This is a genomic window from Mesorhizobium sp. B2-5-4 (assembly GCF_006441095.1).
GTDB classification, from domain to species: domain Bacteria; phylum Pseudomonadota; class Alphaproteobacteria; order Rhizobiales; family Rhizobiaceae; genus Mesorhizobium; species Mesorhizobium salmacidum.
The window spans coordinates 1-52919 of sequence record NZ_VFUR01000031.1 but is presented as its reverse complement, the minus strand read 5'-3'; the positions used below and the strand labels follow the sequence as shown (position 1 = coordinate 52919).

54 protein-coding genes are annotated in these 52919 nt (G+C 60.3%); 29 read left to right on the top strand and 25 right to left on the bottom strand.

The genetic code is table 11. From position 1 onward, the window contains the following. The 7 genes from FJ492_RS26780 to FJ492_RS26750 all read right to left on the bottom strand — a co-directional run. On the bottom strand, positions 1-974 hold a 974-nt coding region (locus tag FJ492_RS26780; protein WP_246676135.1), incomplete at its 3' end, for an oligosaccharide flippase family protein. A gap of 263 nt (positions 975-1237) precedes the next feature. Continuing rightward, positions 1238-2116, bottom strand: coding sequence for a sulfotransferase (locus FJ492_RS26775; RefSeq protein ID WP_140714976.1), 879 nt, complete (start codon positions 2114-2116; stop codon positions 1238-1240). 205 nt (positions 2117-2321) lie between these two features. Beyond that, positions 2322-3692 (bottom strand): polysaccharide biosynthesis/export family protein, encoded by a 1371-nt coding sequence (locus FJ492_RS26770; protein ID WP_246676134.1) that lies wholly within the window; start codon positions 3690-3692, stop codon positions 2322-2324. A 128-nt stretch (positions 3693-3820) separates the two neighbouring features. Then, positions 3821-5041 carry a glycosyltransferase gene (locus FJ492_RS26765; protein WP_140773232.1) on the bottom strand — a complete coding sequence of 407 codons (1221 nt, stop codon included), beginning with the start codon at positions 5039-5041 and terminating at the stop codon, positions 3821-3823. Positions 5042-5230: 189 nt separating this feature from the next. After that, the gene (locus FJ492_RS26760; protein ID WP_246676133.1) at positions 5231-6979 is read right to left on the bottom strand and encodes a hypothetical protein; all 1749 of its coding nucleotides are present in this window, start codon (positions 6977-6979) and stop codon (positions 5231-5233) included. 261 nt (positions 6980-7240) lie between these two features. Continuing rightward, positions 7241-7801: a transcription termination/antitermination NusG family protein gene (locus tag FJ492_RS26755; RefSeq protein ID WP_140773228.1), complete on the bottom strand. Its 561-nt coding sequence runs from the start codon at positions 7799-7801 to the stop codon at positions 7241-7243. Between the two features lie 14 nt (positions 7802-7815). Next, complete coding sequence (locus FJ492_RS26750) at positions 7816-9912, bottom strand: polysaccharide biosynthesis tyrosine autokinase (RefSeq protein WP_140773225.1); 2097 nt, start codon at positions 9910-9912, stop codon at positions 7816-7818. Positions 9913-10326: 414 nt separating this feature from the next. On the opposite strand from FJ492_RS26750, the gene FJ492_RS26745 reads away from it, so the two are divergent. From FJ492_RS26745 to FJ492_RS26735, 3 genes are all read left to right on the top strand, one after another. Next, entirely contained in the window at positions 10327-10917 is a 591-nt protein-coding gene (locus tag FJ492_RS26745) for a hypothetical protein (RefSeq protein WP_140773223.1), read from the top strand. A gap of 516 nt (positions 10918-11433) precedes the next feature. After that, positions 11434-12141 carry a Crp/Fnr family transcriptional regulator gene (locus tag FJ492_RS26740; protein WP_140773221.1) on the top strand — a complete coding sequence of 236 codons (708 nt, stop codon included), beginning with the start codon at positions 11434-11436 and terminating at the stop codon, positions 12139-12141. A gap of 728 nt (positions 12142-12869) precedes the next feature. After that, on the top strand, positions 12870-13304 hold the full coding sequence (locus tag FJ492_RS26735) for a hypothetical protein (protein WP_140773220.1): 435 nt from the start codon (positions 12870-12872) through the stop codon (positions 13302-13304). 138 nt (positions 13305-13442) lie between these two features. Here FJ492_RS26735 and FJ492_RS26730 read toward each other — a convergent pair whose 3' ends face one another. The 6 genes from FJ492_RS26730 to FJ492_RS26705 form a co-directional block, all read right to left on the bottom strand. After that, positions 13443-14183, bottom strand: a complete 741-nt coding sequence (locus FJ492_RS26730; protein ID WP_140773219.1) for a ribonuclease activity regulator RraA — start codon at positions 14181-14183, stop codon at positions 13443-13445. A 23-nt stretch (positions 14184-14206) separates the two neighbouring features. Then, entirely contained in the window at positions 14207-15370 is a 1164-nt protein-coding gene (locus tag FJ492_RS26725) for a mandelate racemase/muconate lactonizing enzyme family protein (protein WP_140773218.1), read from the bottom strand. Positions 15371-15401: 31 nt separating this feature from the next. Then, entirely contained in the window at positions 15402-16499 is a 1098-nt protein-coding gene (locus FJ492_RS26720; protein ID WP_140773217.1) for an ABC transporter ATP-binding protein, read from the bottom strand. A gap of 10 nt (positions 16500-16509) precedes the next feature. Next, complete coding sequence (locus FJ492_RS26715) at positions 16510-17400, bottom strand: carbohydrate ABC transporter permease (protein WP_140505857.1); 891 nt, start codon at positions 17398-17400, stop codon at positions 16510-16512. Beyond that, the gene (locus FJ492_RS26710) at positions 17397-18356 is read right to left on the bottom strand and encodes a sugar ABC transporter permease (RefSeq protein WP_140773215.1); all 960 of its coding nucleotides are present in this window, start codon (positions 18354-18356) and stop codon (positions 17397-17399) included. The genes FJ492_RS26715 and FJ492_RS26710 overlap by 4 nt, the downstream gene beginning before the upstream one ends. Before the next feature lie 77 nt (positions 18357-18433). Next, complete coding sequence (locus FJ492_RS26705; RefSeq protein ID WP_140773213.1) at positions 18434-19912, bottom strand: sugar ABC transporter substrate-binding protein; 1479 nt, start codon at positions 19910-19912, stop codon at positions 18434-18436. A gap of 184 nt (positions 19913-20096) precedes the next feature. Here FJ492_RS26705 and FJ492_RS26700 point away from each other — a divergent pair, with 184 nt between their 5' ends. The 5 genes from FJ492_RS26700 to FJ492_RS26680 all read left to right on the top strand — a co-directional run bounded on the left by FJ492_RS26700 (position 20097) and on the right by FJ492_RS26680 (position 25082). Beyond that, positions 20097-20807, top strand: coding sequence for a GntR family transcriptional regulator (locus FJ492_RS26700; RefSeq protein ID WP_140773211.1), 711 nt, complete (start codon positions 20097-20099; stop codon positions 20805-20807). A gap of 56 nt (positions 20808-20863) precedes the next feature. Beyond that, positions 20864-22030, top strand: a complete 1167-nt coding sequence (locus FJ492_RS26695) for a mandelate racemase/muconate lactonizing enzyme family protein (protein WP_140773209.1) — start codon at positions 20864-20866, stop codon at positions 22028-22030. A gap of 56 nt (positions 22031-22086) precedes the next feature. Next, positions 22087-23445 carry a mandelate racemase/muconate lactonizing enzyme family protein gene (locus FJ492_RS26690; protein ID WP_140773206.1) on the top strand — a complete coding sequence of 453 codons (1359 nt, stop codon included), beginning with the start codon at positions 22087-22089 and terminating at the stop codon, positions 23443-23445. Between the two features lie 101 nt (positions 23446-23546). Further along, a complete protein-coding gene (locus tag FJ492_RS26685) occupies positions 23547-23873 on the top strand; it encodes an NIPSNAP family protein (protein ID WP_140773198.1) in 327 nt (108 codons plus the stop codon). A gap of 9 nt (positions 23874-23882) precedes the next feature. Then, a complete protein-coding gene (locus FJ492_RS26680; RefSeq protein WP_140773192.1) occupies positions 23883-25082 on the top strand; it encodes a mandelate racemase/muconate lactonizing enzyme family protein in 1200 nt (399 codons plus the stop codon). A 136-nt stretch (positions 25083-25218) separates the two neighbouring features. Here FJ492_RS26680 and FJ492_RS26675 read toward each other — a convergent pair whose 3' ends face one another. Next, positions 25219-25812, bottom strand: coding sequence for a DJ-1/PfpI family protein (locus FJ492_RS26675; protein ID WP_140505914.1), 594 nt, complete (start codon positions 25810-25812; stop codon positions 25219-25221). Between the two features lie 147 nt (positions 25813-25959). Next, entirely contained in the window at positions 25960-26661 is a 702-nt protein-coding gene (locus FJ492_RS26670; RefSeq protein ID WP_140773185.1) for a GntR family transcriptional regulator, read from the bottom strand. Between the two features lie 156 nt (positions 26662-26817). On the opposite strand from FJ492_RS26670, the gene FJ492_RS26665 reads away from it, so the two are divergent. Genes FJ492_RS26665 through FJ492_RS26650 form a run of 4 tightly spaced genes read left to right on the top strand, consistent with a single transcriptional unit; the run spans position 26818 to position 30665 of the window. Continuing rightward, positions 26818-28044 carry an iron-containing alcohol dehydrogenase gene (locus FJ492_RS26665; protein ID WP_140773178.1) on the top strand — a complete coding sequence of 409 codons (1227 nt, stop codon included), beginning with the start codon at positions 26818-26820 and terminating at the stop codon, positions 28042-28044. Positions 28045-28061: 17 nt separating this feature from the next. Further along, positions 28062-29549 carry an NAD-dependent succinate-semialdehyde dehydrogenase gene (locus FJ492_RS26660; RefSeq protein WP_140773171.1) on the top strand — a complete coding sequence of 496 codons (1488 nt, stop codon included), beginning with the start codon at positions 28062-28064 and terminating at the stop codon, positions 29547-29549. A gap of 9 nt (positions 29550-29558) precedes the next feature. Continuing rightward, entirely contained in the window at positions 29559-30368 is an 810-nt protein-coding gene (locus FJ492_RS26655) for an alpha/beta hydrolase (protein ID WP_140773166.1), read from the top strand. A 30-nt stretch (positions 30369-30398) separates the two neighbouring features. Continuing rightward, positions 30399-30665 (top strand): hypothetical protein, encoded by a 267-nt coding sequence (locus FJ492_RS26650; protein ID WP_140773162.1) that lies wholly within the window; start codon positions 30399-30401, stop codon positions 30663-30665. Here the strand turns inward: FJ492_RS26650 and FJ492_RS26645 are convergent. Both FJ492_RS26645 and FJ492_RS26640 read right to left on the bottom strand, forming a co-directional pair. Continuing rightward, positions 30651-31325 carry an isoprenylcysteine carboxylmethyltransferase family protein gene (locus FJ492_RS26645; protein ID WP_084636853.1) on the bottom strand — a complete coding sequence of 225 codons (675 nt, stop codon included), beginning with the start codon at positions 31323-31325 and terminating at the stop codon, positions 30651-30653. The two genes, FJ492_RS26650 and FJ492_RS26645, sit on opposite strands and share 15 nt — an antisense overlap. Before the next feature lie 358 nt (positions 31326-31683). Next, positions 31684-32157 (bottom strand): hypothetical protein, encoded by a 474-nt coding sequence (locus FJ492_RS26640; RefSeq protein WP_140773160.1) that lies wholly within the window; start codon positions 32155-32157, stop codon positions 31684-31686. 241 nt (positions 32158-32398) lie between these two features. On the opposite strand from FJ492_RS26640, the gene FJ492_RS26635 reads away from it, so the two are divergent. The 3 genes from FJ492_RS26635 to FJ492_RS26625 all read left to right on the top strand — a co-directional run bounded on the left by FJ492_RS26635 (position 32399) and on the right by FJ492_RS26625 (position 34273). Then, positions 32399-32830, top strand: a complete 432-nt coding sequence (locus tag FJ492_RS26635; RefSeq protein WP_245262326.1) for a tetratricopeptide repeat protein — start codon at positions 32399-32401, stop codon at positions 32828-32830. A gap of 98 nt (positions 32831-32928) precedes the next feature. Continuing rightward, on the top strand, positions 32929-33519 hold the full coding sequence (locus FJ492_RS26630; protein WP_140773153.1) for a hypothetical protein: 591 nt from the start codon (positions 32929-32931) through the stop codon (positions 33517-33519). Positions 33520-33586: 67 nt separating this feature from the next. Next, entirely contained in the window at positions 33587-34273 is a 687-nt protein-coding gene (locus tag FJ492_RS26625) for a hypothetical protein (protein WP_140773150.1), read from the top strand. Positions 34274-34731: 458 nt separating this feature from the next. Here FJ492_RS26625 and FJ492_RS26620 read toward each other — a convergent pair whose 3' ends face one another. Together FJ492_RS26620 and FJ492_RS26615 are read right to left on the bottom strand one after the other, a co-directional pair. Continuing rightward, positions 34732-35574, bottom strand: a complete 843-nt coding sequence (locus FJ492_RS26620) for a sterol desaturase family protein (protein WP_246676136.1) — start codon at positions 35572-35574, stop codon at positions 34732-34734. 168 nt (positions 35575-35742) lie between these two features. Then, entirely contained in the window at positions 35743-36252 is a 510-nt protein-coding gene (locus tag FJ492_RS26615) for a pilus assembly protein CpaA (RefSeq protein ID WP_246676132.1), read from the bottom strand. A 473-nt stretch (positions 36253-36725) separates the two neighbouring features. On the opposite strand from FJ492_RS26615, the gene FJ492_RS26610 reads away from it, so the two are divergent. The 14 genes from FJ492_RS26610 to FJ492_RS26545 all read left to right on the top strand — a co-directional run bounded on the left by FJ492_RS26610 (position 36726) and on the right by FJ492_RS26545 (position 48396). Next, entirely contained in the window at positions 36726-36926 is a 201-nt protein-coding gene (locus FJ492_RS26610) for a hypothetical protein (protein ID WP_140773146.1), read from the top strand. Positions 36927-37068: 142 nt separating this feature from the next. Further along, a complete protein-coding gene (gene cpaB, locus FJ492_RS26605) occupies positions 37069-38061 on the top strand; it encodes a Flp pilus assembly protein CpaB (protein WP_140773144.1) in 993 nt (330 codons plus the stop codon). Positions 38062-38172: 111 nt separating this feature from the next. Further along, positions 38173-39597, top strand: a complete 1425-nt coding sequence (locus tag FJ492_RS26600) for a type II and III secretion system protein family protein (protein WP_246676131.1) — start codon at positions 38173-38175, stop codon at positions 39595-39597. Then, positions 39578-39871 carry a pilus assembly protein gene (locus FJ492_RS26595; RefSeq protein ID WP_140773139.1) on the top strand — a complete coding sequence of 98 codons (294 nt, stop codon included), beginning with the start codon at positions 39578-39580 and terminating at the stop codon, positions 39869-39871. Before FJ492_RS26600 ends, FJ492_RS26595 begins: the two co-directional genes overlap by 20 nt. An 87-nt stretch (positions 39872-39958) precedes the next feature. After that, positions 39959-41422, top strand: a complete 1464-nt coding sequence (locus FJ492_RS26590) for a pilus assembly protein TadG-related protein (protein WP_140773137.1) — start codon at positions 39959-39961, stop codon at positions 41420-41422. Beyond that, positions 41419-41898 (top strand): TadE/TadG family type IV pilus assembly protein, encoded by a 480-nt coding sequence (locus tag FJ492_RS26585; protein WP_140773135.1) that lies wholly within the window; start codon positions 41419-41421, stop codon positions 41896-41898. Before FJ492_RS26590 ends, FJ492_RS26585 begins: the two co-directional genes overlap by 4 nt. Further along, entirely contained in the window at positions 41892-42521 is a 630-nt protein-coding gene (locus tag FJ492_RS26580) for a TadE/TadG family type IV pilus assembly protein (protein WP_140773133.1), read from the top strand. Before FJ492_RS26585 ends, FJ492_RS26580 begins: the two co-directional genes overlap by 7 nt. Positions 42522-42563: 42 nt before the next feature. Continuing rightward, positions 42564-43697 (top strand): pilus assembly protein, encoded by a 1134-nt coding sequence (locus FJ492_RS26575; RefSeq protein WP_140773131.1) that lies wholly within the window; start codon positions 42564-42566, stop codon positions 43695-43697. After that, on the top strand, positions 43694-44278 hold the full coding sequence (locus FJ492_RS26570; RefSeq protein ID WP_140773129.1) for a L,D-transpeptidase: 585 nt from the start codon (positions 43694-43696) through the stop codon (positions 44276-44278). The genes FJ492_RS26575 and FJ492_RS26570 overlap by 4 nt, the downstream gene beginning before the upstream one ends. A 14-nt stretch (positions 44279-44292) precedes the next feature. Beyond that, positions 44293-45732: a CpaF family protein gene (locus FJ492_RS26565; RefSeq protein ID WP_140773127.1), complete on the top strand. Its 1440-nt coding sequence runs from the start codon at positions 44293-44295 to the stop codon at positions 45730-45732. 7 nt (positions 45733-45739) lie between these two features. After that, positions 45740-46693 (top strand): type II secretion system F family protein, encoded by a 954-nt coding sequence (locus FJ492_RS26560; protein ID WP_140773125.1) that lies wholly within the window; start codon positions 45740-45742, stop codon positions 46691-46693. A 9-nt stretch (positions 46694-46702) separates the two neighbouring features. Next, positions 46703-47644, top strand: a complete 942-nt coding sequence (locus FJ492_RS26555; RefSeq protein WP_140773123.1) for a type II secretion system F family protein — start codon at positions 46703-46705, stop codon at positions 47642-47644. A gap of 268 nt (positions 47645-47912) precedes the next feature. Next, positions 47913-48110: a hypothetical protein gene (locus FJ492_RS26550; protein ID WP_140505812.1), complete on the top strand. Its 198-nt coding sequence runs from the start codon at positions 47913-47915 to the stop codon at positions 48108-48110. Between the two features lie 121 nt (positions 48111-48231). Then, positions 48232-48396 carry a hypothetical protein gene (locus FJ492_RS26545; protein ID WP_140773121.1) on the top strand — a complete coding sequence of 55 codons (165 nt, stop codon included), beginning with the start codon at positions 48232-48234 and terminating at the stop codon, positions 48394-48396. A 22-nt stretch (positions 48397-48418) separates the two neighbouring features. Here FJ492_RS26545 and FJ492_RS26540 read toward each other — a convergent pair whose 3' ends face one another. From FJ492_RS26540 to FJ492_RS26515, 6 genes are all read right to left on the bottom strand, one after another. After that, a complete protein-coding gene (locus FJ492_RS26540; RefSeq protein ID WP_140773118.1) occupies positions 48419-48712 on the bottom strand; it encodes a hypothetical protein in 294 nt (97 codons plus the stop codon). Between the two features lie 65 nt (positions 48713-48777). Further along, positions 48778-49296: a ferritin-like domain-containing protein gene (locus FJ492_RS26535; protein WP_140505807.1), complete on the bottom strand. Its 519-nt coding sequence runs from the start codon at positions 49294-49296 to the stop codon at positions 48778-48780. 152 nt (positions 49297-49448) lie between these two features. Further along, the gene (locus FJ492_RS26530) at positions 49449-50450 is read right to left on the bottom strand and encodes an ATP-dependent DNA ligase (protein WP_140773111.1); all 1002 of its coding nucleotides are present in this window, start codon (positions 50448-50450) and stop codon (positions 49449-49451) included. A 60-nt stretch (positions 50451-50510) separates the two neighbouring features. Continuing rightward, a complete protein-coding gene (locus FJ492_RS26525) occupies positions 50511-50954 on the bottom strand; it encodes a PPC domain-containing DNA-binding protein (RefSeq protein ID WP_140745999.1) in 444 nt (147 codons plus the stop codon). 26 nt (positions 50955-50980) lie between these two features. Then, complete coding sequence (locus tag FJ492_RS26520) at positions 50981-51298, bottom strand: plasmid stabilization protein (protein WP_140505910.1); 318 nt, start codon at positions 51296-51298, stop codon at positions 50981-50983. Positions 51299-51407: 109 nt separating this feature from the next. After that, on the bottom strand, positions 51408-52919 hold a 1512-nt coding region (locus FJ492_RS26515; protein ID WP_140773103.1), incomplete at its 5' end, for an HAD-IIB family hydrolase.

Genomic DNA, 52919 nt, shown 5'->3' with positions numbered 1-52919 from the left:
ACCCATCCCCGCCCGAGAATGACCGCAACCAACTCCGGCGCGACGATCGCCACGACCACACTGGCCGGCAGGACCAGCAGAGCGCAACCCGCGACCGCGCTGCGATAGGCACGAGCAAGCCGCGCCGGCTGCTCCTGGACCAGAGCCATGGTCGGGAACAGCACTCGATCGAGAACCTGGCCGACGATAACCGCCGGCGTCGTCATCAGCTGTGACGACAGGCCGTACAGGCCAAGCGCATCTGCCCCGAGCCAGCGGCCCACGACAAGCCTGTCCGCCTGGGTGGCGAGGTAATTGCATATCCGGGCAACGGTGAAACCGCTTCCGAAATAAAGCAGCTCGACGGTGGCGCGCCGTTCCAGCAAAGGTAGCATCGGATGCGGCTGGCCAGCGAGCAGCACGACCATGCGGATGAATTGCTGGATCAGGAGCGCGCCGACAAGGGCCCAGATACCGAAGCCGAGCCAAGCCAGCACTGGACCGGCAACGACGTAGCCAGCGGCGAAGGCGCAGGCGTCGACGAGCGCCAGCCAGCGGAACCGCAGCGCGCGCTGCGCTGCGGCCAATGCCACCATGGAAGCGCCTTGGAAAAGGAACACAAAGCAGATGGCACGAACGATCGGAGCAAGATCGGGGAGCCGAAGCAGACCGCCAATTGCCGGTGCCATCGCCCATACCAGGGCGGACACAACAAGGCCGAGGAGGCACGACAAGGTGAACCCTACCCGAAGATGTCGTTCTTCCAGGACCGGGCGCTGGACGATTGCGGGGCTAATGCCAAGTCCCTGGAAGATCGCCGAAAACTTGATGACGATCAGCGCTGCGGAGTAAAGGCCGAACTCATTGGGCGAGAGCAATCGGGCCAGGACGAGAAGTGCGACAAGCTCGGCGACCGCGAGGGCGCCCATCGACAGGGCCGTCCAGAACATGCCCACGACACTCTGTTTTGCCAGCCCCCGCCGGTTGTTGCTCACATCTCTCTCCACTCGTCGGCCGGTTCAAAAAGGCGACCACTGCGTCGTCCATACTGGATCCGCCGAGCCGCAGGCGATTCTCGGCGATGCGCCCGCGATCATCGGCGCCATGGTCATTTTCGTCATTGCCGGGATGACGGCGTAAGGGTCATCCGTGCCCTTCGACACTCAGCTTCACCGCACCTATTTTGCAGTTGCGTGATCGCATGAGGTCATCAAGGGCGCTCGGCAGCGGTCTCGCTTGCCCGCCCAGCGCGCCTTCCCTATTGAAGGAGCGGGGGGATTTCGTAGCGATAGAACTCCATCTCGTCCCGGATCTCCGGTATGATCGCCGTCAAATCCTTCTTTTCGAGGCGGAGCCACTTCTGCTGGCGGCCGGGATCGATCATCTCCTTGGCCTTGTGGACGATATCGTCAGTACAGTTCAGCCCGCAATGCTCATAGATCCGCCGCAAGACCAACTCGGGGTCCTGTATCAAATCCTCGTAGCGGAAAGAGAGCACGCGGCCATTGCCCAGCTTGGCGAGATCTTCGCGAGCCTTTCGATTGCCGCGCGCCCACTGGCGCGCGATCACCGTCAGTTTCTCGTTCTCCTTTAAATCCCGATCTATCCCGTTGTACCGTGGCCCATAGATCGATGTGTATTTCTTCCCCAGCAGCCTTTTTGTGACCACCTGCTTCAGAACGTCCCTTGCATAATAATGAATCTGTGACACGGGCGTCATCTTCAGGAGACGTATTAGACCTTTTAAAGATTTAGCTCGCTGCCATTTAAGTTCCATCGAGCTTATGTAAGAAAAAGGATTTCTCGTTATATAGAGAAATATCGCGTCTGGAAATATTTTGTGAACAAACGGCACCCGAAGGACATTGGCAGGCGTATTTTCCATGATCTGTCTGTCGCCGTGTTGCGACTGATATTCAAGGAATCTGCCGCGAATGTAGCGAGCGACCCTATCAGTAGCGTCGGTTTCGACGAATTCGTCATGACGCCGCGCCGGATCGGCGTATAGCCACACTGTTTTCGGCTCGTACCAGGTGACGATGTCGGGGTGCAGCCCGATTAATTTTTGTGCGATTGTGGTTCCAGACCGATAGTTGCCGATCAGGAAAATCGGAGGTTTCAGCTCTGTTGCTGTCATGACAGGTCTCCGTCTCTAAAGGTTAGCCAGGATCGCGCCGACCGGCGTGAAAAGCTCCGCCGCGCCGCTACTGGTCTCTGAACGCACCCATGATCTGGTCCCTCAAAGGTCCGCCCGCTCATGGCCCAACGAACCCACGATCGTTGCGGAGCGAGGCCGCAGCCTGAAGCGAAGCCGTGACCGAGGAAGCGGGCATGTGTTCTTGCTATTGACCGATAAGGCTTGGCTGAAGCGCCGGGCCTTTCGCATTCGGGATCGCCGTTGTTCCGGAAGTGTCCGGGGCGTAGAACCCTTTGTTGGCCACAATCGAGACTTCAATGACGTCGCCAGCTCTGACTTCCGTGTTTTCATCCGCGACGATGTCGTGTGCGGCTTTCTGGTCGCGCCTGAAGATTGAAATCTTCACGGAGCCTTGCAAGTCGTCGAAGGTCCTCTGTTCGCCATATGTAAATATAAAGAGAAGCTTGTCGGCGACATACCTTATTTGACTTTGAATTTTCCCCAGCTCGACCTGCGTGTCTTGGGTCTGCGAGATCAAGTCCATTTCATAACTCTGCTTCTTTTTTCGCAGCTCGCTTTCAGCGGTCAGCATCGCCTGCTGCGCCTGCTCCTGCTGCAGCTCGGTCTGCGAAAGTTCGGCGCGATAGCTGGTATGTGCTCGTTCGGCCGTCATGACATTCGAATTGGTGACCAGGCCTTTTTCCCGCAATGACCGGGCAGACTGCAGTTCCTCGAGTTGAATGTCCGCGGTCTTTTCCCGTTCCTTTCGAGTGGCAGCGACCATATCCGCTTCCTTCCTGGCCCGCTCCAACGAGACATCAAGGTAGGAAATGTCGTCCCGATATGCGGCAAGGCGGGCGTCCAACTGCGCTTGTTCGGATGCTACGATGTCGTCAATCAAGTGGACGCCAAACTCGACTGGCGGATCCGGCGGGGCAACGAAGGATTTGTCCTGTCGGCTTTCCGCCTGGAGCCGGGCAAGCCGAACCTTCAGACGGTATTCCTCGATCGCCAGACCTGCGCGCGCACTGCGTAGATCCGCTATTTGCAGGGCCGGCTCCGTGTTTCCCGCGGTCGTAGCCCGAAAGCCGCCTGCTATGGCGAGTGCATGGCGAACCGTAATGCCGGGTTGAAACGGGTACGATCCTGGATGAGCAACCGTCCCGGAAATAAAGAATGGCCGGTACTGGCCGATCTCCACTTTCACGTAGGGCTCGAGGATGAGCTTCTGCTGCTGGAATGCACGCTGAATGGCCTGCGAAAGGGCAACGCTGCTGAGGCCGCGGGCTTGGACATCACCCAACATGGGAAGTGATATCGAGCCCCGATCATCGACCACGACTTCCAGAGGATAGGCTGTCTCGCCAATCACGGATACTCGCAGGACGTCGCCGGTGTCGAATGTGTAGCCATCGGCACGGGAAGCGTCTGCCGCGAGCAGAACAACGGCAATGGCGAGGCCACCAATCATTGCGAGCATGCGGCCGGCCACGGGTCCGGATCTTGGAAATAGCCATCGGCACCAATCCTGCAGCGAAGGCTTGGATGGAAATTGCTGGTTGGCACGCAAACGCATCGTCGTACTCCCGTTGTCATGCTGCCGTCAGGACCAGTCGACATTCATCGGCGGAACGTCACGGCAGGTATTCGTTGTCGAGAATTAAGCCTTTGGAAATCCGGGCTCCGTCGAAGGAGCAAAAGGGATCAAAATCCGTGTAGTCCTACGGTCTGCTTGGCGAGGCCATCGCGAATTCGCGGGTCATTCGGCCTTGCGGCTGAGAGAGCCGACTCAAGAACGGACTGATAAATCGACTCGACCCTGTCGCACATGGCATCCATCCCCCATGACGAAAGGTCGGTGAATTTCGCGCCGGCAGCCAGTTGAGCGCGATAGCGCTCATTTTGCAGAAGGTCGGCGATCGCCGCCGCTGCGGCGCCAACATCTTCTGCTGGCGTCACAATTCCGTTCACGCCATGCTTCACCACTTCTTCCACGCCCGGCAGGTGCGAGACCACGCTGGCTCGACCACCCGCCAGATACTGCATTACGACCCGAGGCAGTCCTTCTCGCATGGACGTCAGAACACATACATCGGCCAGGCTGATTAGTCGTTCAGGCTCGCAATGGTAGCCGATCATGCGAACGTTGTTGGCGAACGGGGATCGTTCAATCGCCGCTTCAACAGCGGACCGAGTCGGCCCTTCACCGGCTAGGATCAGTCGCACGTTTGGGATTCGGTCGACGACTTGCCCAAATGCTTCAATGAACTCTACATGGCGTTTTCTCGGTTCCAGTGCGGCCAGCATAAGGATTACCGGCGGTTTAGGCTCTCCGGCGGCCGTTCCCAGGAGCAGATGCGGCTCCTGCGGCCATCGCGCGTTCGCGAAGCGTGTCAGATCGAAACCGGAATGGACGACGTGGTGCTGATCGGGACTGCCCAAATGATTGGCGATGCAAATGTCGCGCATGGCCTGGCTGACGTCGATGAAAGCGCGCGTGACTTTCGCGGCCAGGCGTTCGGCAGCCAGGAACATGAGCCTCTGCGCGTTGCCCACATGCACGAAAGGTAAAATGTGCACGCCATGTACGATGCAACGGACATTGGCTTCCTTGGCGGCAAGGCGACCGACGATCCCGGCTTTGCTTTGATGTGTGTGCACGATGTCAGGTTGCCAATCGCGTATGAGGCGAGTGAGTTGCCCGAATGCGGAAATGTCACGGGATGGCGAAATCGAGTTGATCAGTTTTTCCAGAGTCACCACCCTGATGGCTCCGGCAACCGACGCCCGTAATCCAGCATCGTATTCTTGGCCGTGAACCAAAAGCACTTCGTGGCCATGCCGCGCCTGAGCGAGACAGCAGGCCAATGTGTTCTCTTCGGAACCTGCCCGAAGCAGTCTGGTGAGCACATGAACAATCTTCATTGCTTATACCTCAGGGAACATGAATCCGGGGCGGCGCATCCGGGTGAGCGAGCGCCTGGAGGCGGAGCGTTGAGGGCTCCTCGGCGCCTTCCCTGGCACGGCCTGGATCGGCTGTTGCTTGGCGCGATCGTGGCAAGCTGGCCAGCGCGTCTGCTGTGGTGAATGCCGGCGTTAAGCCGCCAGCTGTTCTTAGAAGGACAACCAGATATGCCTGAACAGTTCCTGGCCGACCGCCTCTATGCCGGCGCTCGCGTCAATGGTTCGGATGTTCTTGTCCCTGTCTCGCAACTCCGCCATCAGCGATAGCCGCGCATCGAACGCTTCTTTCCTGATCTCTCCCGGCTTGCGCTGCTCGGAGACGGCAAAATCTGAAACGAGATGCAAAGTGAGCTGTGGCTGGCATTCTGCCATCTTTTGATAGAGCCTTTGCTCGAGGCGGGCGAGAACCGACAGGCCGGGGACGGAGAAGAGGTGCGGTGGGACGGTTGGCCCGTCCAGATATCCGCTACACAGCGCCTGCGGCCACCTGTCACAAATGACGATCAGGCCGCGCGTAGCCCATCGATGCGCACGTTTCACGACAGCGTATCGCTCTAACGCGATCAAGACTGCCCAGAATGCCAGCGCGGCAGCGGCGAATCCTCCCTTCGACCAATTTCGGCTGAAGGAATTGTTGCCATCGTGCTGGGCCAACGACTTTAGGCGGCGTCTGTAGGGAAAAACCAGAGTCTGCAACGCCTTGCGGAGCCACCACCCATTGCCGTCTCCGATTCCGACATATGCTTGCGCACACCCGAATTTCCATCGAAATATCCGTGTCAGCCGATCAGCTTGAGTGCTCTTTCCCATGCCATCAGGGCCGACGAGCGCCACTACAAAGCCGCCAGCCGCAGGCCGCCTCTTTGGTGGGAATGTGCCGGGCATCAGGCGCTGAAGGGACCTCAACGCCAGATATGAGGTCTTGCGGGCCAGATGAACGCCGGCATCGGCGATCCCGTAACCTCCTGTAAAACCGCAGGCTTCACGGATTGAACGCCGGAGTCTGGCAAGATCTCTGCGGTTTGCCATCAAACCGTCTGCGCTTTGCAGAAACCTGCAGCTCGCCAGTCTGCCGCCGCCAAGCGTGTATTCCGCGACACCCAAGCCTTGCTGGCCTGACGGAAGTGGCGGGCGCGCAAATTGGTCCCTCCAACCACCACCGACGGTGATCCACTGTCGCCAAGGCAATGCCCAGGTCCGGAAGGCGAAGCGGGCAATGGTTATTCGAATCTCGTCCTCGGGTGAGACGACTGGAATCGACACCCCATCCACACAAATCGACTCCCATCGTGTAATCGCCGCATAGTCGAATACCGGATATCGTTTGCGAAATTCCCAGCCGACACGGATCCCGATATGCATGTCGAGGTGGAGATAGCGGCCATTTGGAAAGTCAGGCAGGAACCAGTCCTCCCGGCCGGCACAGACATTGTCGTAGCAAGACAGGCTCACGCTGCGACAGCCGTGCAGCTTGCTCACGATCGAGCAGAAGACCGGGTAGTCGTGCTTGTCCAGAAGGAGATCCAGGTCATCGCGGCCCGCAAGTCCGCTTTGCAGGGATGCGAGATCCTGAATTATTCCGTACTTCAGGCCGCTCTCATTGAATGCTCGAAACAGTTCGATGGCGATCGGGAGGGCCGGGACTGTTTCGAGGGGCAGCAAGGAGGCGCTTGCGTCGGTTTGAGAAACACCGGCATCTGCTTTGTTGATCGACGAGCTCGCCCCAACCACCCTGGCTGGCGCTGGAACATTCACCCCCGGCGTCAACGCTTCGACCAGCATGCTTGCCTTGGCTTTTGGAACCCAGCGACGATATTGTTGCGGCTGCAGGCCGTCCCGAGGCTCTCCGGGATCCGTCGGACGGTAGCTTCCGGGTTTGGATTTACGTGAAGGTTGCAAGGGGTTTCCCCTGGTTGATCGCGTCGAGCGTCATTCGCTCATCGTCGCCGTCATCGTATCGGCGAGGTATATCCAACCTATCGGCGCTGATTTCGTTGAGACGCAGCACCCAATGGTTTCAACGCCGGCCTGCAGCCTTGGATGTCGCCTTGCAAGCTGCCGCATCGAGGGTGAATTGGGTGCCAACTCATCCTTCCTTTGCCGGGTGGTTTCGGCATCTTCCGAGCAAAAAAATATTATACGAAAATTAACGTATAGAATTCAGGATATAACCGAAAGTTTATCTCGATCGATCGTGATCGGAATCGAGCGGTTCATTATATCAAGAAGAATTTTGACTGCCCCAGCACTTCCAACATGATCAAGAACGCCAAGCTGTTCCGAAAACGGTCCATCTATGATTCGGATTCTTTGACCTGGCCTCAATAAGATATCGGGGTGCAAAATTCCGTCGTCGTCTGTTGCGGCTATCAAGGACTCGATCACGCCGTATGGCGCGGGGACCGGCATTCCTTTGCTCATGACAAGTCTTCGCACGCCGACGGTTGAGTTGATCGGGTACCAACTCTGCTGAGCAACCAGCGAGACGAACAGATAGCAGTCGAAATACGCACTGGCGACGGTTCTGACGATGCGAGCGTGGCGAACGGTTCGCCTTCGCTTGGGCAGGTATGTTCGGAAGGTTTGCGATAGCAGGTGCCGCTCCGCCAAGCTCTCGGAATGTTGGTGCGTCTGGACCACGTACCAACGCGCAAGGTCCCCGCCGTAAGTCTTTCCAACCGGCTCCGGGTAGCGATCATGGTATAATTCAGCGTGCTGCATGGCGAAACATTTCTCTAGTTGAGATAGTAACTGTCCGAGACACTACTTTCGAGGGACGTGTATCGGCCATATTTTGGCAGCTTTGGTTCGTCCACCATTGTCAGGGCGATGCCGGCAATCTTCGACCGACCGCCAAGGTGTCGAATTCCTTCTGCAACGGCCTCGCGCGCGGTTTCGCGCCACTTCACGACAAAGAGGACCTTGTCGACATACCGCGCCAGGATCGTGGCGTCGGCCGCAGCTCCAACAGGTGGTGCGTCAACGATCACCGTATCGAACTTTCCGCGAAGCTCTTCGAGAACCGAGCGCATCCGTGCCGAAGCAAGAAGGGCAGGCGGGTTCCGGGTCCTTGCGCCCGCAGGGAGCAGGGATATCCCCGAGCGTTCGTCCAGATGAATTGCGTTTGCTGCCTTCACCGGCAACGTCAGAAGGTCGACCAGCCCGACCTTGTCTGCCATGCCGAAGAAGGCCGTGGTGGCCGAAAGCCGCAAGTCCGCATCGACGACCAGAACCCGTTCCCCGTCGGCCGCTGCGGAGCAGGCCAAGCTCAATACCAGGGTTGTCTTTCCTTCGCCGGGCATCGCCGATGTCACCAGCATGAGGCGCGGCAAGCGGGCCTGTTCGGGCGTCGCATCAATGCCCAGGCGGAGCCGCCGCACGGCCTCGCTAAACCTCGATAGCGGTCTGCGCTCGAGATAAGCCACAGGTTGGGCTTGGGACTGGGCGTCTCTCGACCAGCCCGCCATCCGTGGGATAGATGCAAGAACCGGAACGGACAGCTCTTCCTCTATCTGCTTCTTTGCCAAGAAGCCGGAAGCGAAAAGTTCACGAAGAACGGCGCCTGCGCCCCCGACGAAGAAGCCGAGCACAAGTCCCAACGCCGCGAATAGAGGCCTGTTCGGAAAGCTTGGCGAACCAGGAATAACCGCATCGGTTATCACGCGCACGCCGCTGTTCAGCAAGGTAGACTTCTCCTCGGTGAGCTTGGCGCGTGAAAGGAATGTCTCAAACAGCTCCTTGTTCGCGGCGGCAATCCTTTCCAGGTCGCGCAACTGCACGCCAACCTGACCTTCGACTTCGGATCGATTGGATACCGAATTTAAGGCTCGGCTGAGAGAAGCTTCCCGGGCCTCGGCAGCGTCCACTTCATTCTTCAGATTGCCGATGAGACGCTGGACTTCGGCGGTAATCTGCCCCTCGATGTCGCGGCGCTCAGCTTGCGCCGCCAGGACATCCGGATGCCGATCGCCATATTTCAATTTAAGGTCGGCTTCCCGCCGTGTCACTCCAGAGATCTGGGCCCGAAGCGCGCTGATAACCACGGACTGCAAGACGTCCGGCATCGACTGGATGTCGCCTCCGCTAGTCAGCAATTTGTCAACTTGTTGATATTGTGCCCGTTTCTCCGACAATTCGGCGCGTGCGGTGATTAGTGCGACATTCAATTCAGACAACTGCTGATCAGTCAAACTGCCTGCTGGCGTCGCCAACAGATTGTGATCGATCCGAAACTTCTGGACAGCTTGTTCCGAAAGGCTCAGTTCCGCTCGCAGAGATGCAGCCCGCTCACTGAGCCATGTGGAGGCTTTCCTGGCCCCTTCGTAACGGGACCTTACTCGATCAGCGAGGTAGGCCTGGGAGATTGCGTTCGCCAGCGATGCTGCTTTCCCCGGGTCGTAGGCAGTCACCGAGATCTCAATAACATCCGCCAATCCGACACGCGAAACCCCAAGAGCGCCCTGTAGCCATATTAATGCCCCCGGCCCGATCTTCGGGTCTTCCGTCAGTTTTTCGCTGTCGACGACCTTCTGAAGGAGCGAGGCGGATCTCAGAACTGCAATCTGACTTTCGATAAATGTCGAATTGTCGGCAAAATCAGAATTGGAATAATCCTGCGGGGTCATATAGTCGACCGGGGAATCGAGTAAGACTTGTGCGACGCCCGTGTAGGATGGTGGAAGGAGATAGGCGGCGGCGACAAATAGGGCGAAGGTGACTACAGCAATGCTGCACACCAGCTTCCAGCGGCGGAGAAAGAAATCAAGAATCTCCCGCACGTCGAGCGGCAGTAATTCTCTGGTCATGGTCGGACTGTCAATTGAACTTGCCATTGCCGAATCCTTAGCGATCAACAGAACAACGCCCACCCTTCAGCGTCGGCTGAATGTGCTTCACTTCAAAATTGTTTGGGCAGTTGCCTGTTAGGCGCGATGAGACTGCTGACAGGGTTTGCACCCCGCCACCGGCATGTCCAAATCGCTTCCGCCCACCAACGATCGCGTCGCCGGTCAGCCGAAAACATAACAGCTTCGCGCACACCGCCGCCATTACCATTATTGAGTAGTAATTCGGCTAAAGGTCGATCTGGTCTACCCGATGAGCCTTTCAGACCTTAGGACGTTCGCAGGGACATCTATCGCTCGTCCGGGTGCTCTATAACGCGGCCACCGAGCCGGCGCGCGCGGGACGGCCTACGCTCCCACACGACGAAGAGGCCGGCCGGCCCCGTTTGTTTCGAGGTTGATATGGAAACTTACAGCGACATTGTTCCGGGACTTGTAGATTGGGCGGTCAGCAGACCGTTAGCCATTCTGATGCTGTCCGCAACCTGGCCGTTGATGCTTCTTCTAAGTAAGGGCCGGTTGCTGGGCTATGGTGCCCTTGCCTTTTTTATTGGAGTTGGGGCCTTGATCGTGTTCGGCATCGAAAGCCCCGCAGGAGCAGCCATTGTCGTGCTCGCCTACAGTTTGCTGGTTTCAGTTGCCCTGATTTCCACCAGCAGGCGACTTGCCGAAATCGAAAATCGCCTTGCATCGGCCATATCGGTACTCGATGACCTAGAAGTTGCCGAGGAAAGACGCCAGACCTACAAGGCCAGGCACCCCTCGACCTCGCGGCTTCGCCGGAAACCGGCAGCTAGAACAATGGAGCCGGTCGTTGCGGGGGGCATGACAGAGGATCTCGAAAGTGGGACGCAGGTGATCCCTGGGCCTCCTTGGCAAGAGTTCCAACCGCTAGATCCGACAGTGGGATCGGCGGTTTCGGCATTAACTCAACCAACAGGATCCGACGTTCTTTCAGAAGAAAAACGTCGAAAAAGACTGGTGTCAAGTTGAGTAGGTCTGCCTTGGATAGTTTCAGCCAAGTGAAGTGACCGCCAGCTAGCGCTGATGCTCCGGCTGCGCGCAGTCCAAAGGAAAAGGTCGACTGCGGGCGACAGGGTTGCTGCTGGAGGACCCACGGGCTACTTGCAGAAGTCGATCCGGTAGAGATCATAAGAGCCGGCTTCGGCGGAGATGCACGGCAGCTGGTTCGTCACAAATCCTTGCCGATGGACCGCACGGCTGCCGAGCGGAACAAAGGTGCCGCGGCCAGAACAAGGAAATCCTGACCCCGGACTGGCCAGTGCGCCCGATGCTCTTGGCTATCGGCGCTGTACCGGCATGAGTGGCCCCAGCAGGCATTGCGGCTCTTTTTGACCTTTGCTGCATGCTGATATCCTCCGAAGGTGGTAAGGTAGTGCCCAACGGTGGTAGGTTGCGCCTCCATTCGGATGAAACTATAAATGGAACTTTATATGTAGCTGTTAGTTTGGGCCTGAGGGACGATCACGGCTGGGGTAATCACACAAAATGAGCTTATCAAAGCAGGCTCTTGGATTGGCGAGGGAGCCTACCCTTGCTGAACCAATTTCAGAAATGGGAATCTCTGTACTGCCTGGAGCTGTCCGGCGCCTTTATCCGGCGAACACGACAATTGCACGGGAGTATCAGGCTAGATCCTTTATCCTAGTTATGACCGCGGGATGGGCCGCATTCGCCAAAACGCTGCGGAATGGCTCTCGTCTCATCGTCGATTTTGCGCTCCCTCACGAAATTGCCTTCATCGAGTTCTGCGGAGACGGGGGCGAGACGGTAACGGCTCTCTCGGACGTGACCGCGATCGAATTGACGGGTCCGGTCCATACATGTTTTTCGCGCTATCCGCAGTCCATTTGCGAGGCCATCATGCTGGCTGAGGCACGGCGGTACTCAAGGATCACCGAACATCTGGCGGGAGTCAGTAGAAGAGGACCCATTGAACGCACGGCTCACCTTCTCCTCGAACTGGGCTGCCGCGCACATAGATCGGTCACAGGTTATCCGCAGCGCTTTGAATGCCCGCTGACTCAGGCCCAGCTGGCCGACGCGTTGGGGCTGTCTGCTGTGCATGTAAGTCGCGTGTTGAAGGATTTGCGAGAAAACGGGTTGGTTTCGTTCCGCAATGGTGTGGTCGAGTTGCATGACCACGCGGGACTTATCAAAATAGCCGGATTTGATCGGTCTTACATTTCGAGTTGATGGCGCAATTCCGGTCTCAACCGCGCACCGACCCTCGCCGAGGGTCAACTACCGAGCCGTAGGCGATGAAGAGCCGTAAAGGAAATGGCCGGTGCGGAGGGGCAGCCTTCCGGGGACGTGAAGACCGCACCGGCCACTGCGGCGGGCTTAACGCTACGCACCCGTACTGGTCAATCTAACGCATACTTGCAACCAGACAATTACGCCAATCGGTGGTGTCCAGGTCAGGGAAATACAGATGGGTCGTACGCCCTCCGTCTTGGCGAGTCTCTTTTCTAGAGCGATTTGTTGTGTCCGATACTTCGGTCGATGGCATTTCCTATCGGGAGGTGCGCTATCAGTGCACCCGTCTGACGATATGGTTGTGGGGTTGTGGAAGCTCCGGCTGGCTTGTCGGTCGCTGTCCCTGGCTGGGGGCGCCGCAGATCGTCGACGCCTCGGCCATGAACCCTTCCTGCCACCGCCATACGCAGGTCGTCGACTTGGGCGTACCGTCATGCTGCCGCGATCGCCTCAAACCAGGCCTGTCGTCGGAGGCCACAACATCGATCATGATGCCCGTGCGCATCCCAACCGTCGCATACACAGCGAACACGCTCCTCCGTCTCAATCGGTCAACTAGGCGCGTCTAGTTCTTTTGCGTTGTGACCTCATCCAAGTAGTCGAATGGACTGGGCACCATACGGGGCCGTAGCATTCTTTTTTGGCTGCGGGGGTTGAGAGGTCGTATGACCATACCGTTACAAATCAAAGAGTTGTTGGAAATCGAGGTGTACCGGCGAACCATCAAGACGCTCGACCACGCCTATGACGTCGACCTGGCAAATGCTTGCACGCCTATGGAGCGGGAAAAGGCTCAGTACCGACATTATTGGGAAACATTACTATACTATGAACAGATTGCAGAGATAAAAACGCGGCGGCTCGTCCGGAAGGCGGAGCGTCTCAATCTGTCGATCGGCCCCCCGGACGGCGACAGCCCAATGTGGAGGAAATCGTCTCAGCTAAACAGCTGGATACTTACGACGGTGGGCTGTTCTGAAGTACAAAAAATAATCCGTAAAGAATACAAAGATCGACGAGCGCGAGGCACCACCTGGGCTGGCGTAATCATCGGCCCACTCACCCGGCTGGCATCTGTTTGGCTGGTCGAGCGCGGATAGCCGTTCAGCAGCCAACGCACGCTCCCAGTCATGATCGCCGAGAAGGCGGCGGACATGACCTACTGGATCGCGCCGACAATGTTCTGGCGACGTGCGGCTGCCTGCATTGGAGGGGCATCCCATGACCTCGTCCGTTCATCAAGATTTCGGGTTGGTTGTCCGCCAAGCTTCATACTCATCGTTCGCACTTGGGTGCAGCGGATAATAGCGTTGTAACGACCCGCCCTCCATCAGCTTCATGCGCGAGAATTCCTCCCAGTCGTGATGCTTTTGGGATTCCTCGATCACCTTTGCGGCCATTGCGACGGGCAGCACGACCACCCCGTCATGATCGGCGACGATGATGTCGCCGGGGATCACCGTGACACCGCCGCAGGCAATCGGAACGTTGACGGCGTTGGGATAGATGCTGGTTTGCACATGGTAGTTGGGCGTCCAGCCGCGCAGCCATAGCGCCAGATCGAGCTTTTCGACATTGGGCCGGTCGCGCATGCACCCGTCGATCACGATACCCGCGCCGCCTCTGCCCTTGAAATACGTCGACATCATATCGCCGAAGACGCCCGAGCTCATGTCGCCGCGCGCGTCGACCACGACCACATCCCCCTCCTGTGCGTGGTAGAGCACGTGCCGGTGCAGTTGCGTCTCCGGATCGGCATATTCTCCCTCGGTGAAGAGGTCCGGTCGCTGCGGCAAGAACTGCAGCGTCAGCGCCGGCCCGACGATCGACTTGCCGTGGTTCTGCGCCACCGGGCCGACCATGTGCGGATTGCGGAAGCCCATATGGCCAAGCGTGCCGGCAACCGTCGCGGCGCCGATCTCCCTTAGCGCGTCGATCAGATCCTTGGGCGGCCGCGTGATGTCGGAAGTATGCGTCATTGTGGACTCCGATTGAAAGGGAACTACCAGTTCGTGACAGAACCATCGCGGCGCTTGAGGTGGGGCGCTTCCCAGAAACGGAAGCTCTGCGCCTGGACCGCCTCTTCGTTGACCTCGACGCCGAGCCCCGGCAAATCGCTGACGGGATAATCGGGGCCGTCGAGCCGTGGTTGCACCGGGAAGAATTCGGAATTGTCGAAGCCAAGCTTTGCTTCGGGCGACCTGGTCTCGAGCCACGAAAAGTTGGGTACCGCGGCGGCCAAATGCACGGTCGCGGCCGTGCAGACTGGACCAAGCGGATTGTGTGGCATCAGGTCCACATAATGCGCCTCGCTCCAGCCGGCGACTTTCATCGCTTCGGTGAACCCGCCGACATTGCAGATATCGAGCCGGTTGAACTGGTGGATACCGCGCTCGATGTAGGGCAGGAACTGCCACTTGCTCGCAAATTCCTCGCCGATGGCAAAGGGGATGTCGGTCATGGTGCGCAGGGACTCGTAGGTCTCCGGCGTCTCGTCGCGTATCGGCTCCTCGAGGAAATCGAGCACGCCGCGGTCGAGCTTGTTGCAGAAGCTCACCGCCTCCGCCACCGACAGCCGGTGGTGATAGTCGATGCCGAGGACGACATCGTCGCCCAGCGCCCGGCGCGCTTTGTTCAGCATGCTCGCGGTAGCGCCGATCGACTGGCGTGGCTCGAAGATGTCCCTGCTGTTTTGCCCGACGGGAAAGAAGCGGATTGCCTGCCAGCCCTGTGCGCGCAGTTCGCGGGCCCGCTCGATGGCAATGTCGCCCTCGGCCTCGTCTCCGGTCGAGGCGAAGGTGGGGATCCGGTCACGCTGTTTACCGCCCAGCAACTCGTAGACCGGCACCCCCAGCGCCTTGCCCTTGATGTCGTGAAGGGCGATGTCGATGGCGGATATCGCCGCCTGCAGAACCCGCCCGCCTTCGAAATACTGGCTGCGATAAACCTCCTGCCAGATCCGCCCGATCTGCATGGGATCGCGGCCGACCAGAAACTCGCGATAGTGCTCGACCGCGCCGGCCACGGCCTTCTCGCGTCCGCTCAGGCCGCTCTCGCCCCAGCCGAATATGCCTTGGTCGGTCTCGACCTTGACCAGCATCTGGTTGCGCGTTCCCACCCATGCCGGATAAGGCTTGATCGCGGTGATCTTAAGCTTCGTAGTCATCCACGCCCACGTTCCACACGCATCCGCCTGCTCAGCTGGCCTCGAGGGCCATTTCAGTTTCGCCGTCGAACAGATGCATCCGCTCCTGGTCGAACTCGAGCCAGATCCGCTCGTCGGGCGCGACGGCAATGTTCGGCGGCACGCTGACGTTGACGACGGCGCCGGACAGGAACGCCTGCACGAAGGTGACGTCTCCGGTTGGTTCCACTGTGTAGACCTTGGCCGGGATGCTGCCTGGCACCGCACTCTTGTGCAGCTTGATCGTCGAGTGACGTGCGCCGAGCACGATTTTCCGGGTTGTCGCCCGCGCGACCTTCTGAACGTTGCGCGGCGAGAGCCCGAGGCTCCAGCCCTCCGCGCTGGTCAACACGGTACCGCCCGGTGCCGTCGATGCCTCCAGCGGAATAAGGCTCATCGCCGGGCTGCCGATGAAGCTGGCGACGAACATGTTCACCGGATGGGCAAAGACCTGCGCCGGTGAATCGTATTGCTGCAGGAAGCCGCCGTTCATCACCGCCATCTTGTCGGCCATCGTCACGGCTTCGAGCTGGTCGTGCGTCACATAGATGATCGTCGCCTTGAGGTCCTGATGAAAGCGCTTGATCTCCGACCGCATCTGTACGCGCAGTTTGGCGTCGAGGTTGGAGAGCGGCTCGTCCATGAGAAACACGGCGGGGTCGCGCACAAGGGCGCGGCCCAAGGCCACGCGCTGCTGCTGGCCGCCCGAAAGTTCACGCGGCTTGCGCTCGAGCAGGTGCGTCATGTCGAGCACGCGCGCCGCTTCCTTGACCTTCTTGTCGATCTCGTCCTTGGGCAGTCTGCGCATCTGCAGCGGGAAGGCGAGATTCATATAGACCGACTTTTGCGGATAGAGCGCGTAGTTCTGGAACACCATTGCGATGTCCCTGTCCTTGGGGTCGAGATCGTTGACCACCCGTTCCCCGATGACGATGTCGCCCGATGTGATCGGGGTCAGCCCCGCGACGAGATTGAGCGTGGTTGTCTTGCCGCAGCCTGAAGGGCCGACGAGCGCAACGAACTCGCCGTCATTGACCGTCAGCGAAACGTCGTTGACGGCCTTGAAGTTGCCGTAGGTCTTGACGAGATCTCTGAGGACCACGTGGGCCATCGGCAACTCCCTAATGCTTGACCGCGCCTTCTGTCAGGGCGCGTACGAAGTATCGTTGCAAGACGAGGAACAGCACCACGACGGGCACGCTCATCATGAAGCTCGCCGCCATCAGGCCCGGAAAGTCCGTCGTGTTTTCCGAGAAGAAGCGCTGGATGCCGACCGGCAGCGTCAACTGGTCGTTCTTGGAGAGGAAGGTGTAGGCGTAGATGTACTCGTTCCACGCGCCGATGAAGGAATAGATCGCGGTGGCGATGATCCCCGGTGTCGAGAGCGGCATCACGATCATGATGAAGGCCTGGAGCCGCGTTGCCCCGTCGATGCGCGCCGCCTGCTCGAGCTGCACCGGGATATTGTCGTAGAAACCCTTGAGCAGCCAGATCGCCAGGGGGAGGCCGAAGGTGAGGTAGGTCAGGATCAGCGAGCCATGCGTGTTCACCAGCCCGATCGCGCGCATCAGGATGAAGAGCGGCACGAGAAAGATCACTGCCGGGAACATGTTGCGCAGCAGCACGGCGAAGAACAGGAAGTTCCGGCCCGGGAAAGTGAAGCGCGAAAACGCATAGGCCGCGGGAACAGCCACGATCACCGAAAGGATTGTCGTCACGGTCGACACGAACAGGCTGTTCCAGAAGAACCGCAGGAAGTCCTGGCCGACACTGTTCTGCGGATCGAGCAGCTTCTGGTAGCTGGCAAGCGTGGGCTCGTCCGGCCACCATTGCGGCGGGAATTGCGTCGCCGCGAAGCCCGACTTGATCGAGGTGATCAGCATCCAGATCATCGGCAGCGCTGTGTAAAGCAGCATGAACAGAAGGAAGATGCGCCCGGCCCACCGCCATCCGTCGACGCGCATGCGGCGACGGGTCTGGCCCCGAGAGGCTGTCTCGGCGATCGTGCTCATGCGCCACCCTCTTTCCGCTCATTGCCGCTCAGCGCACGGACATAGAAATAGCCCAGCATCATCAGGATGAGGAACAGGAGCACCGAATAGGCCGATGCCACGCCCCAGCGTTGCCGGCCGAAGGCGAGCTCGTAAATATGGGTTATCCAGATATGCGATGCGTTCGATGGTCCACCCGCGGTCATGATCCAGGGGATGATGAAGGAATTGAAGTTGGCCACCGCAAGCAGCAGGATCGTCACCACAGAGACGTTGCGCAAGTGCGGGAAGGTGACGTGCCAGAAACGCTGCCATGCATTGGCCCCGTCGACTTTCGCGGCGCGCAACAACTGGTCGGGTACAGTCTGCAGGCCGGCCATCATCATGACCATGGCAAATGGAAACTCGCGCCAGATATTGACGACGATCAGGGCGGGGAGCACCGTGCTGACGTTGTCGATGAAATTCGGCGGCCGGTCGGTCAATCCAAGGCCCACCAGCACCGCGCCGATGATGCCGAAATCCGAATGGTAGATCCACTTCCAGATATAGGAGGCGGCGACCGCGCTGATCACCCAGGGAATGATCAGGATGGCACGCAGGATGCCACGGCCGACAAAGTCGCGGTGCAGCGCCAGCGCCGTGGCAAACCCCAGGACAAAGGAGATGAAAGTCGACCCGAATGTCCAGATCAGGGTGTTCCATGTGACTTTCCAGAACACCTCACTGGTGAGGATGGTGGTGTAGTTGTCGAAGCCGATGAAGGTCTTGTCGCGGAGCTGCAGGCCGGGCGGCGTCTTATAGAACGACAGCTCGATCGTGTAGTAGATCGGATAGGCGATGACGACGAGCATCACGGCGATCGCGGGGAGCACGTATGCGTAGTCGGCGCGATGCTCCCAGATGTTCCGCAACGCGCCGGACCTGCCGGGTTGCGATTTTCGGCGAGCCTCGGCCTTGCCGGTCACGATCGTCACTGTGGCGTGCCCTTGTTCTTCGGGATGAACCGGCTGCACTCTCGGTGCAGCCGGCCAGATCGGAGGTCAGGTCCGGACTAGAGTCCGCCCATCAGGTCTTTCACCTTCTTGGCCGCGTCGTCCGCTGCCTGGTCGACGGTCATCGCTCCGGTCAGGGCATTCTGCAGCATGTCCGGGACGATGATGTTCATGATCTCGGGCGACTCCGGCAGCGCCGGGAACGGGATGCCATACGGCAGCATCGAGGTCGTGACATCGAGGAACTTGATGTGGTCCAGACGTTCCTTCATCCATTTGGTCTTGAAGCCGTTGAGGTTGCCCGGGTTCGAGCCGGCATAGGCCATCTTCAGCGACCATTCCGGGCTCGTCCACATGCAGATGATCGCCTTCGCGGCCGGCTCGTCCACCTTGCCGCCCTCGACGTATTCGGGCTTCAGGATGTGAATGTTCGAGCCGCCGAACACGACGGCGCGCTTGCCGTCGGGGCCGGTCGGGATCAGGCCGTAGCGCATATTGTCGATGACGGTCTGCGCCTTCTGCTTGTCGGTGCCCGTTGCCTTTGCCTGCAGATCGAGCATGACGTTGTAGTCGGATGGGTGCGAGATCATCATGCCCAACTGGCCGGCGACGAACAGAGGCTGGTTGTCGGCCTGCTGGTTGGTAAGTGCCGAGACCGGAACCGACTTGTCGCGGACATACATGTCGTATGAGGCTTGCAGCGCCGCCTTGCTCTGCGGGCTGTCGAGCTCCACCTCCTTGTAAGTCGGGTTCGCGGTGGCTTCGTCGAAGACGCCGCCACCATAGGCCCACAGCTGCGGCATGAAGCGATAGGGCGTATTGCCGGCATTCTTGCGAGCCACGAGGCCGTAGCCGGCAATGCCGAGCTTGTCATGGATCTGCTTGGAATATTTGACGACATCGTCCCATGTTGCCGGAGCCTTGTCCGGATCGAGACCCGCGCGCTTGAAGATGTCGGCGTTCCAGATGAACGCCATCGTCTCGTTGTTCGTCGGTATGCCGTAGGTCACCCCATCCCAGGTCACGGCCTTCATGGCGCCCGGCCAGAAATCCTGGGTCGAATAGCCGACATCCTCTGGTTTGAGCGGCTGCAGATAGCCCTTCGAGGCGAATTCGGTGCCACCCAGGATTTGCAGGCGCACCGCCATCGGCGCGGCATTGCCCAGGAGCGCGGTGCGGAATTTGTCGAGAAGGTCGTTATAGGTGAGGGCCTGTTCCTCGAGCTTGATGTTCGGATAGGTCTTGCGGAAAGTCTCGAAGAAATCCTTGTAGTACTGGCGCAGCAGGTCGGGATCGCCCTCGAACACGCCCTGATACCAGAAAGTCAGTCGCCCCTTGTAATCCAGCGGCGTGACCTTGGCGCAATCGCCGGCCGTGTCGAAATCCTGTGTTCCCGCGATGGAGCGCACATATTCAGGCGACCATTTGCTCAGGTCGACCGGTGGCGCACCCAGCGCTGAGCTGGACATAAGTGATGCCGTCAAAATACCGGCGACAGTGCCGCGCAGGACCGCACTGCCGAGCATGATCCTCGTCATAGGTATCCTCCCTGGTTCTCCGCCCTGCGATCGCGAGGATGGTTCTTTCAGTACGGTGTATCCTCTCGACCGCTTAGTACGTTTTCAGAACATGGATTGCCTGTCAACGCACAGGATCGTACATTGTTTATGGGAACCGTGCGTGATATCGGACAGACTGTGTATCAATCTGGGGAGCCGGCCCTTGGCCGAAACAGACGATTTCAAAGCAAAGCCACCTCCGGGGATCGATGCCATCGGAGCCTCCAGCGAGGGCGCCTCCCTTTACGAACTAATAAGGGAAGACATCATCGAGGGACGGCTCGCCGCCAACGAACGGCTTGTCGTCACCGATCTCGCGCGCCGCCACGGCACTTCGACCAACCCCGTGCGCGAGGCCCTGCAACTGTTGCGGGGCGAGGGGTTCGTCATCTTTTCTCCCAATCGCGGCGCGCGTGTAAGGCCCATTGATCAGGACTTTGTCCGCGACATCTACGAGATCGGTGTTCTGATCGAACCAGCCTTGACGCGATGGTTTGTGGGCATGGCCACCGGCGAGGACATCGCCGAACTGGAACGTATCCAAGGCCTGATTGAAGAGAACAACTTTGCCGACACATTCAGGCACAGTGAGCTGGATACCGCCTTTCACACCGTGATGTACCAGCGGCACTATAACCGCCATGCCGCCGAGCTCTGGTGGAAGCATCGCGAAGTGCTGCGAGCGGTGAGCCGACGCTTCAATTTCACGCTCGCGCGGCGTGCCGCGATCATTCGCGAGCACCGCGAACTCATTGCGCTCATCAAGGCGGGAGAGGCAGACAAGGCAGCCGAACTCATCTCCCGTCATGTCGAGGGTTCCGGCCGGCATGTTCTCGAACACATGCGTGCGCGCAACGCCGCCCGGGCCGGATAGGACGAGGGTCAGGTCTGGAACATCGTGGCTGACCCTCACTGGCAAAGGTAGTTGAAATGAAAATCACGAGCGTTCGGCCGTGGCTGATCAAGTCCGATGCTTCTTATTGGGGGGAATTCCTGTTCGTCGAGGTGACGACAGACGAGGGGCTGAGCGGCTGGGGAGAGATCACCACCACCACCAAGCTCGCCAACCGCGCCCTCTGCACGATCCTTCGACAGATCGGAGCCGCGGTGACGGGCGAGGATCCGGCGCGCATCGAGTATCTCTGGCACAGGATCTTCCGCAGCTTCACCTATATGGGCAGTCGTGGCGCCGCGGTCGAATGCGTGAGCGCGATCGACATAGCCCTCTGGGATCTCAGGGGCAAAGCTCTCGGCAAGCCGATCTACGAGCTGTTGGGCGGGCCAGTCCGTGATGAAATCGCGCTCTACACCCACCCCAACCAGGCCAAATTCACCAGCAAGGATGCTGTGGTCCGCGAAATCCTGGACATCGTCGAATCCGGACACACTGCTCTCAAGTTCGATCCTTTCCCCCACCAGGGTCGCGGTGCCGGCGGCGTGTCGCGCGAACAGCGGGACGGCTATCTCGATGGCGGCATGACCCGCAAGGATGAGCGCGAGGCCGCCGAACTCACGGCTCTGATCCGCGAAACGGCGGGACCCGACGTCGACATCCTCATCGATGCGCATGGGCGGTTCGACGTTCCGACCGCCATTCGCCTCTGTCGCAGCCTGGAGGAAGCTGGCCAGATCGACTGGTTCGAGGAGCCGTGCCCGCCCGAGAGCCTTAACGCCCTCAAGCAGGTGCGCGAGAAGGTCAGTGCGGCCATCTCGTGGGGCGAGCGCGGCCACACGAAGTGGGATTTCGTGCCGGTTCTCGAGAACAAGCTCGCCGACTACATCATGCCCGACGTCACCTGGACCGGCGGCATTACCGAACTCAAGAAGATATCCGCTCTGTGCGAAGCCTATTACATCCCGGTCTCGCCACATGACGCCGCCGGGCCGATCAACGTGGTCGCGGGAGCACAGGTGATGATGACCGTTCCGAACTTCTACAAGCTCGAAACGTCGGAGTGGAATTTGGGCAAGTACGATCATCTCATCGACAGGCCGCTCGACGTTTCGAACGGCAGCCTCAAGCTCTCGTTGAGGCCGGGTCTCGGCATCGAGATGAACCGCGGTTACCTGCAAGCCCATGAGATCGAACTGGGCTAGCAACGTTATCGGCAGCATGCGGGAGACAAGCCTGCAAATCAAAACGGGGATAAGTCATGCCAAAGACGGATAGAGCCGACGAGGCCCTCAACCGGGTCAACACCAACTCGAAGCCGTCCGAGCTTCGCATCACCGACATGCGGGTGGCCGAAATCGTCGGCGCGCCGTTCACCTCGGCGCTGCTCAAGATCTACACCAACCAGGGCATCGTCGGGCTTGGCGAGGTGCGCGATGGCGCCAGCGCCACCTACGCGCTGATGCTGAAGAGCCGGCTGCTTGGTGAGAACCCGTGCGACATCGACCGCCTGTTTCGCCGGATCAAGCAGTTCGGTGGGCACGGCCGGCAGGGCGGCGGCGTCTCGGCGGTCGAAATCGCTTTGTGGGACCTCGCCGGCAAGGCCTATGGCGTGCCGATCTACCAGATGCTGGGCGGCAAGTTTCGCGAGCACGTGCGCGTCTATTGCGATACCGACGCCGAGAAACCCAGCGGCACCGAAACCGGCAAGCGGCTCAAGGAACGGATGGGCCGCGGGTTCACCTTCCTGAAGATGGACCTGGGCTTGATGCAGATCGCCCATGTCCCGGGCGCCGTGGTCGCACCCGCCGGCGCGCTCGAAGGGTTTCACGGCAACCCGCGCGGCCGCGGTGGCTCGTTCGAGGAGCGAAAGGCCCGCAATCTCGCTTATGACGCGCAGAACGTGCAGCACCCGTTCACAGGCCTGCATTTCACCGAAAAGGGGATAGACCTGCTCGAGCAGTATATCCACGAGGTTCGCGAGGTCATCGGATACGAGATCCCGCTTGCCATCGACCATGTCGGCCACATCTCGCTGCAGGATGGTATACGCCTGTCGCGCCGTATCGAGAAATACGTTCCGGCATGGCTGGAGGACGTGATCCCCTGGCAATACACCGAGCAGTACCGGCAATTGCAGCAGGCTACCACGGTGCCGATCTGCACCGGCGAGGACATCTACCTCAAGGAAGGCTTCGAGCCGCTGCTCAAGAGCGGCGGCCTCTCGGTCATCCACCCCGACCTGCTCACCAGTGGGGGCATTCTCGAGACCAAGAAGATCGGCGATATGGCGCAGGATCACGGTGTCGCCATGGCGATCCATATGGCCGAAAGTCCGATCGCCGCGATGGCCGCCGCGCATGTCGCCACCGCGACCGAGAACTTCATGGCGCTCGAATACCACTCCGCCGATGTCGGCTGGTGGGACGATATCGTCACCGGCCTGCCCAAGCCGCTTGTCAAGGACGGCTTCATCACCGTGTCCGACAAGCCGGGGCTGGGCATAGACGATGTGGTCGACGAGGTGATCACCCAGCATCTGCAGCCCGGTGTCACGGGGATATGGCAATCCACCGAGCATTGGGACAATGAATATAGCTGGGACCGGACCTGGAGTTAGCCCAGACCCCTTGCCCTCATACCCAGGCTCACAGGGCCAACGACCGACCATTCGTGTCGGCTGCTCCCAAGGGAGAGGCGAAGAAAGAAACGGACGAAACCATGATCTACGAACTGCGTATCTATGACTGCCTGCCGGGCAGACTGCCGACCTTGCTCAAGCGCTTTTCCGACCAAACGCTGGCCATTTGGGAGAGGCATGGCATCCGCCAAGCCGGGTTTTTCACCACGGCGATCGGCGAAAACAGCAATCGCCTCACCTATTTCCTCGCCTGGGAATCGCTGGCCGAGCGTGAGGCGAAATGGGCGGCTTTCGTCACCGATCCGGCATGGCACAGGGCCCGGGACGAGTCTGAGCGCGACGGGCAGATCATTGCCAATATCAGCAACCAGCTGCTCACGCCGACAGCATTCTCGTCTGTGAAATAGGACCGCGCCATGAAGATCACCGACCTGCGGTGCGCCGTAATCGGCAAACATCCCATCGTCCGTATCGTCACCGACGAAGCTCTCTACGGCCTTGGCGAGGTCGAGTACACCAAGCCTTATCTCAAGCCATGGGTGCTGCATTTCCGCGAGGCCCTGATCGGCGAGGATCCGACCGACGTCGAGCGGGTCATGTTGAAGATCCGCCAACGCGGCTCTTTCAAGCCCTATGGCGCGGCGGTCAGCGCCATCGAACATGCGCTGTGGGACATAGCCGGCAAGGCCGCCGGCGTGCCGGCCTACAAGCTGCTAGGCGGCAAGGTGCGCGACAAGGTGCGCGTCTACAACGGCTCGATCCGCCAGAAGCGTACGGGCGACCGGCCGGAGGACTACGCCGCCGACGTCAAATGGATGATGGAGCAGCCGCAGAACTTCTTCATGGTCAAGCAAGGAATCTCGTTCCATTCCAACATGAAGGACACCATCGAGGACTTCCATTACGGCGTGACGCAGAAGAAGGCCGGCTATCATGGTGCGATGGATCAGGGCGTGATCAGCGAACGTGGTTTCAACCACATGCTCGACTGCGTGATCGCGATGAAGGAAGTGCTGGGGGACAAGGTCAGCCTGGCACTCGACTGCGGCCCGGGCTGGATGCTGCCCGATGCGATCAAGTTCGCTCGCGCGGTCGAGAGATACAATTTGATGTGGCTCGAGGACATGCTGACCGGCGACTATGTACCGTGGGTCAATCCGCAGGCCTACCGGGAGCTGACCAGCTCCACCTCGACGCCGATCCATACCGGCGAGCAGATTTACCTCAGGCACAATTTCAAGGAGCTGATCGAGACGCAGGCGGTGCGCGTCATCGGCCCCGATCCTGCCGACATTGGCGGCATTGCCGAGCTAAAATGGGTCGCCGAGCACGCCTATATGCACTCAATCCTGATGGCGCCGCACGGCACCGCGAACGGCCTGCTGGGCCTAGGCGCGCTGATCAATGTCTGCGCCACCTTGCCCGCCAACTACGTGGCGTTCGAATACCCGAGCGCCTCCGATCCCTGGTGGAACGACATCGTCATCGGCCTGCCCAAGCAGATCGTGAAGGACAGCATGGTGGATCTGCTGGAAGCACCGGGGCTAGGTCTCGATATCGACGCCGAAGGCGCCAGGAAGTATCTGCTGGCGGAGGATGCCGGCTTCTTCGATTGATTGGCGCCGGTGGCCCTCGATCTCATCGACCGAGGGCATACTTCAAAGTGCGGATGCGAGCGGCTACCATTGGAGCGTGGCCTGCACACCTTGCAACAACGGAAATCGGCGCATTGTTGACGTGCGCCGGCCCTGTTTAGTTATGGCGGATCTCGGTCCCGAGCACCTTCAGGCATTCGCGGATGAAGGCAGCGAGGGCTGTCCAACCCTTGGCCGACACCATTGTGCCGTCGACATAGGCCTCCGTCGGCGAGAGGTCGACATAGGTTCCGCCTGCCAACGTCACTTCCGGTTCGCAGGCGGCGAGCGCGCCGACCTTCTTGCCGCGCACGACGCCGTCCACGGCAATCAGAATCTGGACCCCATGGCAGATCGTGAAAATCGGTTTCCGGGTGTCGTGGAAGTGGCGCACCATGGCTTGCACACGCTTATCCGTGCGGATGTATTCCGGGCCGCGGCCGCCAGCGCAGTATACGGCGTGGTATTGATCGAGCTGCTTTTCCGCCTCGGCAAACGTCTTGTTGATCACCTGAAAATGGCCGAGCTTCTCGGTGTAGGTCTGGTCGCCCTCAAAGTCGTGCAGGGAGGTCTTGATGAGATCTCCGGCCTTCTTGTCCGGGCAGACCACGTGGACGGTGTGACCGACGGCTTCCATCGCCTGCTGGTAGACGAAGATCTCGTACTCCTCGGTGAACTCGCCGGTGAGCATCAATATTTTCTTGCCTGACATAGTCGGTTCCTCTTTCGTGTGAAAAAAAGCCGGGCGAGCCATGCAGCACCCCGCACTGGCTTTGTGCGTCCTCAGAATAGTGAGTTGGGGAAGTAGTATCCCTCGGCGTTGTCGTTGGTGGTCAGCGGCGCGGACATCGGTTTAGCCTCAATCGAAGGCCGGCAGCAGGCGATCGCGCGAGTGCTCGATATGGGCGCGCATTGCTTTCGCGGCCGCATCGGGATCGGCCGAACCGAACGCGGCAAGGATCGCCTCATGCTCGTCCAGCGCCTCCTCGGTCACGCGGGAGTGGTACATCAGGCGAAAAATGTGGAAGTGGGTGTGTTGATAACCCAGCGTCTCGCGAATGAGCTCGTTTTCGGCATATTCCATGATCTTGTCGTGGAAGATCGCGTCCTGCCGGGCGAAGTTTGAGTAGCGCAGACGCTCGTCCTTGCCCTCGCGGCGCGACATCACGCCTGCTGCCTCCAGCAGCGTGCCGAGTTTGGTCTCGTCCATCGCGGCAGCGGCCTTCGCCGCGCCGTGCGGTTCGAGCAGGAGACGCATTTCGTACAATTCGTCGAAACGGCGCCGGCTGATCTGCGGTGCGGCGCGGTATCCGATCAGATGCGTCTTCAGAACCAGGCCTTCGCCTTCCAGACGCCCGAGCGCTTCGCGGATCGGCGTATGGGAAACGTCGAACTCCTTGACCAGATTGTCGACGGTGATGCGTGAACCGGGCGCGATCTTCAGCGACATCAGCTGCGCGAAAATGGCCTCGTAGACGTCCTCGGCCAGGCTGCTCGCGCGCTGGATGCGACCCGCTCCCGTGGGTGCTTCACCATTATTGCTCAAAATGACAGGTTGCATTCTTTCGCCTCTCGACAGGGGAGACTGCTAACACGAGGGTTTGACCGATTCAATACTATATCCTATACGATTTCTTTCAGCGCCATTCAGTTCAGGATCTTCGGTGCGGATTTTGCAATGCGCGTTCTCCGACACCCCTCAAGGATGCAGCCTGTCATGAGCCTTCTCACAGCCCTCCGGCTCCCACGCGAAATTCTATTCGGGAAGGGGCAACGCCATGCACTGCCAGTCGTGGCCGCTCGCTACGGCCGACGCGCCCTGGTCTGCACCGACGAGCGTTTCGCCGGTACGGCCGTGTTCGCCGAAATCATGGCATCCTTGCAGGCAGCGTCGATCGAAGTGCTGGTTCATGACGATGTCCTGCCGGATGTGCCGCGCGACTCCGTGGCGGTGTGCGTCGAGCAAGCGCGGGGCTTTGGGCCCGATATGGTGATCGGGATCGGCGGCGGCAGCTGTCTCGATCTCGCCAAATGCACAGCCTTGCTGATCAGCCACGGCGGCGAGCTGCAGGACTACTACGGTGAGTTCAAGGTTCCGGGGCCGACGCTGCCGCTCATCGCCGTGCCGACCACGGCGGGCACAGGGTCGGAGGTGACACCCGTCGCGGTGATATCCGATCCGGACCGCACGCTCAAAGTCGGCATATCGAGCCCCCATCTCATTGCCGCCGTTGCCATCTGCGACCCCGAACTGACAATGACTTGTCCGCCGGGCTTGACGGCGATCGCCGGTGCGGACGCCCTCACGCATGCGATCGAGGCCTTCACGGCCATGCGCCGGGACGGTGACTTCAGCCTGCCGCAGCGCCACGTCTTCATCGGCAAGACGCCGCTGACCGACCATTTCGCGCTGCTGGCCGTCAAACTGCTCGGCCGCAGCCTGGAGAAGGCGTTTACTGACGGCGGCGACGCAGAGGCGCGCGCCGACGTGATGATGGGAGCGCTGGCGGCGGGTTGCGCGTTCGGCACCGCCGGCACGGCGGCCGCGCACGCGGTGCAATACCCGGCAGGCGCGCTCACACACACGCCGCATGGGCTAGGGGTGGCGACAATGATGCCCTATGTCATGAGCTACAACAGCCGTGTGGCCGCGGCGGAGATCGCCGAGATAGGGATTGCTCTTGGCCTTGAGCCGCACGGTCGAAGCGCCGACGAAATGGCGGGCGCGACCATCGAGGAGATCAGGCGTTTGTTTGCGGCGATCAGCATCACTCCGACGCTGGCCGGCCTGGGGCTTCCGGCCGACAAACTCGACTGGACCGCCGAGCAGGCACTCGGCATCGATCGGCTGATCAAGAACAACCCGCGCCCATTCGACCTCACCGCCATGCGCCGCCTTGTCCAGGCTGCGTATGACGGCGATCTCAACGCCTGCGCCATGTGAACGTCAGGAACAAGACGATGAACCTTCCCTATAATGCCTCCCAGTTCGATCAGGATCCCTACGAAATGCGGGGTTTTCCGCACCGACTCTACATTGGCGGACAATGGCTGCCGTCTTCCGACGGCGGGCTCGTTGAGGTCATCGATCCATCCTCCGGCGCCGTGATCGCGGCGGTTCCCGATGCGACCCTGGAGGACGCCGCCGCAGCAGTCGAGGCAGCGGCCAAGGCCGCCAAGGGGTGGCGCGAGACCGCGCCACGCAAGCGCTCGGAGATTCTCAGGCGCTGTTTCGAGCTAATGGTCGAGCGGTCGGAGACGCTTGCCATGCTGATCTCGCTGGAGAACGGCAAGGCACTACGCGACGCGCGCGGCGAGGTGGCTTACGCAGCCGAATTCTTCCGCTGGAACGCCGAGGAAGCTGTTCGCATCACCGGCGAGTTCGGCATCGCTCCATCCGGAACCAACCGGATCGTGGTCGACTATCAGCCGATCGGCATCTGCGTCCTTATCACGCCGTGGAATTTCCCCGCCGCGATGGCGACACGCAAGATCGCACCGGCCCTCGCGGCAGGCTGCACGGTCATTCTGAAGCCGGCCAGCGAGACGCCGCTGACCGCCTATGCACTCGCCGCGCTCTACAGCGAAGCCGGCGTCCCGGACGGCGTCGTGAACGTGCTGACGACGTCGACACCCGGCCCCCTGACGTCGGCCATGCTGGCCGATCCGCGCGTCAGGAAGCTCTCCTTCACCGGCTCGACCAGGATCGGCCGCGCCTTGCTCGCCGAGGCCGCCAAGCATGTGATCTCCTGTTCCATGGAGCTTGGCGGCAATGCGCCCTTCATCGTCTTCGACGATGCCGATCTCGATGCGGCCCTCGACGGCGCCATGATCGCCAAAATGCGCAATGCCGGCGAAGCCTGTACCGCCGCCAACCGCATTTACGTCCAGTCGGGCATCCACGATGCGTTCGCCGACGGCCTGTCCCGGCGCATGGCCGCGCTCAAGATCGGTGCCGGCACCAGGGCAGAGACGGAATGTGGACCCATGATCACCAGGAAGGCGGTCGACAAGATCGACCGGCTGGTCAAGGATGCGGTCAATCGGGGTGCCAAAGTGTTGTGCGGCGGCTCGGTGCTTGATGGAGATGGCTTTTTCTATCCTCCGACCGTCCTGTCCGATGTCTCGCCGGACGCCGATATGGCGCATGAGGAGATCTTCGGCCCGGTGGCGCCCATCACCCGCTTCGAAAGCGAGGCGCAAGCCATCCTCCACGCCAACAACACCGAATACGGCCTCGCCGCCTATCTCTACACGCGCGATGTGGCCCGCGGCATGCGGGTGGCCTCGGAGATCGAGGCCGGCATGATCGGCCTCAACCGCGGCTTGATGTCGGATCCCGCAGCGCCCTTCGGCGGGGTAAAGCAGAGCGGCCTCGGGCGGGAAGGGGGCCAGCATCACGGCATCGCCGAGTTCATGGAGGCCAAATACATCGCTGTAACCTTCTGAGCGGACACCATGTCGAAGGATCCTTTTCGCACCCGCGACCACGTTGCCGATTTCGATGAAATCGTGGCCGATATCGTCGCCCGCAGCGCCGCGACGCGGGCAGCGCTGCCCATGCTGGCGGATGTCGCCTATGGCCCGCACGAGGCCGAGCGCCTCGACCTGTTCTTTCCGGAGGGACCGCGTAAGGACCTTCCTGTGCATATCTTCATCCATGGCGGCTACTGGCGCATGTTCACCAGAAACGACTATTCCTACATTGCCGAAACGGTGACAAGCGCGGGGGCAATCGCGGTCGTGATCGACTATGCGCTGATGCCTGCCGTCAGGATGGCGCCAATCGTCGACCAGGTCCGGCGCGCGAGGCAATGGGTGCTGGATAATATCGCCGGCCATGGCGGCGATCCCGGCCGGCTAAGCGTCAGCGGCCATTCCGCCGGGGCGCATCTGGCGACCTTTTTGTTCAACGAGGGTTCGGCCCCTTCGGCGGCACTCCTGCTCGGCGGGCTATACGATTTGAAGCCCCTTCAGCATTCCTTCCTCGAGCCTTTGATAGGTCTCACCGACACGGAAGTTGAGGCATTTTCGCCGCTGAGCAAATCCCACTCTCCCCGGACGAAAGTCACGGTGTTGGTCGGCGAGCGGGAGACGGAACCTTTTCACCAGCAGGCCAGCTTGTTTGCTGACCGCCTGACGGGACAGGGCCTGGGTGTGTCGAAGGGCGTGCTCGAGGGGCGCAACCACATGGATAGCGTACGTGATTTGGGACTGCGCGGGACAATCGCGGGCGACTGGCTTCACGACGTCGTCGTGGCCGGATAGAGTCGCCCGCTTCGGTACGGCGGCCGCACGATGCTGGCGGGTTTCCACCGCGACCGTTTCGTCATTGCGCTCGATGCGCAGGATCGTACGCCGGCCACTCCGGTGAGCTTCGCCAGTTCTCGTTGGCCAATGCCGATGACGACACGTGCTGCCCTTAAAAGCGCGCCACAAAAAGCCCGCTTGCTTTTCAATGAACAGTCCCAGCGCAATGCCAAGCGGCACCGGATCAGCGATGAATGTGGGGTCGCTCCCCTACCGGAACCGACCCGCGACTGCTGGCCATCAATGCGCGGCTAGCGTCAACCTTCGCGAAAAAGGAATGAGCATCGGCACCTTTCGCGAGTACGAGACATATTCTGGAAAGGCCAAGGACAAGACGTGTTCTTCGTTCAAGATCCGCCAGTATTGGATCGCGAAATTCACCGCGACCGACGTGATGACCACAGGTGACGGATTGGCCGCGACGGCTCCGACCATGAAGAGCGATTCCGCGAGATAAAGTGGATGACGGACAATGGCATAAGGACCGCGCGTTACCAATCGGCGTGCCTGCGCATCGATCGAAAACGATCGGCCGAGCCAGAGAAGGCAATAAGCAGAGCCCGTCATGCCCGCGAAAACCAGCAATGCCGCGATGGTTTGCATACCCTCTGCCGGTGTTGGGCGAACCATGATGGCAATAGTCGTGAGCATAAAGGTCCCGCAGACAGCCGCGATGCGCGGCGCCCAGCCAAGGCTGATATCCTTTGGCGGGAGCCGGATGATGGTAAAAGTGACCATCAGCGTGGAGAAGACGAGCGAAGACGCCCGCGAGACGAATTGGAGCATGAAGTCGTCTGGAGACATTTGCGCGTCGCCAACGAGTGCGACGAGACGCCCAACCCCGTTAAGCACGAAAAATGCAAAAACCAGCATGAGGATCAGGCGCCCCGCGAAGTCGAACGACCAAATTTTCATGAGCCACCCTCCCTGCCACCGGAGAATGAAGCATTTCTTAACCGCGCCCGCAACTTCGTTCTTAAGAAAGCGTTAACGCTGCTCTTAACGTCGAATTAGCCGAAGCTCCCTAACTTGAGTGGATCGAACCTTGGGGCGCTGTAGCTTATGTTTCGGCAATCTGTGCGAATTCTGGTGGTCTTTGTCAGCCTCCTGATCGTGGCGGCCGGCGTTTTCATTGGCCGGCTTCCTGCTCAATGCGAGTGGAAGCTTGGCACCGGCCTCATGAGCGCATGTGTCAATCGCGCGATCATTCGGGACGGGGATCGCTTTGAGACGAAGCGGCTGCATGCCTCGGCCTGATCCGGCCGCGCTCAAGTCACTCCCGATAGAAGTCAAGGCTCGGAGGACAGGGCACTTCCTTCGTATAGAAGGCCTTTACGAACCCGCTGCGGATTGCCTCTTTGGTGACATAGTATTTGATCGGGCACCAAAGCCGTCTTGGCGGCGCGCCGGGCGGGGTGCAGGCGCCGGTGATCACAATCGGAGAGATGCTTTCCGGGTCGATCGCTCCTACCTTCGCGGAACGGTGGTCCGGTTGCTCCCGTATATAAAGGAAGTCCCAACGATCGACGCCAACCACCCTAAGACAGCCGGCGGGCTTGAACGCGAGCGCCTGGGGCGGAAAGGCGAGGATCATGAATGCCACCAGCAGCAGTCCAGACCACACGGCTATCCTTCGCTGGAACAAATCGTCAAGGCCTAGTGCTTCACCCAAACAATGCCGGCGGCGCGAAAGCACCGCCCGGTCGATTTCAGCAGTGGCGCACATGAACAGGTTCTCAGCCAGCATGTCGTAGTCCGGTCGGGAAGCGGGGCATTTTTGCAACATCTTGTTCAGAAGTATCTAATAAACTGTATGGCGCTGTTGGATTTTCCTTATCCGGCCTATAGCAAGTTTTGGTAGGATGAGTCTTGGGACGGTAAGATTGGGTGGGGACGGGGAAAGGTCCAGAAGCGTGTTCAGGGGACTGGGGAGTTTGGCGGCAGTTGTCGTCGCCGTTTTGTTTCTGGCCAGTTGCCAGACCGGAGATATGTCATCCTATGGCGACAGCGCCGCCTCCGTGAAGGATCTGCCCGACGTGTCGTTCTACAAGACCGACGAGCTGATCGCACTGGGCAAAACCCAGTTCAAGGAAAAGAACTACGGAATGTCCTACGCGCTCTTCAAGCGTTCGGTCGAGTTGTTTCCCAAGGACCCGCAGGCTTGGCTCGGCCTTGCCGCCTCGGCCGACGAGATCGGCCGTTTCGACACGTCCGACCTAGCCTATCGCCAGCTTGCATCGATGATCGGGGGGCGGCCGGAATACTACAACAATGTCGGCTACTCCTATCTTCTGCGTGGAAATCTCCGGCAGGCCCGTCGCAATTTCCTGAAAGCCTACGAACTCGACCCGTCGAACGAGACGACCGCAAACAACCTCCAGCTACTGGCCAACAGCACGTCGTTGGCGAAGCGGACGTGACGCCATGTCTTCGCGGCGGGTTCCGAAGGACGGCTGCACTGACATGGACCGGACGGCTCGGCCTCCTCCCTTGAAAGAACCAGTCCGGCGAGGCGGCCATGCTTAGCTTCGTCGACAACCAACCGGGATCCGTGGTGTATCCTGAGAACTCGGGGCCGCCGGCGGCGGCGCCGGAGCCCTTGATGCAGAAGGCAGGAGTGGCCGGTGGCATAGCCATCACGTTGAACATCATCTCCCTTGCTTTCGCCATCGGCATGGTCGTCATGCTGATCTTTCTCTTCCAGTCGATCCGCGAAGTTGCCACGCTCGAGGATCGGCTTTCCGGCCTTGGCCAATTCGAGACGCGGCTTTCCAGGCAGTTGGACACGGTCAACCAAGGTGTCCAAAGCCAGTTCGAGGAACTGAACAAGCGGATCTCAGCGCTGCTCGACCAGACCGCGCGGCTCGAGGAGCAGGTGGCGAAGCTCACCGGCGAAAACCGGGATATGGCCGGGCGTTTGCAGGCGCTCGGAGAAGCCGGCGACCCTGGGGTTAACGTCGCTGAGCCGTCAAATGAACTCGTTCTGAGCGCTCCGCCGCAACAGCCGAAGGAAGTGCGTCCGGAACCTGTCCGTCCGGCGAACCCGGTCCAGTTCGAGCGGATCGTGTCGCCCGATGGAAAAGTAACCTACAGCAAGGTCCGCAAGTAGGTTTGCGCGGAACCAATTCTTAACGGAAGAAGTTCATCCTCCCTGCAAGATGTTGCGGGGACGACCGATGCTGAAATATGCCGCCAGGTTGATCTACCTTGCGCCCGCGCTGACCTTCGGGCTTGGCGCGGCGTTCGTTGCGGCCGCCTATCGGCTTGGCGCGTCACCCGCCGACCCGGCCGCCTGGCAGGGTTTTCTGGCTCTCGCCCCGCTGGTCCGCGAGCCGGTCTATCTGGTTGCCGGGCTGCCCGGCTCCAGCTATGCCGCTGCCTTCGTCGTCTTCGCCACCGCCGCGCTCGCCGGCGCCGTGTTCGCCTTCTCTCCCCATCCAAGCGGCAGGGCGCAATTTATCCATGCGCATCTCGCCTTCCTGATCCTGCTCCTGTCGATGGGCCGGGCAGGGGTCTTTTCCGCAGGCAACGCCGAGATCGGCATCGGCCCGGCATCGCTGACAGACTGGACGCTGGATTTCAGCAGCTTTCCCGCTATTGGTGTCGGCCTTTTTGCGGTCGTCGCGCTGGCCTGCGCCGCTAGCCATCGCTCCGTGATACGTGACATGATTGCGCGGCAGACCGCCATGCAGAAGGTCGAGAGCCGGCGGACCAGGCATTCCACGGTGGTGGCCGGGGCGGCCCTCGCGGTGGTCGGCGCCATCGCTACGGCCGCGTGGGCCAGTGAGTGGGGGCCGTTCGGCCCTTCGCCCCTGATCAACGCATGCGAGCAGGTGAAGGGGCATCTTCACTGCTGGCAGTAGCTGGACGGAGCGGAATCGAGAACCGACAGATACTCGCACTTCCGTCCGTCGCACCCAGTGAAGGCCCCTTCAACCGTCATTTAACACCACTTTTTACTGGCAAATGAAGTTGCGCGGAGGCGCCAAACGATTTTGCGCGCTACAGTCGGGCCGCTGTACTTCGGCATGTAGCCCCTCTCCTGCAGCCATGCGGCCAAGATCAAGCGGATCGCCTCCGATCGCCCAGCGTTGTTCAGGTCGGCAGAAAAGGAATCGACCGCGCACATGAGGTCTTCCGGCGCCCGGAATGCCACGAGAGGATCCTTGCCGGTCGCCGGTCGCCGGTCGCCCTCGCTTTAGCGCGTTACCTCCGGCATCCCGAGACGCGTATCAGCAATGTTGCTGAATGCGGCTCTGACGCAGTTTACACGCCGGCAGTTGCTGAATTCCCAAGGTCATGATGTCTAAGAGCGCACCGGTCAGTCCAGGCGGTGCGGAACAAGAGGTCTGGCTTCTCGTCTTCGATCCCTGCGCTGAAAAGGATATCCGAATTGGCCGAGGTAGCTTGTCGGGACCGGCTCCTCCACGCCGTATTTCTCGGGCATCTCAGAACCCGGAACATGAAACGTGCCGAACAGCACGTCAAAGAGCGCGATCTGGCTGGCAAAGTTCTTGTCGTAAGCCGCTCGATGGTCGGCGTGATGCCAATGGTGGAACTGAGGGCTGGCGATCAGCCACTTGAGTGGGCCGAAATTGATCCTGACGTTGGCGTGCAAGAGCAGCGCGTGGCCGGTATAAATGATGAAATAGATCGCGATCGCCTCATCTGAAAATCCAAGGAAAAAAATGGGTGCCAGCGAGACGGATTTTGTGATGATCTGGTCGACCGGATGGGCGCGAAAGGAGGCGAGCCAGTCAAGTTCCTCGATCCCGTGGTGGATTGAGTGGAAACGCCAGAGCGCCGGGATGGCATGAAAGGTGCGGTGCGCGGCGTAGACGCCAAGATCGGCGATGACGATCATCTCGATCACCTGGAGCCAGATGGGTTGGCCGCTGATGGCCAGCAGCAAGCCGCGCGGCACTAGCAAGCCCGCCGCGCCCATTGCGGCGGCCGCGACTATGACAATGAAAATATTGGTGATGGCGCTGTTCAGAACAGCATAGATCACGTCGTTGCCGAAGCCATTGCGCAGTATCTTCTGGGGGCGAACGGCTAGAAGCCTCTCCAGCGGAACGAAGATCGCGAAGCAAATCAGCAGCGACTTTAGCCCAAGAATATCCATGTTCAGCACTAACCCCCACCCAAAGTATCTGCCGACCATTTGAACCACTCGGCTCTCCGCCGTGCAACGGCATTCGCGGGGGAGTTGATCGTTGGTTCCGCGCGCGAGTTGGGCTGAAGCGGACTGTCCAACCTGCTCGCTCGCCAGCCTTGTGTGGCTCTTGAAGGCAATCCGAAGCCAATCGACAAAAGTTGCATCGCAAGCCTCTCAGGCCGCGAAATAACGCAGGTACATCGCAATCAGCGCCGCCGCGGCCATGATGACGCCATAGGGCACCTTGCGTGATTTTCGGATCTCTTCGATGCGGGACAGCGCCGAACATGCCTGGTATCGCAGCGGCACGGGAAACTGCAAGGCGAGGCTGACGACAGCCCCGCCGGCGGCAAGCCCGACGGCGAACGAGAACAGATGATTCAGCCCGACGAACAGGCCGATCGGGAAGAACAGCTTCGCGTCACCGGCGCCCAGCATCCGCAACGCCCACAGCGCGAAGCCGATCGTCAGCAGCAACAGGCCGGCGGCAAGGTCGCCCTGGAGCGGCGAATCGCTATCGATCCCCGCCAGAATGCCAGCCCCTGGCGGTCCTGCCCAGCGGATCAACGCCAGAAGCGCATAGTCCGCCACAAGCGTCAGAACCGTCCAGTTGCGTATTTTCCAGGCTATGAAGTCCTGCCATGCGGCGATGAGGATCAATCCCGCCGCTGCGATGATGGCCAATACCCCTAGGAATTCCATCCCGCCTACCCCCTCTTGCATACCAGCCTATTGCCGGTCCCAAACTGTCCGAATCATGAAGACTGATTAAACGCCATCGGCCGCGACATGCCCGACGAAAGCCTCCGGCGCGTCGGCTGTGATCGAAGCCATCGGCAACTTGATCGGATCTTAAGGGAACTGGCGGGCGAATTAGTCGGAAACCTCAAGCCAAAAGTAACCAGAAGGAGGCGCCACGGTCGGCAACGGATGGTCTTTGTTGTGTTTCGACACACCTCTTTGGAACTGCTTCCCCGGCCAAGCAGGAGCAGGGGCGTAGAACCGTTGTTAATTTACCATAAACCAAACCAGAATGGCAGCATGATAATTCACTAATTGACGCTACGCTAATTAACGAGATATTAATAAACCTGTCTGGCGCTGGGGGCTCCTCTCGCGGACGGGTAAATGGAAAAGTCATGTAAGGGAGTATCATCATGACCAAATTGACCAGCATGTTCCGTGCCTTCGCCCGCGAAGAGGACGGCATCGCGCTTTCGGAATACCTTATCCTCTTGGGTCTGCTCGTTGCAACGCTCCTCACTGCGGTTGGTGTGGCGGGTACCAACCTATCTAACGCGTGGACGTCCTGGGGGACCTTCTTCACATCGCTTTCCCACACGGCGCCGGCCGCGTGAATTCAATCGCATCAGAAGGCGGCCAGTCCGCCTTCTTTTGAACACAGTTAACTATGCTATGCTAACAATAAGCGGCTCTTTGCCGCTTATTGTGGGTTTTTATTTTTCGACTAGTCGAAAAACTTACGGCGGGGGCCGGTAGATGAAAAGCTCCACCACGATAAGCCTGCTTGTATCGGTCGCGCTGGCGTTGCTGGCGGTCTTCGGCGTCCGCACCTATCTCGCCAACCAGCGTGACCTTCTCGCACTGAACGCGGGCCTGGGTGGGCCCGTGTCATCCGGGGATACGATCCTCGTCGCCACGCGCGCGCTCCGCTTCGGCGAGCCGGTCAAGCCGGAGGACGTCAGGGCTCTCGCATGGCCGACTGGAGAATTGCCGGCCGGCGCCTTCCGCAAGCCGGAGGAACTGATCGGCAAGGACGGCGCGCTTCGCTATGTCATGTCGGCGATGGAAAAGGACGAGCCGGTGCTCGCCTCCAAGATCACCGGCGCAGGCCAGCGCGCGACATTGTCGGCGGCTCTTGGCGAAGGCATGAAGGCGGTGTCGATCCGCGTCAACGACGTGCTCGGCGTCGCCGGTTTCGTCCTGCCTGGCGACCGCGTCGACATCCTGCTGACGCGGGTGGTCCATGAAGAGGCCAAAAGCGACCAGACTTTTGTCGACGTGCTGCTCCAGGGGGTCAAGGTTCTCGCCGCCGACCAGACCGCGGACGACCGTACCGACAAGCCCTCGGTCGTCAAGACCGTGACCTTCGAAGTCACCACCACCGAGGCGCAGAAGCTGACGCTGGCCGCCAGTGTCGGCACGCTTTCGCTGGCGCTGCGCAATGTTGCTTCCTCCGGCGTGGAACAGACGCAGCCGGTGACGCTTGCCGATCTCGGCGGCGGACCGATCGCGCAGACGCTCAAGAACGATGGCGCCGACCAAAACAGACTTACCGATCTGGAGAAGCTCGTAAGAAACGTCGGTGACACGCTCGGCACGCGGCTCGGCGCGATGGAAGATAACCTTAAGCAAAAACCTGTTATTGTGGAGAAACCGGTTTTGGTTGCGGCGCCGAAACCGGACTTCGTGGTAATTGGCGTTTCGCGCAATACCAAGCGGGAAGAATATCGGGTCCCGCCGCTAAACTGACAAGAAGCCATTCGGGAGCGGCCGGGGACGGGGTAACGAAGCATGGGCAATTGCCAACTTGAAGACACGGGGATCTCGAGGCTGACGCGCGTTCTCGGCGCAATTGTCTTTTTGGCCACCTCTCTTCTCTCGGGTCTCGCCGCGCCGGCGCACGCCCAGGAGAAGAATGTCACGATCGGCGGTGGAAATGTCGCCCATGTGAAGGTCGCGCCCGGCAGCACGATGACGATCACCACCAGCCGCCGTTTCGCCGATCTCGTGGTTGGCAATCCGGCGGTAGCCGACGTCGTGCCGCTGACGGAACGCTCGCTCTATATCCAGGGAAAGGGATCGGGTGCCACCAACATCTCGATCTATGACGACGCGAAAAATCTTCTCGGCGTCATCGACGTGCGCATCATGCTCGATTTCGATGAAATCCAGACGGCGATCCGCTCGGCGGTGCCGAGTTCGAAGCTGACCGTCACCAACGTCAACGACCGGATTCGGCTTTCCGGCGTGGTCAAGGACGGCGTCGATCTTGCCCGGGTGCTCGAGATCGCGCAGCAATATTCGAGCCAACCCGTGCTGAACCAGGTTCGCGTCTCCGACGCGCAGCAGGTGATGCTTGAGGTGCGCATCATAGAGGCATCGCGCAGCGCGGGGCGGGATCTCGGGATCGGGTTCAATGGTGTAAGCGCCAACGGCGGTCTCTTTACCGCGGCGCCCCGGCTTCACATCGGCGTCAACGATGACACGCATCAACTCCAGACAGAAGTCGGCGCCGTCGCCACGCAGAACGGCACCCCGTTCGGCGAGATGATCGCCAAGGTGCTGGAAGTTTCCGGCTGGCGCATCGATGTCGTCATCAACGCCCTGGAGGCAAAGGGTCTCGTCCGCCGGCTGGCGCAGCCGAATCTTGTGACGATGAGCGGAACGACGGCCAGCTTCCATGCCGGCGGAGAGGTGCCGATTACGCGCGCGGTGTCCACTGGCGGGGAACTCGCGACCGAAATCAGCTATCGGCCCTATGGCGTCAAACTCTCCTTCACCCCGATCGTCCTTGACAATGGCCTCATCAATCTCGTGATCGAGCCGGAAGTCAGCGAAATCGACCGTTCGGTTACCGTCAACGGCAATCCCGGCTTCATTTCGCGCAAGGCCGACGCCACGATCGAACTGCGTGACGGGCAGAGCTTCGCCATGGCCGGCCTGTTGCAGACGGTCAACGCCGGCGACGTGCAGCAAATGCCCTGGCTTGGCCAGGTCCCGGTGCTTGGGACGCTGTTTCGCTCCACCTCGTTCCAGAAGCGGGAGAGCGATCTGGTGATCGTGGTCACGCCGCGCATCGTGCGGCCGACCTCGCCCGGGGAGAAGCTGCATTCGCCGCTGGACCAGACGCGGCCGGGCAATGACGTGGATATGTTTATGCTTGGCATGCTGGAGGTCGACAAGGACATGATGCGGGGCTTCAAGGACGGAAAGGGCGTCATTGGTCCTTACGGCCACATAATCGATCTCGATTTCGGAGGCGCGTATGCCGTCGGCAAGAAATAGGGCGGCCATCGCCATGCTCGGCGCATGCCTGATGATGAGCGGTTGCGCCGATTACATGGCCCACAGGGATTCGGTGACGCTCGGCCTTGGCGACGCACCGCAGGCCAATATCGGCATCCAGACGATTGATCCATTTCCGAGGGAAGCATGGAACACCAGAATCCGTGGCGACGGACGCGCGGTTGCAAGAGCGCAGCAGCGCTATGCGCCGACCGCGGTGATAGTGCCGGCGCCGGCGGCCGTCGCGCCGGCTGCAACGGAGACCACGAACTGAGGACAAACAACGAGGACAGGTAAGGAGCAGGCGGCGGCTCCGGGGTTTGCGAGCATGATGCGACGAAAACCGATAGTTGGGGCTAGAATGAGACGTAAGATCCTCGATGTGCTGCTTGATGAGCGCGGCTATGTTACGGCGCTGACGCTTATTACGATGCCGCTGCTTCTGGGCTTCAGCCTGCTGGTCATCGATGTGGCACGCGGCAACAATCTCCACACCGATCTGCAAAATGCAGCCGACGGACTGGCGCTCGCCGGAGCAAGAGAGCTGAACGGAGCACCGGATGCCATCACGCGAGCCGATGCCGCTATTACCGATCTCGTCAAGAACCAAGCAAGGTTTTCCGACGGTGGTGCAGTCATCATGGACAAAACCACAGTCAGCGTGACATACCTCACCACCATTCCGGCCAGCGACGACTCGCCGATAGATACAGCATGGATTGCAGCAAATGGTACCACGGACGCTACTACCGCGGCCTACGTCTTGGTCCGTTCGACGCCGCGCGCCATGACGTCGCTGTTTCCGATACCCGTGGGACTGACGAATCCGACGCTGAACTTCCAGGCCGAGGCCGTCGCGACCTACACCGCCACTGCTTGTGACGTCACACCGCTTTTCATCTGCAATCCGTTCGAAAGCCTGGGTCTTTCGATGGAACAAGCATACGCTCAAGGATTGACTTATAGCCGCGAACTGCAAGTGCTCAAGACCGATAGTACACCCGGCCCCGGCAACTTCGGACTGTTGGACACTGATATCCCGCTTAAGGACGCTTTCGCGAAGGGCGCCAGCGGACAATGCTACACGAAGGAATCGGTGGTTACCAAGACCGGCGTCACCCTCGGCCAGGTAAATGTCGGCCTGAACGTCCGTTTCGACATATATGCCGGAAGTCTGGGTTCGGAGGAGGGCAATCCGCTATATCGCCCCGCCACCAATGTTCGAAAGGGAGCCAAGAATACCACCGGCTCGGCTGGCTGCGGCAAGGTGGACAGTGACGTTCCGACCAAGGCAATGGGTTTCCCGCCGGGGACGTATCCGACGCCGAGCCTGGGTATCAGTACCAATGGTTCTTGGGATCGAACCGGCTATTGGACGCTGAACCATGGAACCAGCCTGCCGACGGCGCTTCAGAACGCGTCGCGCTACGATGTTTACAGATATGAAATCGACCACAATCTCGTTGCAGACAGGGCGGGCAACAAGGGGAGCGGCGAAAACGGCGTCCCGCGTTGCTACTCGGGCGCACCGGAGACACTCAGTGACAAACCGGACCGTCGCATCATATTTGCCGCCGTTGTAGATTGCGGCGACTTTTCCGATTCGACCAAGCACACGACCATTAGCGGCAAAACGACTCTTAAACCCGATGCATTCGTCAGTATGTTCCTGACAAACCCTATCGAAAAGCAAGACAACAGCAAGGAAGACGATACAACCGCCAGTGAAAAGCCGATCCGCCTCGAGATAGTGGATGTCACGGGCCAAGGCGGCAGCGGGACGCTGGATCAGTTTCTACGCGAGGAGGCGCAGTTGGTCCGATGATCACCCGGCTGCAACGGTTTTTCGTGCGGTTCCACCGCGATGAGCGGGGCGCGGTTCTCGCGGAGGCACTGATAATCGTGCCGTTCGTCACGCTGTTTTCCGTCGGCATCCTGGAATTCGGCAACATGTTCTGGGAGAAAGAGCAGATCGAGACAGGACTGCGTGACGCGGCGCGCTATCTCAGCCGCTGTCAGCCAAGCAATCCGCTTTCAGGCTACGTGTCGCAATGCAGCCAAGCGGTTGCCCGGCGCATCGCCTATTACGGGACGTCAGACCCCGCCGCCACCGACTTGAGGGTTTCAGGGTGGGACCCGAGCGGAAGTGCGATCGACTTCGCCACAGTCACCCGCGCAGGGAAACAAGTCGTCGTCGCGAGCACCTCCCATGCCTACAGCTCTTCACCGCTGTTCGGCTGGCTTGGCATCGGCAACATCACCATCGAGGCCTATCACGAGGAAAGATATATTGGATGGTGAGAGCCCCCCGCTTCCGCCCCTTCATTCGCGAGGAATCCGGCGTTACGCTCGCCGAGGGACTGATCGTGATGCCTTTGGTCCTGCTGGTCTTCGCTGCCTTCATCGAGTTCGGCTATGCGATGTTCCAGTGGAACCAGACCGTCAAGGCGCTGCAATTCGGCGCGCGCAAGGTGGCGGTTTCGGGCTCAATGGTGACCGGATTCGACCCCGCCACGGTAACGGTGCTCGCGTCTGGCAGCACCAATGGCGGAGTGGCGATACCGGTGGGTGCGCTTGGCCCGTGGACCTGCACAGGGAGACCCGCCTGCACCGCTGAACTCAACCGTATCGTCTATGGCGCCGCCACGGCCACATCATGCAACGCTGTAGGCACCGGAAGCCCGGCAATGTGCCAACTGAACCCGCGCATCGGGATCGATAATGTTCGCGTCACCTACATGATGTCGGGACTTGGCTATTACGGAAGGCCGGGGGGCGCGGTGCTAACCATACGCATGGAAGTTCTCGGCATCACCTTCGATTTGCCTATACTTGGCGCTATATTAGGTATCAATAATGTAACGGTTCCAGCCATGCCGGTGACCGTCACAAGCGAAGACTTGAACACAAACTCGGGCAGCTGACCAAAGCTGCGGAATATCGGGCATTCTCGGATGACAAGCCATATGAACTTTTCGAGAAGAATAAAGGTGCTGATCGCCTCGGCGGATCAGGCGGCGTCCGAGTTCATGCAGAGCTCGCTGTCGGCGCTCTCGCAATACGACTCCGAGGTGAAGGATCACGGCGCGCTGCTCGACAAGCGCCTGGCGGTCGATCCGACAAGCTACGATTTGCTGGTGCTCGACGCCGGCGATGGCGCCCTTCTCGAAAGCAGCATCGCGCAGGAACTGCGGCGCAAGTTCGCGGCGCTTCCGCTGATCGTGGTTTCCGATCCGCTCACCGACCAGCGCATGCGGCTGCTGCTGAAGCTCAACGGCAGCGACTGGGTGAGAAAGCCGCTGGACCGCAAGAGCTTCCTTGAAGCCGTGACCGGAAATGTGCAGATGGCGCATTCAGGCGGCAACCATGTGCATGCGGTCATCTCGGCGGTCGGCGGAGCCGGCGGAACCTCGGTCGCCATATCGTTGGCCGACGCGCTTGTGCGCTCGGCAAAGAGAACGCAAGCCAGCGTCGCGTTGTTCGATCTTGATTTTGCCACCGGCGCCTGCGGTCACTACCTGAATACACCCAATGACTACGATTTGCGGCCGATCATCGCCCAACCATCGCGGGTCGATCTGGAATTCATCGATATTATCAAGAAAAAGCACCCGCGCGGCTTTTCGCTGCTGTCGTTCCGGCAACCCGGCGTCTCCATGGCTCCCTCTGGCGGCGAACTTGTCCTGCGGATGCTGGACGTGGTTTCTCTCCAGAACAATCACACCGTGGTCGACATCCCCTACTACGAGACGAGCTGGAAGGATGAACTGCTGGCCGCGGTCAATTCCATCCATCTGGTCACCGAATTGACCATACCCGGCCTGCAGCAGGCCAAGGAAGTCTACAACCGGATCAAGAAGCTCAGAAACGACGATATTTCCATTAGGGTCATCGCCAACAAGCATCGCAGGCGTCTCTTCAGCTTCGGCATTGGCAAGAAGGACGCCAACAACATCTTCAAGCAATCCAGCGCCATGGTCGTCGAGGACGACTGGGGCACGATGAACGAGGCAATCAATCGCGGCATGCTGCCTGCCGAAGTCAACCCGCGCTCGAAGTTCGTCCGCCAGGTCGAAAAACTTGCCGAGGCCGTCAAATGACCGGCCTGGGCCGAATAGGCCGCCTCACGCGCGGCGGCGCCGGAGCCGGTCTTTTGTTATTGGCCGTCGCCGGTATCGGCAGAGCTGACGCGACGGAGCGACGAAGCGACCCGGTGCCGAAGAGCCTTGGGCCGGTCACCAGGCGCGTCGTTGCGACAGCGACCAGGGAAAAGCCGGGAACAATCCTGATCTCGACCGCGGCGCGAACGCTCGACTTCGTCGTGGCGCCGGGCAAGGTCGCCCGATACTCGATCGGCGTGGCCAAGGATGGCTTCGTATGGACCGGCACCGTCCGCGTCGGCGGCAAGGCCGAATGGCCGGAATGGCGGCCGCCGGCCGAGATGCGCCAGCGCGACCCGCGGCTGCCGGAAATGATGCCGGCGGGTCCCTACAATCCACTTGGCGCGCGCGCGATCTATCTGTTCAAGGGTCAGCGCGACACTCTCTACCGCATCCACGGCACCAACGATGCGCCCTCGATCGGCGGCTTCGTTTCTTCCGGCTGTTTTCGCATGACGAACGCCGATGTGCTGGAGCTCTACGGCGAGGTGCGCATTGGCGCAAAAGTGATTGTCGAATAGGAAGAGCGGGCGGTATGGCCAACGGGATCATTGGGAGATTTTACAGGTCACGATCCGAGGGCCTGCCGGAACAGGCACCTAGCGCAGGCGCGGACCTTGCGCTCGTCGAGAAGACCGAAGCCGTTCCTTCCGCGCCGGCGGTGACCGAGGAGCCGAAACCAGTGGAGCGCGGTGCTCTTGGCCCCGACATGGTTTCGGAGCGTGTGAACCTGCACCGCTATCTTCTGGATCGGATCAATCTCGGACTACTTGAGACGGCACAGAATGACGAACTCGCCGCCGAGATCCGGCCGCTGGTGCGCGAATACGTCCGGGCGCGGAATTTCCCCCTCAATGCGCGTGAACTCGACGGCCTGATCAGCGATATCACCGACGAAATGCTCGGGCTGGGTCCGATAGAGCCGTTGCTCAAGGACGATACTATTTCCGACATCCTGATCAACAGCCACGAGCACGTCTACATCGAGCGCTATGGCCAGATCGAGGATACGCCTATCCGGTTCAAGGACGAAGATCACCTTATGCGCGTGATCAACAAGATCGTCACGGCCGTCGGGCGACGTGTGGACGAGTCTTCGCCGCTGGTCGACGCGCGACTTCCCGACGGATCCCGCGTGAACGCCGCCATCAGGCCGGTCGCGATCGACGGTCCGCTCGTCTCGATCCGCAAGTTTTCACGTCGTCCCTATACGCTCGACCGCCTTGTCGAAAGTCATTCGATGGCCAAGGCGATGCAGGTTCTGCTGACCGCGGCCGTCAAGGGCAAGGTGTCGATGATCATCTCCGGAGGAACCGGCTCCGGAAAGACCACCATGCTCAACGCGCTTTCGTCGCAGATTTCAAATCGCGAGCGCCTGATCACGATCGAAGACGCTGCCGAATTGCAGCTGCAGCAACCCCATGTCGGTCGACTCGAAACGCGGCCGCCGACGCTGGACGGACGCGGCGAAATACGCCAGCGCGAGCTCCTGAAGAACGCCCTTCGCATGCGGCCCGACAGGATTATCGTGGGCGAGGTCCGCGGCGAGGAAGCCTTCGACATGCTGCAGGCCATGAATACCGGTCACGAAGGATCGATGACCACGATTCACGCCAATACGCCGCGGGATGCAGTCTCCAGGCTTGAGCAAATGATAGGCATGGCGGGCATGCCGATGTCGCAGTTGAGCATCAAGTCCCAGATCGCTTCGGCGATCACCCTGATCGTTCAGGTCGAGCGTCTTCACGATGGCACGCGGCGTCTGGTTTCAGTTACCGAAATCACCGGCATGGAGGGCGACGTCGTCCAGATGCAGGAGATCATGAAATTCCAGAAGCTTGGCGTCGACGACTTGAACAGGGTGAATGGACAGTTCCGGGCAACCGGCATCCGTCCGCGGTTCCTCGAGCATATCGCCGAACTGGGCTTCCAGCTGCCGGGCGATATTTTCGATCCGGCACGCTCCCTGGTGTAGGTGTGCAATGGAACTCATGCTCGTCTACGCAGCTGTCTTTATTGGTGGTCTGATACTATTCGAACGGGTCACGGGGATCGTCGCAAACCACTTCCAGCGAAGCAGCGCGCTGAACTACCGCCTCAAACTCCTGCAAGGCACCGAGGACAGTCTCAGCGTCTTCAAGGGAATGGTTCGCGAACGAGCGCTTGATTATGATCGAGGCGGCTTCAAGCTGCTGGTCCGGCTGCGCCGGTTGTTCGCACAATCCGGGCTGAAAATAAACGCTTTGAGGCTGGCGATCTATACGCCTGTCATCGCAGCGTTGGTCTGGTTGCTGCTGACCTACTTCGGCGTTTCGACAATTCCAGCGATCATCCTTGTCATCCTCTTTCTGACCGCACTGCCCCTTATTATCATGATGCGCGTGCGTGGAGCCCGGATGAGAAAATTCATTGCTCAATTGCCTGGCACTCTCGACGTGGTGACCCGGAGCCTTTCGGCCGGGCATCCATTGCCGATATCGATTTCCCTGGTTTCGCGGGAATTGCCAGATCCCATAGGGACGGAGTTCGGCATGCTCAGCGACGAACTCACCTACGGAACCGATCTCAATGACGCGATGCTCAATATGATCGAGCGCGTCGGAGCGGAGGACCTGAAGCTTCTGGCGATATCGATGAGCGTCCAGCGTGGCACAGGCGGCAATTTTGTCGAGATCCTGGAGAACCTGGCGAACGTGATCCGCGAACGCGCGATTCTCCGAGCCAAGGTCAGGGCGCTATCCGCTGAAGGCAGGATAACAGCCATTATGATGTCGGCATTTCCTTTTGGCCTTTATTTCATGATCAGCACACTCTCACCGACGTATTTCGATCCTGTATGGGCGAGTGGATATGCCAATGTTGTTTTCACGATTGCCTTCTGCGTGATGTTCGTTGGCAACTATATTTTGTACAGACTTGTAAACTTCGATTTTTGAGCTTGATAGATGACCGAAACACTGATCCTTCTCGCGACGTTCGTAGGCGTCCTGCTTTTTTCGACGGTCATTGTCGGAAGGATTGCCAGCCAGCGCGAAGTGGCGTCCAGGCTGACAAATGCAGTGGCCGACAGCGAGGCGGGAGGCAGTCCCTATTACGGTCCTGCTTCCGAAATCATCGATGACAAGTATGGTGCCTTCATCAAGCACTATTTTGATGTGGTCAGGAAGGACACGAATTCGAATTCCTTGCCGAACCGGCTGCTGCGAGCCGGGTTCTTTTCACCGCAGGCGAGTGCAACATTTCAGACCGCGCGTGCCGCGGTGTCCTTACTGGTGCTGCTGGGTATATTCGTGGTCTTCGATCAATATTTGGTGACCGTCTCACGAACGATGGCAATCCTCTTATCCATATTAGGCGGAGGCTTTGCTTTTTTCATTGCCGGGGTCGTGCTCGAACGCATGGGAGTTGCCAAGGAGAAAGCCTATCGCAGGATATTTCCCGATTTCATGGATATGTTGATCGTTTGCGTCGACGCTGGCTTGAGCGTCGAAGCGGCGGCCGATCGTGTCGCACGCGAGTTCATGTCGACCCGGCCCGACTTCGGGCTGCACCTTTCCATCATGATGCTTGAAGTGCGCGGCGGCCGACGCTTGCGCGATGCATTGACCAACTTGGCGACCCGCTTGCGCATCGACGAGGCCAGGTCGCTTGCCGTGCTGTTCCGGCAATCGGAAGAACTTGGCTCCAGTGTGACGAAGAGCCTTCGCGTCTACAGCAAGGAGATGCGTCAGATGCGAATCCTGCGCGCTGAGGAAATGGCGAATGCCCTGCCTATCAAGATGCTCTTCCCCCTGGCCACATTTCTGTTTCCGCTGAGTCTGATAATCGTCATCGTCCCGATAGTTATGCGCGTCGCTTCGATGCTGAAGTCGATGACACCCGGGTAGCGCGCAATTCAGATCCGTGGAGAGCAAAGATGCGATACCGGCATTGTGGCGGCTAATTGCGAGCCTCAGCGCGGCTCCCTGGCCTTGGCGATCGGTTGGTTTCAGGTTCGCTGACGGGCTCTCGAACTCAACTCCGATCGAGTTTCCTCGACACGTTCAAGCTTCGGCGGCACGGTTCACGAAATATTATGTGACGGAACGTCCGGGCCGCCAGCGTCTTTGACCCTCGAGGCGGCCGTTCGCCTCGGTAACTCAAAGGAGAAGAAGAATGCCCAATAAAGGTGGTAGCCATGAGCAACATGTGAAAGCAGGCCAGCAGAGCCACAAGAACATGGATGACAAGAACCGCCAGCAGCAGGCGGCCGGTGGCAACCAGCGCCAGCAAGGCGACAGCTCCGGCAATATGCGCGGCGGGACCCATGAACAGCATGTGAGAGCTGGCGAGCAAAGCCACAAGAATCGCTAGCCAACCCCTGTGGCATCGAGCCCGTCCCGAGCGCTCGGGACGGGCTCTGCGTGGTGATAGGTGCTGCGGTCAACCCGCCCGGTCCGGCGAAAGAGAGGCCGCCGAAAGAGAGACAGATTTGATGCCCGATCCGAGAGAACCCGACCCCAACCGCGACGTGCCCATGCCCGCTCCCAACTGGAAGCCCAAGCCGATCGGCGAACCGGAGCCGGACGGATTGCCCGATGAGGCGCCGTTGCCCAATCCTGATGAGAATGAAGAGCCCCCGTTGCATGCGGACGGCTGACCCGATTGCGGACGTCGTTCGGTCACTCGCCGTCGGCGTGGCCGCCTTCCCTTGAAGGATCGCGTGAGATGGCTGCCTCTTCGACGTCGTCGGGCAATGCCTCGTCGCTTTCCTGGTAGGCATTGTCGTCATCTTCCTCGGGCAAGTCGCCCTCAGCCTCGTCCTCCACCTCGGCGTCGTCGGGAAGGATTTTCGCGCCTGCGAGCGCGTCCCAGTCCTGCTGCTCGATCACGGGACCTTCGGTTTCTGCCGCGTCTTCGGCCTGCACTGCGTCTTCGGCCTGCACTGCGGGTTGCTCTCTCTTGCGGGGGTCCATCGTCGTTCTCCGAAATCCGGGGAGTTGCCCCGGATCGCCTTGCGCCCGGGGCAATAGCTCGCCAGCTAGGCGGCCTGTTCCAGGGCACGTTCGTTGACGCCGCCCTCGCCAAGGCTGGAAAGTGCCTTGTCGGTCGCCGTCTCTTCCTCAAGGGTCTCGTTGAGGAGTTTGACCACGTCGCTCTTGCCGAGCTGTTCGGCCCAGGCGATCAGCGTACCGTAGCGCGCGATCTCGTAGTGTTCGACGGCCTGCGCCGCTCCGACCAGCCCAGCGTCCAGCGCGGGGTCGCCCTTATATTCCTGGAGGACTTCCGAACCCTCTTCGATGATGCCGTCGATGGCCGGACAGGTCTTGCCTCGGGCCGGCTTGTCGAGAAGCTCGAAAATCTGTTCGAGGCGGTCGACCTGGTTCTCGGTCTCCTGCAGATGTTTCTCGAACGCCGCCGAAACATCTTCGGATTCGGCGCCCTTCGCCATTTTCGGCAGCGCCTTCAGGATTTTCTTCTCGGCATAATAAATGTCCTTCAGCCCGTCGAGGAACAGGGCTTCAAGGCCCTTCGGTGCCGCTTTCTTCGCAGTCGCCATGATTGTCATCTCCAATTATCAATTATCGTGAAGCCCACCAGCGGTGTAGCTGGGACACAACTTGCCATCGGGACGGTTGTTCCAGCCCTTTCGCGAAGAGGCGACCTGGAGGGCGCCTCCGGCCAGCGAGCGCGCCCGTGGCGCGAACTGCGTCACTCGATCTGCCGCATGGTGCACTGGCGCGGCGCTTTGTCCGGGCGCCAGCGCAACAGTTTGGTGCCATGCCGGAACCTGTCGCCGGTGACATGATCGAAGCGGACCTCGACCACCAGTTCCGGCCGCAGGGGCTCCCATTCGCCGCTGCGCTGCGTGCTCCAGCGGCTCGGTCCGCCCGGCGCTTTGCCGGTGAAGCCGGGTCCGCCACGCAGCTTTTCCAGCTCTCGGGTGACACGGGCCCGGTCATCCCTGCCGATGGTCGAGGTAAAGCCGACATGGTCGAGTTTGCCGCTCTCATCATAAAGGCCGAGCAGCAGCGAGCCGACCTCCCTGCTTCCGGTCAGATAGCGGAATCCGCCAACCACGCAGTCGGCCGTGCGCAACCGTTTGACCTTGACCATCGCGCGTTCGCCCGGCCGGTAGGGATCGGCCAGCAATTTGGCGACGACGCCGTCGGTGGGACCATGGCCGGCCCCTTCCAGCCAACGCCTGGCGGCCGCCGGATCGGTCGCGCTGGGCGAGAGCCGCAAGCCGGGCTTGGCGCAATCGCGAACGAAGCCCTCGACCGCGTGGCGGCGTCGCGACAATGGCTCGCCAAGCAGGATCGTCCCGCCCGGCGCGGCCGGCATGTCGAACAGGATCAGCCGGGCAGGCGTTTGCGCGCTCAGCTTGCGGATACGGCTTTCAGCCGGGTGAAGCCGCATCTGCAGCGCGTCGAAGGAAAGCTGGCCATCGAGTTCGATGACGATTTCGCCATCGACAACGAAGTTGCGGGCCTCCACCTGCTGCAGCATGGCGACGACTTCCGGGAAGTAACGGCCAAGAGGTTTGCCGGATTTGGCGCGCAAGTCGACATCCGTGTCGCCCTTGAAGGCGAGGCAGCGAAACCCGTCCCATTTGGGCTCGTATTGCCAAAGGCCTTCTCCCTCCGGCAGGGCGTCGGCCGCTTTGGCCTCCATCGGAGGCGTGTCCAGGGGGAGGGCAAACCTGTCCGTCATTGCCTGTATCATCGCTCTCCGGGGCGTCGCGCCCCTCGGCGAAGCGCCCGCAAAGACACCTCAGCCGCCGAGATCGATCAAAGCCACACCGAACTCGGCGCGCTTGCGGCGGCGCAGGTGACCCGGCGCTTCCACCACGGTGACTTCCAATGTCGGCCGAACGGTGCCTTCGAGCAAATGGCCGCCCCTGGTCGTGCCGTCGCTCAAGCCAAGCACCGCGTGGACATGAAGACTTGGCTTGCCATCATCGCCCGTCGCGACATCACCGATCGCGCTCAGGACCTCGCATTGCTCGTCGACCGGGATTTTTCGATAGCGCTTCGCCTCCAGGTCGAACCAGCCGACAGTGGCCCGTTGGAACGCGCCAATCGCCGTCAGGGAAGCGCTGCCGATCGTCTGCTCGACCGCGAAGCTGGTCAGTGCCGCGAACGCTTCCTCACCCGGGTCGAGCACCACGACAAATGTCCGTTGGCCGTTGGCCTCGTTGACCAGTCGCGATTTCATGCCGGTGTTCCGATCTTCGAGGCCGTTCAGTGGGCGTGGTGTTCGGCGTTCCTCTTGCGGGTCGCCGCCGCCTTCCTTGCCGATTCGGACCGGCTGGCGGCCGATCGGGAAGCGGACGCCTTTCCGCCGCTCTTGCCGCCCTTGTGCGCCGCCGGATGACCCGTGTGCTTGCCACGCCCGGAGCCGCCTTCCTTCTTGCCGCCACCATCGTCCTTGTTGACCGTCGCCCATGCGCGTCGCTCGGCTTCCTTGTCGGAGACGCCACGCTTCTCATAGCCTTCGGCAATATGGTCGGCCTTTCGTTCCTGCTTGTCGGTGTATTTGGATTTCTCGCCTCGTGGCATGATCGTTTCTCCTTCTCGATGGAGGTTGAACGTCAAGTCGGCGCCCAGGTTCCAATCGCGGTCGGCGAACCGGCCGTTCCCGACGTCGTTCATGACCGCCTCCGGGCTGCTATTCCTCAGGCGCCGTCGCCGGTGCGGTGTAGCGCCGCCGAACGGCATCGAGAACCCGTTTGCGGCTCTCCTCCGCCGAAAGCTTCTTGTCCTTTTCCGCCTCGGTGGTTTCGCGGGCGAGATCCTTGTCCCTGATCTGCTGGCGGAACCATTTCGAATAGTCGCCCGCGCGCAGATGGAACTCCCAGGTCTTGTCGTCTATGCCTTCGGCCATCTGGGCAAAGATCATCAGATTATGGGCCCTGAGGTTCATCGCGTCGTCGGGACCGCGGAAATAGAAGCTGCCGGTCTCATCGAGTTGGCCCTCGGCATATTTGCGGCTGTGGCGCTTGAGAGACTGACGAGGTTCGATGACCTTGACCGTCGTGAGTTTTTTGCGCGCTTGCGGCCGCCAGAACAGAACCCGGTCGCCCTTGGGCGTGGGAATGTCTTTCGGCGGCTCGATGCCCGTCTCGTGGCAGAAGGTCTTCACCACGTCCTTCGCCTTGGGGCCAAGGGCGATGACGGCCGTAACCAGGCGCAGGGCGTCGGTCGAAATCGCCTCGGGATGGACGGTGATCAGGATCGTGCCCGGCAGTTCCAGCGAGAGCACGGAGCGCGTATCGTCGCGCCGCTTCGGAAGAAGATGGTGCGCTTCGTCGATGACCAGCCAATGCGGTCTTGCGGTGCGGCGGCGAAAACTGCCGAGGCCAGGCAGCAGGTCGGCAAAGAAGTCAGGCCGTTCATCGACACGAAGCGCCAGGCCATTGACGACGATATTGCTGTCGGCCTTGGCCATCAGATCCAGCACCTGCGCCTTTGTTGGCGCGCTCGACCCATCCCCGAGCCGAACGGCGCCCTCGAGGCCGTCATAGTCACCCTCAGGGTCGAAGACGCAAAACTGAAATCGGCTCTCGACAAAGCATTCCGTCAGCGCGGTGGCCAGGGTGGATTTGCCGATGCCCGAACTGCCGGCGATGAGCACGCTTTCAGTCGGCGACAGATAGATGTCGTCGCCACCGGACGATCCCAGAACAACGCCGTCATGACGTTTCGGCACGATCCCGTGGTCGCGTTCGATCAATTTGGCGATCAGTTCCTCGACGCCTTTGCCGCGTGCGCCGCGCGTGACCAGGTTTGCGGTGCCTTTGACCGCGGGAATGGCATTGTCGACCGCAACGCTGCAGCCGCAGGCCTGCAGGAAGGCATGATCGTTCTCGGCGTCGCCGATACCCACCACATTGTGCGGCGACAGGTGAAGGTCCTCGAGTGCGGCCGCCAGCCCGGTGGCTTTGTTGACGCCGCTCGGCAGGATCATCACCGCGCCCTTGTTGAAGATGATCTCGAGCTCGAGCCCCATCTTCTTGATGACCTCGAGCACAGTCGCCTGATGTGGCTCCCAGGTAGCGACGATCGACCGTCCCGACGAAAGTGGCTTTACCCCCTGTTTTTTCAGCATGGCGATGAATTTGGGCTCCGGCGATGGCGAGATCGCCCGCTCCTCCTCACTCGCCGGGGTGTAGATCAGGGC

Excerpts from the sequence above, each read along its gene's own strand:
- FJ492_RS26775 (WP_140714976.1), bottom strand. The coding sequence starts at position 2,116 with ATGACAGCAACAGAGCTGAAACCTCCGATTTTCCTGATCGGCAACTAT.
- FJ492_RS26770 (WP_246676134.1), bottom strand. The coding sequence starts at position 3,692 with ATGCGTTTGCGTGCCAACCAGCAATTTCCATCCAAGCCTTCGCTGCAG.
- FJ492_RS26765 (WP_140773232.1), bottom strand. The coding sequence starts at position 5,041 with ATGAAGATTGTTCATGTGCTCACCAGACTGCTTCGGGCAGGTTCCGAA.
- FJ492_RS26755 (WP_140773228.1), bottom strand. The coding sequence starts at position 7,801 with ATGCAGCACGCTGAATTATACCATGATCGCTACCCGGAGCCGGTTGGA.
- FJ492_RS26750 (WP_140773225.1), bottom strand. The coding sequence starts at position 9,912 with ATGGCAAGTTCAATTGACAGTCCGACCATGACCAGAGAATTACTGCCG.
- FJ492_RS26745 (WP_140773223.1), top strand. The coding sequence starts at position 10,327 with ATGGAAACTTACAGCGACATTGTTCCGGGACTTGTAGATTGGGCGGTC.
- FJ492_RS26740 (WP_140773221.1), top strand. The coding sequence starts at position 11,434 with ATGAGCTTATCAAAGCAGGCTCTTGGATTGGCGAGGGAGCCTACCCTT.
- FJ492_RS26735 (WP_140773220.1), top strand. The coding sequence starts at position 12,870 with ATGACCATACCGTTACAAATCAAAGAGTTGTTGGAAATCGAGGTGTAC.
- FJ492_RS26730 (WP_140773219.1), bottom strand. The coding sequence starts at position 14,183 with ATGACGCATACTTCCGACATCACGCGGCCGCCCAAGGATCTGATCGAC.
- FJ492_RS26725 (WP_140773218.1), bottom strand. The coding sequence starts at position 15,370 with ATGACTACGAAGCTTAAGATCACCGCGATCAAGCCTTATCCGGCATGG.
- FJ492_RS26720 (WP_140773217.1), bottom strand. The coding sequence starts at position 16,499 with ATGGCCCACGTGGTCCTCAGAGATCTCGTCAAGACCTACGGCAACTTC.
- FJ492_RS26715 (WP_140505857.1), bottom strand. The coding sequence starts at position 17,400 with ATGAGCACGATCGCCGAGACAGCCTCTCGGGGCCAGACCCGTCGCCGC.
- FJ492_RS26705 (WP_140773213.1), bottom strand. The coding sequence starts at position 19,912 with ATGACGAGGATCATGCTCGGCAGTGCGGTCCTGCGCGGCACTGTCGCC.
- FJ492_RS26695 (WP_140773209.1), top strand. The coding sequence starts at position 20,864 with ATGAAAATCACGAGCGTTCGGCCGTGGCTGATCAAGTCCGATGCTTCT.
- FJ492_RS26690 (WP_140773206.1), top strand. The coding sequence starts at position 22,087 with ATGCCAAAGACGGATAGAGCCGACGAGGCCCTCAACCGGGTCAACACC.
- FJ492_RS26685 (WP_140773198.1), top strand. The coding sequence starts at position 23,547 with ATGATCTACGAACTGCGTATCTATGACTGCCTGCCGGGCAGACTGCCG.
- FJ492_RS26680 (WP_140773192.1), top strand. The coding sequence starts at position 23,883 with ATGAAGATCACCGACCTGCGGTGCGCCGTAATCGGCAAACATCCCATC.
- FJ492_RS26675 (WP_140505914.1), bottom strand. The coding sequence starts at position 25,812 with ATGTCAGGCAAGAAAATATTGATGCTCACCGGCGAGTTCACCGAGGAG.
- FJ492_RS26670 (WP_140773185.1), bottom strand. The coding sequence starts at position 26,661 with ATGCAACCTGTCATTTTGAGCAATAATGGTGAAGCACCCACGGGAGCG.
- FJ492_RS26665 (WP_140773178.1), top strand. The coding sequence starts at position 26,818 with ATGAGCCTTCTCACAGCCCTCCGGCTCCCACGCGAAATTCTATTCGGG.
- FJ492_RS26660 (WP_140773171.1), top strand. The coding sequence starts at position 28,062 with ATGAACCTTCCCTATAATGCCTCCCAGTTCGATCAGGATCCCTACGAA.
- FJ492_RS26655 (WP_140773166.1), top strand. The coding sequence starts at position 29,559 with ATGTCGAAGGATCCTTTTCGCACCCGCGACCACGTTGCCGATTTCGAT.
- FJ492_RS26650 (WP_140773162.1), top strand. The coding sequence starts at position 30,399 with ATGCTGGCGGGTTTCCACCGCGACCGTTTCGTCATTGCGCTCGATGCG.
- FJ492_RS26645 (WP_084636853.1), bottom strand. The coding sequence starts at position 31,325 with ATGAAAATTTGGTCGTTCGACTTCGCGGGGCGCCTGATCCTCATGCTG.
- FJ492_RS26640 (WP_140773160.1), bottom strand. The coding sequence starts at position 32,157 with ATGCTGGCTGAGAACCTGTTCATGTGCGCCACTGCTGAAATCGACCGG.
- FJ492_RS26635 (WP_245262326.1), top strand. The coding sequence starts at position 32,399 with ATGTCATCCTATGGCGACAGCGCCGCCTCCGTGAAGGATCTGCCCGAC.
- FJ492_RS26630 (WP_140773153.1), top strand. The coding sequence starts at position 32,929 with ATGCTTAGCTTCGTCGACAACCAACCGGGATCCGTGGTGTATCCTGAG.
- FJ492_RS26625 (WP_140773150.1), top strand. The coding sequence starts at position 33,587 with ATGCTGAAATATGCCGCCAGGTTGATCTACCTTGCGCCCGCGCTGACC.
- FJ492_RS26620 (WP_246676136.1), bottom strand. The coding sequence starts at position 35,574 with ATGGTCGGCAGATACTTTGGGTGGGGGTTAGTGCTGAACATGGATATT.
- FJ492_RS26610 (WP_140773146.1), top strand. The coding sequence starts at position 36,726 with ATGACCAAATTGACCAGCATGTTCCGTGCCTTCGCCCGCGAAGAGGAC.
- cpaB (WP_140773144.1), top strand. The coding sequence starts at position 37,069 with ATGAAAAGCTCCACCACGATAAGCCTGCTTGTATCGGTCGCGCTGGCG.
- FJ492_RS26595 (WP_140773139.1), top strand. The coding sequence starts at position 39,578 with ATGCCGTCGGCAAGAAATAGGGCGGCCATCGCCATGCTCGGCGCATGC.
- FJ492_RS26590 (WP_140773137.1), top strand. The coding sequence starts at position 39,959 with ATGAGACGTAAGATCCTCGATGTGCTGCTTGATGAGCGCGGCTATGTT.
- FJ492_RS26585 (WP_140773135.1), top strand. The coding sequence starts at position 41,419 with ATGATCACCCGGCTGCAACGGTTTTTCGTGCGGTTCCACCGCGATGAG.
- FJ492_RS26580 (WP_140773133.1), top strand. The coding sequence starts at position 41,892 with ATGGTGAGAGCCCCCCGCTTCCGCCCCTTCATTCGCGAGGAATCCGGC.
- FJ492_RS26575 (WP_140773131.1), top strand. The coding sequence starts at position 42,564 with ATGAACTTTTCGAGAAGAATAAAGGTGCTGATCGCCTCGGCGGATCAG.
- FJ492_RS26570 (WP_140773129.1), top strand. The coding sequence starts at position 43,694 with ATGACCGGCCTGGGCCGAATAGGCCGCCTCACGCGCGGCGGCGCCGGA.
- FJ492_RS26565 (WP_140773127.1), top strand. The coding sequence starts at position 44,293 with ATGGCCAACGGGATCATTGGGAGATTTTACAGGTCACGATCCGAGGGC.
- FJ492_RS26560 (WP_140773125.1), top strand. The coding sequence starts at position 45,740 with ATGGAACTCATGCTCGTCTACGCAGCTGTCTTTATTGGTGGTCTGATA.
- FJ492_RS26555 (WP_140773123.1), top strand. The coding sequence starts at position 46,703 with ATGACCGAAACACTGATCCTTCTCGCGACGTTCGTAGGCGTCCTGCTT.
- FJ492_RS26550 (WP_140505812.1), top strand. The coding sequence starts at position 47,913 with ATGCCCAATAAAGGTGGTAGCCATGAGCAACATGTGAAAGCAGGCCAG.
- FJ492_RS26545 (WP_140773121.1), top strand. The coding sequence starts at position 48,232 with ATGCCCGATCCGAGAGAACCCGACCCCAACCGCGACGTGCCCATGCCC.
- FJ492_RS26540 (WP_140773118.1), bottom strand. The coding sequence starts at position 48,712 with ATGGACCCCCGCAAGAGAGAGCAACCCGCAGTGCAGGCCGAAGACGCA.
- FJ492_RS26535 (WP_140505807.1), bottom strand. The coding sequence starts at position 49,296 with ATGGCGACTGCGAAGAAAGCGGCACCGAAGGGCCTTGAAGCCCTGTTC.
- FJ492_RS26530 (WP_140773111.1), bottom strand. The coding sequence starts at position 50,450 with ATGACGGACAGGTTTGCCCTCCCCCTGGACACGCCTCCGATGGAGGCC.
- FJ492_RS26525 (WP_140745999.1), bottom strand. The coding sequence starts at position 50,954 with ATGAAATCGCGACTGGTCAACGAGGCCAACGGCCAACGGACATTTGTC.
- FJ492_RS26520 (WP_140505910.1), bottom strand. The coding sequence starts at position 51,298 with ATGCCACGAGGCGAGAAATCCAAATACACCGACAAGCAGGAACGAAAG.